Below are 57671 nucleotides of genomic sequence, written 5' to 3' on the forward strand. Positions count from 1 at the left end.
ACAACCCTTTCCTGTCCTGGGCGATCACGCTGACATCAGCTGTATAGACCTGATCCAGCTTTTCCTTGTCCCACCGCACATCGATGAAACGAGCCCGTTCCGATTCGGGCAGAGATGTAATATTGGGGCAGTCGGCGCGGTGAACGGAGATTCCTCTCCCCTTGGTGATGAAACCGACAATGTCGTCGCCCGGCACCGGATTGCAGCACCTGGCGATGCGGATCATCAGGTTGTCCACCCCTTCAACGGTGATACCTGCGTTTTCTCTGCGCTTGCGTTCTTCCCGCTGCTTGCGCTCATCGGGAATCTTGGTCGCGATTTCTTTCTTTTCACGCTCCAGCTGCTCCTGCTTTTCATCGTTATAATACTTGAAGAGCAGGGTTCCTACTTTGCTTTGGAAGGCTCCGCCGTGACTCAGCTGGGTATAGAGTTCGTCGCTATTGTTCAGATTCAATTCTTTCAATGCCCGGTTGATAAAGGAATTTTTCAAAACGTCCCGCGGGTCGTATCCCTTTTTCCGGACATATTTATCGATCAAATCCTTTCCCTTATCAACGGCATCGGACTTATTTTCTTTTTTCAGCCATTGCCGGATCTTATTTCTGGCCGTACTGCTCTTGGCGATTTTCAGCCAGTCGATGCTGGGTCCGGCGGCGTTGGGCGAGGTAACGATCTCGATGATATTGCCGTTTTCCAGGGTATGGTCGATGGTAACCATTTTGCCGTTTACTTTGGCGCCCACGCACTTGCAGCCAATATCCGAGTGGATTTTAAAGGCAAAGTCCAGCGGCGTCGAACCGGCCGGAAGTTCGATAACATCCCCTTGGGGAGTAAATACGAAAACCTGACTTGCGAAAAGGTCGACCTTCAGCGTTTCCATGAACTCCTTGGGGTCGTTCATATCCTTCTGCCATTCCAGGGTCTGGCGCAGCCACGCCAGTTTTACTTCTTCCTTGTCCTGAGTAATGCCCTCTTTATATTTCCAATGGGCCGCGATACCGTATTCCGCGATTTTATGCATCTCGTAGGTCCGTATCTGAATTTCGAACGGATTTCCCGTATCGCCGATGACCGTCGTGTGGAGGGATTGATACATATTGGGTTTGGGCATGGCGATATAATCTTTGAAACGGCCAGGAATGGGCGTCCACAGGGTATGGACGATCCCCAGCACCGCATAGCAGTCCCGCACATTTTCAACAATGATGCGCACTGCCGTCAGGTCAAAGATTTCATCCAGCTGTTTATGCTGGTATTTCATTTTCTTGTAAATGCTGTAAAAGTGTTTGGAACGGCCCATGATATCGTAGTGGATCCGCAGATCTTCCAGCGCTTCTTTGATCTCGTCGATGACCTGCTTTATGGCTTCCTCCCGTTTTTCTTTCCGTTCGCTGACCTTTTCCACCAGGTTGTAATAAGCCTCAGGGTCCAGATATTTGAGCGCGATATCTTCCAGCTCAAACTTCATGGCATAGATCCCCAGCCGGCTGGCCAGAGGTGCATAAATTTCCAAGGTTTCCTTGCACTTGTCGATGATTTTATTTTCCGTCATATAGTTGATCGTCCGCAGATTATGAAGCCGGTCGGAGAGCTTGATAATCAGCACGCGGATATCTTTGGACATGGCCAGAAACATTTTTCTCAGATTTTCAGCCTGTCTTTGTTCCTTGCTCTCAAATTTGAGGGAACCCAGTTTAGTGACGCCGTCTACCAAAAGCGCTACTTCTTCTCCGAATTCTTCTTTCAGTTCTTCCTCTGTATAAGAAGTATCTTCCACCACATCATGAAGCAGCCCCGCGACGATGGTATCCTCATCCATGCCCAAATCGGCCAGAATCTCTGCGACGGCCAGCGGGTGGATTAAGTATGGTTCGCCGGACTTTCTCAGTTGTCCTTCATGCATTTCTCTGGCCTTATCGTAGGCCCGTCCGATCAGATCCAAATCGTACTTTGGATTATAACCGGCTATGGTTTCTATAAATTCTTCTCTGCTTTTCATCGACTGTCCTTATCCTCGTTCTTACTTATTTGTCTTTCTTGGCTTTTTCTTTTTTCTTCTTCGAATCTTTTAAATATTTGCTGCCCCGCGCCCGCTGTGCAAATTCATAATAGAGAGGACTGCAGATGGTGATGGAAGAGCAGGCACCTGCCAGCACGCCAATCATTAGCGGCAGTGTAAACTCCCGAATTGCAGGACCGGTCATGATGAACAGCGGAACCATGACAATCAGCGTTGTAAAGGAAGTCATCAACGATCTGCCCAAAGTTTGGGAAATACTCTTATCGATCAACTCCTCCGTTCCTCCGCGCCTGGAGTACTTCAGGTTCTCACGGATCCGGTCGAAAACAACAATGGTATCATTTATAGAATACCCGACTACGGTCAGAATACCCGCAATGAATGGGTTGTTGACCTGTACGTGGAAGATGGCGTAAAAAGCGATCACAAGAAGGACATCATTTAGTACACCCAGCAGAGCCGCCCCGCCGAACTTCCATTCGGAGAAACGGATTCGGATATAGATCAGCATACAAAGCGCCGATATCAAAATCGCCTTGATAGCATTGTTCCGAAGCTCTTTTCCCACGGAAGGCCCAAAGAGTTCCTGTGCGATGATGTCCTGATCTTCAAAGCCAAAATCTTTTTGGAGAGTCCCAATGACTTTCGCTCTTTGATCGGAATCCAGTGCCTCCATGGTACGGATCACGATTTCTTCATTTCCTTCTCCGGAATAAATGACTTCCGGATCCAGCTTATATTCCTTGATGGATTTTTCTACCTCAGCAGCAGGCACCTGCTTGCCCATATCAATCTGAATCATGGTACCGCCGGTGAAATCAATGCCGTAGTTGAGTCCGCGGATTAATCCAAATGCCAATCCAATTAGCATGATTACAACCGTTGCGATATAAAAGATTTTTCTATGCTTAACAAAATGGAGTTCTCGTTTGATCTGGAAGGCTGCAGTGTTGTCCTTTTTTATTCCGTAGAAAGACTTTTTGGTGAATTTCTTGCTTTCAGAAAGAATGCCCAGATATAGCTGGGTAACCACAACTGCGGTAAACAGACTGGCAAGGATACCGATCATCAACGTCCATGCGAAGCCCTTTACTGAGCTGGTTCCCACTTGGTATAGGATAATGGCGGCAATAAAGGTCGTCACCTGGGAATCTACTACCGTACTCATGGCCCGTTTGAAACCGGTCTGAACGGCTACCCGCACGCTCTTGCCGCTGATGATCTCCTCTCGTATTCGGGAGAAAATAACTACGTTGGCATCCACGGCCATACCAATGGACAAGATGATACCTGCAATTCCGGGCAGGGTTAATACACTTCCCATTAGAGCCATGACATTGAGTATGATGACCACATAAAGCAGCAGTGCAAGATCGGCAGTCAGGCCCATAAGTCTGTATCCCACAATCATGATCAGGAAAATCAGTGCCAGACCGATAAATCCGGCAATAATGCTCTGTTCCAAAGCATTAAACCCAATTTTGGCCGTCTGCACGGAAGAATTGACTTCTTCAAGTTCTACCGGCAGTGAACCGCCTCGAATCAGGGCAGCCAAATTCTTGGCTTCATCCTGAGAGAAATTGCCGGTAATCTCACATTTTCCGCCGGAAATCGGTTCTTTCACTCCCGGAGCGGAAATAATTTGATTATCCAAAAGGATCATGATTGCGTTATTTGCTACGTTCTCAATCTTTGAAGTCACTGTTCCGCTGTAAGCCTTCTGTGTGGCTTCGGCAAATTTGCTGGCGCCTTCACTGTTGAATTCCAAGTTGACCGCATAGCCCCCATCTTCCGCCATACCGGTAGTAGCATTTTTTACATTGCTTCCGTCCAGTACAATGGTGCCGTCCGCCAGTGCGAATTGGAGCTGAGCAGTCTTACCGATCTGGTCGATGGCTTCTTCTGCGTCCTCGGCTCCCGGCAGCTCAACACGAATGCGGTTGGTTCCTTCCACCGTAACAGTAGGTTCCGCCAGTCCCATTTCGTTAACACGCTTTTCAATAACTGCCTGTGTCTGATTCATCAGCTCTGTCAGTTCCTCACCTGTGGCGTCGGTGTTGGCTTGCATAACCACGTATACACCGCCCTTAATGTCGAGTCCCAGTTTGATTTTGTCCTTGGTTGGTTCCATGACAGATCCAAGTCCAAAAAGAGTCACATACCATCCGAACGCAATCAGAAGTATGATCAAAACTGCGAAAACTCTTTTAAGCTTGTAATTCATTTTGTCCTCCACTCTTATCTTATGTATGATTTCTCTATGGCAACATCTGTGCCATTTTAAACTACAGTCATAATATTTTACTACTTTTTTACTGTTTTAACAAGGGGGACCATTGAATTTTCTGCTTTCTCGCTACTTTTTCATATTTGCCCCCAGGATTCCTCCCAGCGCCCCGGCCCCAATGGGAATCAGATATGCGGGCGTTAACATAGAAAGCTTTATGAAGGTTGTAAAGCAAGCGCTGACGATAAGCAAAATCAGCAGCATGAGCACTGTGGAAAAGGCCAGACCGGTCAGCAGTCCTGCTCTTTGAAAAAATGCTCCCATATAGAGACCGATAAACAGGCAGACGATTATCATAGCTGCCAGCAAATAAAAGAAACTCCAACTCTCTGGAAACGGAGTGAATTTCAAAACCAGCGCTCCCACCAATGTAAACAGACCGAAGCCAATCAAGCTGAAGAAATACCCTTTGCAGATTCTCATAATTTTATCCATCGATTTTGTACCTCCCTCTTTTGCCTGTAATCAGTATATTTCGTCAAGAGGAAAATAAGAACCGCAGCCCGCCGATTTAAAAGCGGCCGGCAAAAGCCATACACAAAAAAAGACGCATCCAAAACCTCTGGCTCTCGGATGCGTCTTGATTTCCTATTACAAAAGGCGGCCTATTTTTGTTCCTCAGCTGCAGCTTCTTCGGCAGGCTCTTCTTCCGGCGCGGCTTCTTCAGCAGATTCCGGCTCCTCAGCCTTTTCTTCCTGGGCAGCTTTTTTCTTCAGTCTTCTCGGCATTGCCTTCTTTGGTGCATCTTCCTCTTCGGTCTCTTCTTCGGAAGACGGCACGCTTACTTTCTTAGTCGGTTTTGCATTTTCAACAACCTTGGAAACCGACCATCTCATTATTTCGAATTTTACTTTATCAGCTCCAACCTGAATCACCAGGGACTCGTCTTTGGTCTTTACGACTTTACCGCAGATTCCGCCAATCGTGATAATTTCGTCACCAACACGAACGTTGCTCCTCATTTGATTTACCTGCTTTTCCCTCTTTTTCTGAGGTCTGATCAGCAGGAAATACATTACTACTAAGAGCAGGACTAAAGGCAGTAACGTTGCTAACATGTTCCCATTCATAAAAATAAAGCCTCCTTAAAATATTACTTTATACAATTCAAATTCAAATGGTGCCGGCGATGGGGGTCGAACCCATACGGTGTTGCCACCACGGGATTTTGAGTCCCGCACGTCTGCCAATTCCATCACGCCGGCGCAATGAAATTATTATAGCATAGCTTACAGATTAAGACAAGATTTTAACACAAAAAATTCGGCATATTTTTACGCATCGATAATTTCCAGGTCCTCGGCCTTGATATCCGTCATATATTTTCTGCTCAGCAAGCTGTACATAACCGGAATGACGATTAAGGTCATCAGCGTAGCATAAATCAATCCGCCGATGCAGACGATGGCTACAGGCTGCATCATCTCGGCGCCGTTTCCCATCCCCACGGCCAGCGGCAAGAGTCCCAGAATGGTGGTGATCGCTGTCATGAGAACCGGGCGTATTCTTACTGCTCCCGCCTCAATGATGGCATCGCGGCGGCTCATGCCCTCTTCCAGCCGGAAGCGGTTGATGCAATCCACCAGCACAATGGCGTTGTTTACAATAACACCCATCAGCATGACGAATCCCAAAAGTGCGACCACACTCACATCCTGTCCGGTCAAAAGCAGCGCCAGCATTCCCCCGGTAAAGGCCAGGGGAACGGTGAACATGACGATAAACGGAGAACGCAGAGACTGGAACTGAGCCACCATGACCAGATATACCATCAGCATACCCAGCACCATCATCAGCATCATCTGCTCCATGGCATCCATAATGGTCTCGTTTTCTCCCTCAAATTCCACTTTTACATCCGACGGCAAATCCATGCTTTCTACTGCGTCTTTAGCCGCGTTTGTCACATGGGTGATGTTGTATCCCTCAGCCAGTTCGCCGCTGATGGTCAGCACTCGCTTCTGTGATTCATGATTGATCACGCTGAGGGCTTGCTCTTCCGTAATATCGGCGATCGTCGAAAGGCTGACCTTCTTTTCGCTGCCGTCCGCCTTCTTGCCGGTAACTTTCAATTTCTCCAAATCCTTCTTTGTCATGGATTCCGTATCCTTGCTGGATACCAGCACATCCGTTCCCTCTCCGCTCTGCACCAGCGTTGTGGCTGCTTTATCCTTCGAAAGCTGGGCGGAAACATCGGCAAACACCTGCGCCACTGTGAGCCCGTAGGACATGGCTTTATTCTTATGAATATTGATCTGCAGTTTGGGCGTACTGTCGTCCTTTGTATCGGTCACTTCTTTCAGTCCCTTGACCTGACCCAGACGCTTTTCAATGGATATGGCCGAAGTTCTCAGCGTATCCAGGTCATCGCTGTACACCTTAAGCTGTACCCCGGAACCGCCCATCATACTCATCATATCCGTATCTCCCTGAGCGGTGATTTCACAGCCGTAATCGCTGCCCATAGCTTCGATTTTTTTGGAAAGATCTTTGGCCTGGTCCAGCTTATCCTCGTCCAAAATCACATACATCATGGACTGAGTCACATCCTTCTCTCCTGTAGACATGCCCATGGCGCTGTTGGCATCGCTTGAAAGCATAGCGCCGACCGTTTCCACATAATCCATTTTCATGATTTTCTTAGAAATCGCGTCAGTAGCCTTAGCCGTATCACTCAGGTCGCTGTCGTCAGGCATTTGTATCGTTACAGACATCTGCTGGCTGGCCATGGAAGGCATGTAGGAAAACCCTTTGCTCAATGCCAAACCAGTGGAACCGATCAGCAGCACCACCGCAATAATCAGCACCCACTTTTTATGATCCAGCGCAAACTCCACAGCCTTTTTATACTTGGCGATAATCGGGCTGTCCTGGCTGAGAGCCGTCTTTTTCGCGTCCCGTTTCAAAAGTCCTCTGGCCATGGCCGGAACCAATGTGAGTGCGATAATCAAGCTGGCCAAAAGCGCATAAGTCACGGTCAGAGCCATATCGGTGAAAATCTGCCGGGTCATACCTTCCACAAAGACAATAGGCGCAAAGACGCAGATGGTGGTCAGGGTTGAGGCGGTAATCGCTCCCGTCACCTGGGCTGCCCCCGAAATGGCGGCTCTGGTATGGTTGTAGCCCAGCGCGCGCAGCCGATAGATATTTTCAATCACTACAATGGAGTTATCCACCAGCATACCCACGCCCACGGCCAAACCTGCCAGAGAAATCACGTTGATAGTGACTCCTGAGAAGTACATCAATGCGATGGCAAAGGTCACGCTGATGGGGATACTGATGGCCGTTATGATCGTAGGTCGGATGTCTCTCAGGAACAGCAGCAGGATCAGAATCGCCAGGATCGCCCCCAGCAAAAGGTTCTGCAATACGGAATTGATGACCATATGAATATATTCCCCCTGATCGGACAAGGTTGTAAAGGTAAGGCCGTCATATTTATCCGCAAGTTTATCGAAGTTTTCCGTAACCCGATCGGCAACGTCGGCGGTTGAGTATCCAGATTGCTTGGTAAAGGTCAGCAGCACGCCGTTTTCGCCGTTGATTTTGGCGTAGGTTTCGGCAGAATTATTGGCATTGGTCACATCGGCGATATCGGACAGCTTTACCGGGTCCATGCCGTCCACGTCCATATCCAAAACCACCAGATCCTTTAATTCGGAAATGCTCTTGATTTTATTGCCCACACTGACCAGGATCTCGCTTTTTCCGTCACTCACATAGCCGGCCGGCATGGAAAAGTTCTGGGCACTCAAGATTGCCGAAACATTGCTCATGGTCAGTACGCCCGTCAGATTGGCACTGTTAAGCGCCGCTTCTTCGGAGGACTGTACCTGAGCCAAAGATGCCTGCAGCTGGGCCACTGTGGCCTGCAGAGTGCTGCTGCCTGCCGTCAGCTCGGACATGTTGTTGCCCAAGGTGTCCGAGAGATTGGCCTGCTGTACGTTGAGCTTGGAAAGTCCGTCGTCGATCGCTTTGATCTGGGCATCGATCTCCTTGGTCGAAGGAAGATCATTCATATCCATTCCATATGCCTTCAGCGCATCGGCCATTGTATCCAGCGCCTTGGAAGCCTGGGCATAAGCCTGATTTCTCATACAAAGTTCTTTAATCTGTTCATCAGAAAGAGACGGATACTGTTTTTTTACTTCCGCTTCAATCTGCTGCATGGTAGCTTTCAACGCTTCTGCCTGAATAACCGCTTCCTTGGCCTTCTGCAGCTGCTCTTTTCCTTCTTTCATTTGGACCCTTGCGGCTTCCATCTGCTGAGCAGCTTGTTTCTGAGCCTTGGTCACCTGTTTTTTACCCGAATCAATTTTGTTCTGACCGCCTTTTGCCGAGTTGATTCCGCTGTTCAGTTTGCCTTTAGCGTCGGAAAACTGCTTGAGTATGGCATTACTGGTCTTATCATTGATTTTATCGATTTTGTCCTGCGAAAGGATAACCTGTATATCTTCACTAATCAATCCGGTGGCGTTGACGCTGGCTACTCCTTCGATCCCTTCCAGCGGCGTCAGAAGATTTTCCTCTACAAAACTGGATGTCTCCGTGGTACTTTTATCTTTCAAGCTGACCGCCGCCACATTGACCGGCATCATATCCGGATTGATCTTCATAACAATGGGCGTTCCCACGGTTTCGTCCCATCCGCCGGAAATCATATCGATTTTCTCATGGATATCCACCGACACCGCGTCCATATTCACATCATCGGAAAACTCCAAAGCGATCATGGAGTAGCTTTCATTGGACTGGGAAGTCAGATTTTTAATATGGTTGAGCGTGGCCAGCTGCTGTTCCATGGGTTTGGTAAGCTCGTTTTCCACTTCCTCCGGGCTGGCTCCCGGGTACGTGGTCATCACAATGGCATAAGGCATGTTGATACTGGGAAACAGATCCGGAGTCATCTTGGAAAAGGATACAATCCCGAAAACAATGATTAATATGACCGCCACTAACACGGTAAATGGTTTTTTTACGCTGAATTTTGCTAACATTTATCTCCTCCTGTTTTATCCCGCTTGCATTCCTTTATTACACCGTATTTAAGCATTTCGAACATCTTTTCCAACCGCCCTTCAGCTGTTTCAAACGATTCGCCCCCTGCGAAGTACCGCTGAAGCGCATAAACGGAACTGCAGATCAAAAGCCAGGTCAGGCTGGTGATCTCTTGTCTGGAATAATGGTTTAAATCATTCAAGTCACACAGATATTCAAACTGTTTTTCTTCGGCGCACAGCTCGAACTTATCCAGGAATTCGTTTACATCGTCCGGTTTGGCATTGGAAACGATGCGCTTGATCAGTGCTTCCCGGCTGGTTCCTTTCACATTGGCCAGCAGACAGAAGATTTTTTTGCAGAACGCGAAGATATCGTATCGCCGTTTATCTTTGCCAAGCTCGGTCATAAATTCTTCCTTGATCTGGTCGATCAAGTATTTGTAAATATCTTCTTTATCTTTAAAGTAATAATAAAATCCGCTCCTGGAAACTCCTGCATTTTGCGCAATCTTAAAAATCGAAACCTTTTCATAAGGCAGCGCAGAAAATTCACTGACAGCAGATTCTAACAAAACCATTTTCTTTTGTTCTTCTAAATGAAAAAAAGCCTCAGTCGGCATAAGATTCTCCTTATACAAAAATTGACACAGTGTCGATACAACATAAATATTGTACTGGACACTGTGTCGAATGTCAATTGAATTCTTTTTCTTAAAGCTTCTTTTTTAATTTCCGCTTAGAGTCTTTGGAAAGTTCTTCCGATCGAAGGGGATTTCCATCTCGAAACACGCCGGGATAGCTTCGCATGTATTCTTTGCCCAGCTGAAAGGCTTTCTCCCACAAAACAGGCTCGAAAGAATCCATGATTTCCTCCATCCTCGATTCCTCATCAGAAAGGAACTGGATAATGATCGGTTGGAAACCTTCAAAAATACCGGAATCTTCCGGGCCCTTGTCCAGGTCGGCGCAGAGCATTCCTTCCATTTCCGTATAGGTATTCACACTGAGCAGCCGGCTTCCTTCCACAAGCTCATACGTATCTGCCAGTTTTTCGGGAAACCGGAGCATGGCGATGCAATCCAGCTCATCAGCAAACGCTGCTACCATCAGCGGCTTTGTCTTTAGTACCACCGCCGGCTGGCAGTCTCCAATTTTAACAAAGCGTTTGATGGATGATTTGGCAAACATCTTGGACGGGTTAAACTTACCCGTTCCATAAAGCTCAGGACAGAGCTTTTTCAACTTTTTTTCGGAAACTGTAAAATTCCCCGGCCTTTCCGGGCCAAATTCATATTCTTCTTTCATACTTTCCTCCTTTGTCACACACATTTTATCGTCTAAACCGGTTCAAACAGGCGAAAATTTCCTGTCTGCGTACAGCAGCGAATCCGCATACCGGGCTGCCGGAAAAGAATCCTTCCATCCCCTGCCCCCTCACCAGTTCATCCAACTGATCGGCAATCTGTGGCAGCGTCCGCCTGCCGTCGGTCAGCTGTTCCAGTCCGTAAAGCAGCAATCTGCCCAGCGACTGGGTCTGTTCCACGTCGGTCAGCTGTTCCACATACCGCAAATCCACCGTTTCTTTGCCTATGGAAAAAGTATCTTTGTCGTGAAGTCTTACCTTTAGAGGCTTGTGCTTCTTTTTCTCCTGTTCCAGTCTCCTGGGCCAGCTCATAATCCGGCGGCTCCGGGGCAGCGCAAAGAGCGGTATGGTGCCCCCACTGGAAAGCGGATGCTTCTCGCACAGTTTTTTGACTTTTTCCGTAATATCCGCCGGCCGGTAGCAATCCATCTGAATGATGGTGTCCGCGATGTGAAAAAAAGCGCCACTGCTGCCTGCCACCAGGATGGTGGAAATGCCAGCTTGTTCATAAAGCTGTCCGGCCCGTTCAAGAAAGGGGGTGATCGGCTCTTTGCTGCGGCTGATGACCTCCTGCATAAAGGCATCCCGCACCATAAAGTTGGTGGCGGAAGTATCTTCGTCTATGAGAAACAGGCGGCTGCCCGCTTCAATGCTCTCTGCGATGCCGGCGGCCTGGGAAGTGCTGCCGCTGGCATCCAGCGTGGAAAAGCAGCCGGTATCTTTCCCGTTGGGTAAATCGTTGATGAAGAGAGAAATATCTACATCTTTAACAAACCGGCCGTCCTCTGCACGCAGTTTAACGGCGCTGTCATCGGTCACCACATATTCCCTGCCGTCGCCTGCGATATGGTTGTACACGCCTTGTTCCAATGCGTTGAGCAAGGTGGACTTGCCGTGGTATCCGCCGCCGGCAATGAGGGTGATGCCGCAGGGAATCCCCATTCCGCTCACTTCCCCTCTGTGGGGAAGCCGGATGGTAACTCGCAGCCGATCGGGCGCGGAAAAAGCCACAGAATCCTTCATCGGCCGGTCCGATATGCCGCTTTCCCGGGGCAGAACAGACCCGTCTGCTACGAAAGCAGCCAGATTTCGCTTTTTCAATTCCCGGCGGATCGCATGTTGATCTTCTGCCAGGAAAATAACCGCTTCCAGTTCCCGGCCATCCATGTTGGAATAAAACAGAGCTTTCTCCATGCAGACAGGAAGAAAAGAAAAGAGCATTTTTTCCAATCCTGCGGCATGAATTCGCCGGCCATTTGCCGGGAACCCAGCATGAAATCTTACGATCAGGCTGTCCTCCGTAATCTGGCAGGCTGTCCGCTCGAGGACCGTTTGTCCGCACCGGGACGTAGTCAAAAGGCCGCTTTTTCCTGAACCGGAAGTTTGAAATGTAAAGTTCTCAAGCTGGGCTGCCAGCCTGCGGGTCAGAAAATCCTGGAGAGCAATTCTGGTATATTTTTTCTCTGTGTAAGATCGAGGGATTCCGGTATCTTTAAAAGGAATCCTCACGCTGAGGGCTGATGGCGGCGCGAAAGGATCCCCTTGAATCCGATCCAATGCCAAAACGTATTGGTCGAATTGGTATCTGCCTCTCAGCTCCTTATAGAGCGCATAGCTTTTACCGTCGATGGCGTATAGTTGTTTTTTTAAATCCATTGCTTGCTTCATTGCGCGACCTGCTTTCCGATTGATGTTACGAGTATTATAACCGAGAAACCCAGGCCGGGCAATCTGCATTTCTTTATAGCATAGGAAATATCAACAAAATCTACTTCTTTTATGAATCGGCAAAGCCGACTACGTTATTTTATGCGCACCGTTACCTTGCTGCTGTATCCGCTGTAGACCCGCTTTCCTTTTACCAGGCGATAAGCACGCATTCGGAAGGTGTATTTTTTCTTCTTCGCAAGTTTTTTGTTGGTATATTTGATCGTAGAGCCTGACTTTATTGTCCTGATTGTCTTGAATTTTCCCTTAGTGCCCGCGGCTCTGTACAGAACATATCCATTGGCGCCGGAGATTTTCTTCCATTTGATGGCCGCAGAACGTTTGCCGGCCTTGACGCTTATTTTAGGTGCTGACGGTTTTGGCGTTCCGCTTTTAACCGTGGAAAACGCCCCGTATTGGCTGCCTTTGTAGCCTCTTATTTTATAATAATAGCTTTTGCCCGATACCAGGGAGGAATCTTTATAGGTACTGGTTTGTGCTTTATCAATGGTTTTGATTTTTTTATAAGTGCCTCCCTTTGAAGCGGCTCTGTAAATCTGATATCCGCTCACACCCGGCAGCGTTTTCCAGGAAAGTTTTAAAGAGTTGTAGCTGCTTGCCGAAACCTGAAGCGCCTGCGCCGGAATTGGCTTGGGAACAGACGGCGCTGTCTCCAGACCAAGAAGCACGCGCAATTGGGAAAGCTCTTTTTGAGCAGCGCTCCTGTATAGATCTTGTCCGCTGAACAAGGTGTAGCCTGCTAGACCGCTGCTTCGCAAAATCTGGACTTGATCTTTTAAATTGGTCGATTTCTTCATCCAACCCGGATCGTCGGAAATGGCGGTGCCGGTTCGATATAAGGCCAGTCCGGCATATAGGGTTTTCCTGCCATTATTCAGCCTTTTCCATTCTGCGATTCGCTCCGAAAACATCGCCCGGTCGGCCTTGCTTCCCCATTGATTGGACCAATAGATTTGCGGCATCAAATAGTCTACATAACCGCTCTGCGAAATCCAGCGGTCAATATCGGCTCCTCCCAGCCGGCAATTTTCCAGACTGCCCTGGGGACTGATACCGAAAACGGCATCCGCCTTTTTCGTTTTTATGTAGGAATAAATTGAACTAACCATCGCATTGACGTTGGCCCGCTTAACAGGTGGGGAAGGTTCCTGCTCCTTTTGGATAGTAATGGTTCCATTGACATTTTTGTATCCCTTTTCTGCATGGTAAAAATAGTCGTCAAAATGAATGCCGTCGATATCATATGCCATCACTTCGGAAACGGCTTTTTTAATGCGCTCACTGGTGGACGCTTGCGCCGGATCTAAATAATAATTGTAATCCAGCCTGTAGGGATTCATCCAGGCATGAAGCTCCATACCTTTTTTATGGGCCTGCTGGATCATCAGCTGCAGCGGGTCGTAGGAAGAGGACACATACTGGTTCCTTCTAAAGGTCTTCGACGGATAAATGGCATCGTCAAAGGCGCGTACATGCAGAAAAACCGTATTAATTCCATTTGATTTGGCATCGGTTAAAAACTGGTCGGCATTCTTAATAAAGGCTGCCTCATTGGAAGCGTTCAGCCCCAGTTTGGGCAAATCAAAGACCGACACCCATATTCCTCTCAATTCGCCCTTGGCTGCCGCTGCAAAGCTAGTTTCCGGTCGTTGGGGTCCGTAGGTAAAAGCGCCTCCCAGCAGCAGCGCTGTTATCATAAAAATAATTCCAATTCTTTTCACAATAATGACTCTCCTTTTGTAATGTTAAGTATGTTACTACTATAACTTCCATTGACCTGAATTGGAACCGGAAATGTTTTCCGCTCTCCTTGATGAATGAAACACCGTATTTTCGAATATCGTCATAACTTTCCGCGCACAGCCCGGCTTCGTAGTCCCGCTCTTCAATCTGCGTCAGGACCAGGAAGCAATCTTAAGTCCTTCAAAGAGATACCCGTAATTGATCTATTTCCTGCATAATAAAAAAATCGTTGGAAACGCAATCATTCCAACGATTTATATTGGTGCGGCTGATGGGACTTGAACCCATACGGTCGCCCACACGGCCCTCAACCGTGCGCGTCTGCCTATTCCGCCACAGCCGCACATCCGTGAATTATTTTCCTTCAACTCACTTTTACAATTTTAATGGAAATTGACCCTTTTGTCAATCACAAGTTCGTAAAATTTTGATATTTTATACTTATGTATCGAGAAAATCATTCATTGTCCGGAACCTGTTAAATCATCTGACCTAAAAAAGGTGGGGCCCCAAAGAAGGAGGCCCAACCGATCATAAAACAATTATTGTGATACATCTTCTTCCGCCGCAGACTTTCCAGACAAATATGTGAGGAAGAAATAGCTTCCATAAACAGCACCGGTAACAATTGCTGCAAAAGCAGTATTATAGATAATCGCGGGGATTCCCATCGGCGGCAGCATCATATAAAAACCAACAGTGAGCACCACCACGTGAATCAAGGCCAGTATCAAGGGCAATCCAAAGTATACGCCTATCTGCTGAAAAATAGACTTTCGGATAGCAGTGGATCGAACGCCAAGTTGCTTCAAAGCCCTGTACCGCTTCCGGTTATCTTCCGCTTCTCCCATCTGCTGTAAGGCCAGTACTACGCAGGCACAGATCATAAACGAGATGCCCAAGTAAATTGCCAAATAGGACATCATCAAATTGCTGGATGTCAGTTCAACAATTACCATACTCTTTTCTGCCAGTGAATACGATTTATCCTGTAAATTCCTAAGACCGTCGGCAAGGACATTATTAGCATGTTCCGCATCTTTTGTATAGTTGATATTTAAATATTTGATTTGCGGCGTTTTTCCTTTTAATAGTCCATCAGCGACGATTGCCGTCCCGTCCCCAGTATTTACATTACTGACCGCGTAACCCATATTGAGCAAATTTTTGGTTTCCGGCTTTAATTTTTCCCCATTGACTTGCAGTTCACCGTCAGTTTGGGATAAAAACTCTTTGAATTCTGCTATCATATCCCGATCTGTTACCGACAGCAGATAACTGTTGCTGGAAAGTTGAACAGGTTTAAGGCCCTGCATGATCCGCGCTTTATTATAGTCCGACAGAGACACTGTATAGACCTGCTTGCCCTGAATTTTCGTATCAGGAAAAGCATATATTGAAATCTGCCCTGCCGCACCGATCTGACTGATCTTCAGTCCCTTTTCTTCCAAATCTTGTTCAAGCTGCAATTTGGCAAACTGGCGGCCGCTCATACCTTCTTCTTGAATCTTTCTTACTGTAGCATCATAAGCAGTAAGCGTATCTAAATCCTGGGAAAAGCTTTTTCCCATCCCCAGCCCAATGGTCATACTGCTGATAGCAAGGAACAACAGGATACAAATGATTGAAAGGGAAACATTTGTGGTCTTGAATTTGCTTGCAATCTGCGCAACGGAAAAAAGGTTGATACCTCTGTAATACTTTTTTTTACGCCGTTTGCAGACCAGCAGCAGCACCCCTGATACTGCCCAAATGAAAAAAAATGTTCCAATAAAAATGCATACAATACCAGCGCCCGCCCATTTCGGGCTTAAAGAATCTGTACCCAGAATCATCAAATAGCCTCCGATAATCAGAGCCCCGCCAAAGATTGCGATCAGGAGATTCTGGACTGACGATTTTTCACGATAGTTTTCATTTTTCTTATCTGCGTACAGCAGATCTATCAGTTTGTACTTTTTTAAAGTTCGGTTGTTCACCCGATACATAACAAAAAACAATAGGCCGAAAAAGCAAATTGCCCCCAATGCGGCTCCAGGCGAAAATACAAAATGATAACTTGCGTTCTGAACAGCTAAAAACTGCATGGAAATGAGAGCCAGCCCCTGGGAAAGAAAAATACCGACAGCCAGCCCGGCGGCCAGGGAGATCCCTCCAATCAAAAGAGTTTCCTTTTGAATCAATTTTGAAATTGTTTTTTGGTCAATGCCCAGACTAATATAAATACCCAGCTCTTTTTTCCGTTTGCGCATTAAAAAGCGATTAGCATAGCTGACTAAAAACCCCATAATAACACAGATAAACAGCGATACCCCTAGCAGCGTAGCAGAAGCAAATGTTAAATAACTGCCTTCATCTCTCATATTCATCATCGCAAACTGGGCATTTGTCGAATTGAAGGTGTAAAACAGTGCAACGCCCAACGTCATTGTCAGAAAATAAATCATATAGTTTTTTAAGTTGTTTTTTACGTTTTTTCTGGCAATCTGCTGAAAAAGAGCCATTGTCTGGATCTTTGCTTTTTTAGATGACATGGTTGTTGTCACCTCCCAGCACAGAAACGACTTCAATGATCTTTTTGAAAAATTCCTTTCTCGTATCCAATCCTCTTACCAGCTCATGAAACAATTTGCCGTCCTTCATAAAGAGAATTCGTTTGCAATGGCTGGCTGTAAAGGCGTCGTGGGTAACCATCAAAATCGTAGCGTTTCTTTTTTCATTCATATCTCCCAGATTCTGCAAAAGCATTTTCGACGATTTGGAATCCAATGCTCCTGTAGGTTCATCGGCCAATACCAGAGACGGATTTTTTACCATTGCTCTGGCGCAGGCCACCCGCTGTTTCTGACCTCCAGACAATTCGTAGGGAAATTTCGAAAGAATTTCTTCAATTCCCAGCTCCTCTGCCATCCGATGCACCGCTTGATCGATAAGTTTTGGCTCCTTTCCAATCACAGCCAGGGCCAGAGCAATATTATCATAAGCCGTCAGGGTGTCTAGCAGATTAAAATCCTGAAAAATAAATCCTAGACGGTTTCTTCTGAAATCTGACAATTGATTTTGTTTCAGCGTCGTAATATCCTTTTCTCCGATAAAAATATGGCCCGCCGTCACAATATCGATGGTCGAAATGCAGTTGAGCAAAGTCGTTTTACCGCTTCCTGATGGACCCATAATTCCAATATACTCGCCTCTGTGTACTTTGAGATCAACATCATCCACCGCCTTGGTAACGTTCTTTTTATTGTAATAATACTTTTGTACGTTTTTTGCGTTTAATACATATTCCATATAAACTTCCTCCTTTTCTTTTCTATAGCATACCAGGAGGGAGTTAAGCCTTCCACCGATTTATCTGACAGAAATATTACACTTTTGTAAGATCCCAGTTCACGCTTTTACAAATCCAATCCGCACTTCCGTACCCTTTCCTTGAACGGAATGAATATTCAGCTTCATTTCCATTTTATCACATAATTTTTTACATAAATATAAGCCCATGCCGGTGGATGAGCCATATTTTCTCCCATTTTCCCCCGTAAATCCCTTTTCAAAAATCCGCTCCATATCTTTTTCCGATATTCCGATTCCATTATCAAAAATGGAAAGCCAGATGCAGGACCCCTCTTCCTTCGCAGTAAGGCGGATCATACCGTCCATCTTGCTGCGATACTTGATGGAATTGGAAAGAATCTGCCTAAGAATGAACCCGCACCACTTACTGTCTGCCAAAATTTGATAGTCCAGATTTTCGGCTGCCGGTCGTATATTGGCTTCCAGCATATCCCTTGCACAGTCAGCCAGTTCTTTTAGCACCAAATCTTTTAAGGAAATCGGACTGATCAGATAGTCCTTTTCCACCCCTTCGCTGCGGGCATAGTAGAGCGCCTGCTGTACGTATGCTTCAATCTTTTGCAATTCTTCTCCAATACTGGCCGTCTCCCTGCTGGGATAGTTGGTTACCAGCATCTGGGCGGCTGCAATCGGCAGCTTTATTTCATGGACCCAGCTTTCAATGTACTGGCGGTATTCTCGATTTTGGCCCATTTGAGCAGCCATTTGATCATTGTAATCGGTTTTCAATTGCTCCAAAATGTTGTGTACGATCTTTCCATCCCAAAAATCCGGTTCCATCGGCAATTCCATCAAACCTGTATTTTCCGAAAACACATGGATGGTGCTGGCCACTTCCTGATAGAAACGGACTTTTTTTACATAATCAAAGAACAGCATCCCGCATCCAGTCATCAAAAAGATGATTTCAATCAGACAGATTGCAGGTAATCCTGTACCAGTGGCATATAGGAAACAGCCAGCCAGAGCATAAATACATAGAAAAAAGAAGATCCGCATTCCTTTTTCTTTCAAGTATGTGTTAAAATTCATTGGTCCACTCGATCATATATCCCTGCCCGCGCTTCGTTGTTAAAAACCCGTTCAAGCCAATCGATTCCAGCTTGCGGCGAAGCCGATTGATGTTGACCGTCAAAGTCCCGTCTTCAACAAATTCAGCTTGTTCCCAAAGTGTACGGATCAGCTCGTCTCTGGAAACAATCTGCTCTTTTTGATTCATCAGTTTTTTTAGAATCTCCAGTTCATTTTTGGTCAGCTCTATCTCTTGGTTCTGATAGGAGACTTTGCTCTTGAGCAATTCCAAACATACCCCTTTATATTTAAGTAATGCCTGGTCATTTCCTCCTCTGCTCCGTTTGAGTACGGCAGCGATCCGAGCTAATAACACATGAAGGTTGTAAGGTTTTGAAATAAAGTCATCGGCTCCGGTATTCAAGCTCATAACTTCATCCAAATCCGAATCTCTGCTGGTTACCATGATCACCGGTACACGGGATACTTTCCGCACTTCCCGGCAGATATAAAATCCGTCGTGGACGGGCAGATTAATATCCAGCAAAACCAAATCAGGAGCTTCTGCCAGAATATCTTCCGCAACATGCTCAAATTGATCCTCCAGTATACAAGAATATCCGTTTTTGATCAGTGAGGCGGCCAGCTCCTGGCGAATCTTGGGCTCATCTTCAACAAGGAATAGTTTTTCCATGATTATCTTTGCCTTTCAGTTTCATAGTCTTTTTATTTTATCGTCATTTTATCCTTGGGTCAATTAAGAAAACAAGGCTTTCACACCGAACCAGATGATTGGTACTAAAAGTGACGGCAGCATGTTCAGTGCTTTCAGGTCCTTGATTTTGAGAATGGACAGTCCTGAGCTGAAGATGAGAATACCTCCAATAATGGAAACTTCCGTAAGCAAATCGGCAGACAAAGAGGAAGCCACACACGTCGCCAATAAATAAATGCCTCCCTGCCACAAGAACAGCACACCGGCGGCAATAGCAATACCGATGCCGTATGTAGATGCCAATACCATGGAGGTCACAAAATCCAAAGTGGCATTGGTGAAAAGAAAGGTATGGTCTCCGTGGAGAGCGCTTTCGATAGGTCCCAAAATGGAAAGGGTGCCGATGCAAAAGAGCATAATTCCAGTGGAAAGACCCTGGGCCAAATTGGAACCGGAGGCGCTGAAACGGTCGGTGAGATTCTGAAACCGCCTGTCCAAGTCAACAATGTAACCGAAGAGGCTCCCTGCTGCCAGACTGAGAATGAAAAGGACGGGAAACTCACTGTTCGGCATGTTCTGGACAAGGGTATTGATGCCCAAAGCCACTGCCGCCAAACCCATGGCATTGAGCAGTGCATCCTGATAGGTTTGCTTAATGCCTTTTTTTATCACGCTTCCGATGATACTTCCCGCTAAAATTGTACAAGTGTTGACAATCGTGCCAATCATATTCCTTTTCCTGCCTCCTTCTACAGCTGTGCGATCACAGTCTTCAGCTTCTGTTCCAGCTCCTGTCTGCTGCCGGAATTGTCGATCACAAGATCAGCCCGTTTTCGTTTTTCCTCATCATCCATCTGACTTTTGATCCTGGCCTCCACCTCCTGCGGGTCTGCGCCATCTCTGGCACAGACCCGGCGAATGCGAGTTTCCCAATCTGCTACCAACAGCCAGGTTTGATCACACTTTTCTTCCAGGCCGGTTTCAAATAGCAGCGGCGCGTCAATGATGATTCCTTTACATGTTTCCTGCCTGCAGGATGCTTCAATTCTCTTATCGATAACTTGAATAATATTGCTATGCATGATCCGATTCAGTTTTCTGCGACCGGCTTCGTCTTCAAAAACAATGGCGGCCAGGGCCTTTCTGTCTAGACTTCCATCCGTTTTAATAATTTCGGCTCCAAAGGCCTGTCGGAGTTCTGCCAGCAGAGGCTTTCCCGGCTCCACCACCTCTCTTGCAATCTGATCGGCATCAATGACGGCGTACCCGTTTTTCGCCAAATATTTCGATGCTGTAGACTTACCGGCCCCAATGCCTCCTGTCAGTCCAATAATTTTCATCGTATGCTCCCGTTCTTCTATGACGTAGGAAATATCGTCAGCGATATTTCCGGAGTATCAACAAAGTCTACTTCTTTAAAGAATCGGCGAAGCCGACTTTGTTATTTCAAATCATACCAGCTTTTACCCTGATTCAGATCTACGACTAATCGGGCTTTCAAATCGATTGCGTTTTCCATATTTTCCACCAGCAATCGCTCGATGATATCCTGTTCGTCCTCAGCGGTTTCAATGATCAATTCGTCGTGGACCTGGAGAATCAGCCTGGATTTCAATCCCTGTTCTTTAATCTGTTGGAACACTTTGATCATCGCCAGCTTGATAATATCCGCCGCACTCCCCTGGATGGGACTGTTCATAGCCAGCCGTTCCCCCACCTGACGCACCATATAATTGGAAGCATTGATTTCACTGATATAACGTTTCCTCCCCATGATAGTGGTCACATAGCCCTGTTCTTTGCACAGGCGGACCTGCTCATCCATAAAGGTCTTCACTGCCGCATGCTTTTCAAAGTAAGCTTTGATATAAGCGTCTGCATCCTTTCTTGTAATATGCAGTTCCGAAGAAAGGCCGAAGGAGCTCATACCGTAAATAACACCGAAATTAACCGCCTTAGCCCGGCTCCGTTCTTCAATGGTAATCTGCTCTTTGGGTACGCCCAGCACATTGGCGGCTGTCGTCCGGTGGATATCCTCGCCCTGGTTGAATGCTTCGATCAGCGCAGGATCTTCTGCCATATGGGCCAGTACCCGCAGTTCAATCTGGGAATAATCCGCCCCCACCAGGGTATGATGGTCATCCTCGGGCACGAAAGCCTTTCGCAGCTGTCGCCCGAATGCCTGGCGGATGGGAATGTTCTGCAGATTGGGTTCCGTACAGCTGATGCGGCCGGTGGCCGTCACCGTCTGATTGAAATGAGCATGGATCTTATTGTTTTCGTCGATCAGCGGCAGCAGCCCTTCAATATAGGTGCTGTTCAGCTTGGTCAGGGTCCGGTACTCTAAAATCAAGGGCACGATTTCATGCTCGTCCATGATCTTTTCCAGCGTTTCAGCGCTGGTGGAATACCCCCGTTTTGTTTTCTTTCCGGCTGTCAGCCCAAGCTTTTCAAAGAGGATCGGTCCCAGCTGGGCCGGTGAATTGATGTTAAAAGACTCGCCGGCAAGATCATAAATCTTCTGGGTAATGGTCTCCACCTGAGCTGTGATTACCTCGCCCAAATCCGTCAGTTCTTTGCGATCAACCGTGACGCCGTCCCGCTCCATGGCTGCCATAACTTCGATCAGCGGCAATTCCACCTCGTATAAAACCTGCTTCAGGTTTTCATCCTCGGTCTTCTGAGCCAGCACCGGCATCAGACTGAGAACAGTGGCGCACCACCGAAGCCCGTAAGTGCTGTAAATCTCCGTAGGATCGCTGAATAAGTCCACTTGACTGTTGCTCTCAAAGAACTCTTTTTCATCCTCCAGGCTCTCGTGGAAATATTCATAAGCCAGGGTCTTGAGGTTATAGTTGCTGCGTCCCGATTCCAGAACATACTGGCCGATGGCCGTATCAAAGCAAGAGCTGCAGCTGACCAGGCCGTAAGCCATCAGCATATAATAATCGTTTTTCAGATCATGGCCGATAAAACACGGCTTTTCCTCGTTGAAGAGATCGATGGCCGCCAGCAGTGTTTCTTCCTTTTCGCAGTTGATATAGAAATACTTGCCATCGGTTGACAGAATACCGATCCCGTAAACTTTTGGCGCGGCTACGTGATTATAATCTCCCAGCACTTTGATGGAAATCTGCTCTGTCAGCTTCAGATCATGCACCTGCTCCGGCTCACGAATGACCGTCTTTTCGATAGCTTCCGTATCGATAATCGTCTGCTGGGCCGCACTTTTCACCGCCGACTTATCCAGTTTTTTCAGAAAACTATTGAATTCCAGCTTGGTGTAGATTTCGATCAGCTTATCGTAATCCGGCTCTTCCAATAAAAACTCGTCAAAATCAATGTCAATGGGTACATTGGTATTGATCGTCGCCAGCCGCTTGCTCATAACAGCCAGCTGGACATTGTCTTCGATTTTTTCTTTTAATTTGGGGCTGGTAATTTTGTCCGTATTGGCAATCAGCTCCTCCACGCTCCCGTATTCCAAAATCAGCTTTTGCGCCGTTTTTTCACCCACGCCGGGAAGTCCTGGGATATTATCCGATTGATCGCCCATAAGGCCCTTAAAATCAATGAACTGGGCAGGTGTAAATCCGTACTTATCAATCATCGCCTTCCGGTCATAGATCTCAAACTGGGAGATTCCCTTCTTGGTAATGATGACTTTCGTCTTATCGGTGGCCAGCTGCAATTCGTCTTTATCCCCGGTGATGATCAGCGGCAACAGCCCCTGCTCCTCCGCTTCCCGGGCGACGGTTCCGATGATATCGTCCGCTTCAAAGCCTTCCATTTCCAGCAGCTTGATGTTCATCGCCCGCAGCACATCTTTTAAAAGCGGCATTTGCATCACCAGCTCCGGCGGCATCTTTTTGCGGCCTGCCTTATACTCCTTGTATTCTTTATGGCGGAAGGTCGGCGCCTTCAAGTCGAAAGCCACCGTTATATAACCCGGTTCATAATCTTTTTCAATCTTCGACAGCATATTGAGAAAGCCGAAGATACCCTGTGTATAGATTCCGTCCTTTGTGATCATAGGCCGCTGCATTGCGTAGTACGCCCGATTGATCAAACTGTTTCCATCAATGATGACAATGGTCTTTTCCATGCTCTGCTCCTTCTATCTTGTCTTTATTTTCTTGATCTTGCTGTAAGACCCGTAGACCTTCTTGCTGCCCGCCTTTTTATATGCGCGGACCTTTACATAATAAGTCTTTCCGGATGGGAGTTTTTTAAAAGTCTTGCTGGTGGTTGATTTCTTTTTAATGGTGGCCGTTTTCTTTCCCTTTTTAAACGATTTGTTCTGAGCGATCATTACTTGATAGCCGCTGGCCTTGGAATCTTTTTTCCACTTTACGGAAAGGGTTCTGTATTTTTTTGATTTGACTGTGGTAATCGTCGTTTTTTTTGGCTTTACGGTTATGGTCACATTCCTGGACGCAGACTTGTAGACCGTGCTCGGCGCTGCGGAAATGGTTACGGTTGCTTTGCCAGGGCCTTTTATGGTTACTTTTCCTGAAGAACTGACTGCAGCCACACTGGTGTTGCTGGACCGGTAATAGAGTTTTCCGTTGCCTTTTTTTCGCTTGGCGTTCAGTTTGAAGGCCTTATTGCCGTAAGTTTTGGTGTATTTGCTCTTTGCTGATATGGATTGAGCCGCAGTTCCGGTATTTGTACCAAAGGCTTTTGCCAGTGCGTTTCCCACTTCGTATTTATCCCTGCCGTCAGCAATGGGCGCCACATTGGTCACATCGTACCAGCCGTCGCCATCGTTGATAAAGCTCTGTCCTTTGCTGAAATCGATGGATGCGGACACATAGTAGTTATAGTCGGCTGTTTCATTAGGCAGGAAATAATAGCGCCTGCCGCCATCGGTAAAGGAGGAAGAAACCACGATGGAAAAGGTGCATCCCTTGGGTATGCCGATGGCCGTCCCCAAATCCAAGGTATGATATCCCGCATATTGGAGGGAAAAGGATTTACTAAGTTTTTTCACACCACTGGCCGGATTGGAAGCAGAAGGATTGATATATATGGAAACGTTGACCGTGGAATTGGCCGCCCCTGTATAGGTTCCAACGGCCCGGATCAGCTCGTCTTTTCTAGCCGTATACCGGTTAGCCGAAGAAAGCTTGCTGCCCATGGCAAACTCTCCGTCTCCGGCGCCCACGCCGTCATACTGATAGACGGATGTATATTCATGAGAGGTGCTGCCGCCGTTATAGGAACGGGCCTCTGCTTCGAAGAAGGTCGGATTGCACAGGCTGGAATCATAGTAGGAAAGGTAAAAATAGCCGTTGTCTCCCCAATCGCTGCCCCAGCTGTTGCGCACCAGCCAGGCGCCCGGGCCTTTCCAGCCGCTGAAATAAATATCATCATCCCAGCCGACAATGGCAACCTCATGATTGGCAAGAGCATTTCCGCCATAGTAGTAGCCAAATTTACCGTCTGCATTCTTCTGCAGGTTTTTATTAGGCACATAGTACGACACATCTACAGCACCTTTATTAACTAAATAGTTTTTAATAATTCTTTTTGCGTTTTCGTTATTCTCGGCCGGCTCCGGCAGAAAATCCGCATTACGCAGCCGAATATCCGACACGGTCTGAATGCCGGAGGAAAGGCTGGTGGTATTTCCTACTCTGCTGTTATCGGCAGCACCGTACCATCTGGCAAGCGTAGCTGTGGAAAACCATCGGTTTCCGCCCTCGCTGAAGGGGCTTCTGCTCTGGGTAAGGATGTGGGTGTCTTTTCCAGCATAAGCGCTCTTTGCAGCGCTGCTTGCGCCTTTATAGGTAAACCAGGTCAAATGGTTCTCGGAGAGATCCAGTCCGGTTCCGGAAAGGCCCCGCATGATGAGACTGGATTCCATGGATGCCAGCGTGCCGTAGGTCCAGCAGTTATCACTTGCTGCCTGGTCGCGAACCGCAGGCATTTTATCCGCCAGTGAAAATTTGGATTGAGATACGGATGAAGCTCTGGCCGCTTTCTTAGCCGCCGCCTGTCCCGGATCCAGGAGGGCATCGTTTTTCATCCGGTAGCGAACCTGGTCTCCCACTTCTTCCAAGCCACCAATTTTTTCTGCCCCGGAAAGGGATGTTTTGGCGCCGCTGTCTGCAAAAACTGCCGCGGAACCTGTTGTTGCCAGTAATGTCACCAGCATAACAAAGGTGATACAGATCGATAATACTCTTCTTTTCATAACTTCTCCCATCCATTGTTCAATATCTTTTCTATTATACGACAAAGTTTCCCTGCTAGCAAGGTACGTTCGGCTTTTGCACTAATCAAAGAACCCGGCGCACGGCGGAGCGATCTGCTCCCTTTGCACCGGGTTTTCTTTAATATGGTTTTTATTTCTTTGTCATCAATTCACAGACTGCGTTGGAGAATGCCACCGGGTCCTCTACCGGCAGGCCTTCGATCATCAATGCTTGATCGTATAACAGCTTGGTATAGGTTTTCACCGCTTCCTGATCTTCTTTATAGACGGTGTTCAAGGTCTCCAGAATCGGATGCTTGGCGTTGATCTCCAGTACCCGCTCCGCCTGAACCTTCTGGTCCACCGGCATGGAGTTGAGGACTTTTTCCATCTCAATGGAAAGGCCGCCTTTGGCCGTCAGGCACACAGGATGGCTCTTTAATCTTTGGGTCAGCCGTACTTCCGCGACCTTATCCCCCAGAGCCTCTTTCATAAAGGCCAGCATGTCTTTACTTTCCTCCGCCTGTTTGTCGGCAGCTTCCTTTTCTTCCTTGCTTTCCTCGATCTCCAGGTCATCGCTGGATACGGATTTGAACTCCTTCTCATCGAATTCCCGCAGCATCTGCAGCGCAAATTCGTCGATGTCCTCTGTCAGATAAAGGATCTCATAGCCCTTATCTTTTAACAGCTCTGTCTGGGGCAGCTTGTCGATCTTTTCTGTGGTCTGGCCGCTGGCATAATAAATATATTTCTGTTCAGGCTTCATTCTGGACACATATTCAGATAGTGTAACCAATGCGTTTTCCTGGGATGAATGGAACATAACCAGATCTTTGAGAACTTCCTTGTGAGCGCCGAACTGGTCGTAAAGCCCGTATTTCAGCTGCAATCCAAAATTCTTAAAGAATTCCACATATTTGTCCCGATCCTTATTGAGCATTTCCAAGAGCTCACTCTTGATCTTCTTTTCCAAACGAGATGCGATGGCCCGCAGCTGGCGGTCATGCTGAAGCATTTCTCTGGAAATATTCAGCGACAAATCCTGGGAATCTACCAGACCTCTGACAAAGCTGAAATGGTCCGGCAGAAGATCGGCGCATTTGTCCATGATCAGCACGCCCGAAGAATAAAGCTGCAATCCTTTTTCAAAGTCCTTGGTATAGTAGTTATAAGGCGCCTGAGACGGAATGAACAACAGTGCGGTATAACTGGTAACGCCTTCCACGCTGGTATGGATCACCTTGGCTGGATCGGTGAAATCATAGAATTTTTCTTTATAAAACGTATTGTAATCTTCGTCCTTAATCTCGCTCTTATTCTTTTTCCAAAGAGGAACCATGCTGTTCAAGGTCTCCATTTCCGAATAGCTTTCGTATTCGTCCTCAGTTCCCTCTTTAAGGCGCTGTTTTTCCACCATCATCTTAATCGGATAGCGGATGTAATCAGAATATTTGCCCACCAGGTTCTTGATTTTATAAGTATCTAAGTATTCGCTATAGTTCTCATCATCGGTGTCCGCTTTCAGCTGCAAGGTAATTTCAGTGCCGTTTGAATCTTTTTCACATTCTTTTATGGAGTATCCGTCCGCTCCGCTGGATTCCCACTGATAAGCCATTTCTTCACCAAAGGCTTTGCTGATTACCGTTACCTTCTCACTGACCATGAAAGCGGAATAAAAGCCTACTCCGAACTGGCCGATAATGTCGATATCATCTTTGCCTTCTGTTTCTTTCTTAAAGTCCAGCGAACCGCTCCTGGCAATGGTTCCCAGGTTCTTTTCCAGTTCATCTTTGGTCATACCCATACCATTATCCATAATCTTCAAGGTACGTCCATCCTTATCGGGCTCGATGGTAATTGCGAAATCTTCTCTTGAAAGGCCTGTATTGCCCTCTGTCAGGCTGCGGTAATATAATTTGTCAATGGCATCGCTGGCATTGGAAATAAGCTCTCTCAGGAAAATTTCTTTATGGGTGTAGATGGAATTGATCATCAGGTCCAAAAGTCGTTTTGATTCTGCTTTAAACTGTTTCTTTGCCATAATACATTCTCCTTTTAAATCAAAATGTTAGCACTCAGCTTTATCGAGTGCTAACATTACTATACATCAACTGTTGACAGAAATCAAGGGGGAAATTACAAGTTTTCCCTATAACGTCGTTTCCCCTGAGGCCTCCTGACCTGATGCGGCAGAACGCTCCGGCTCTGCCAGCATCCCGTAATCGGTAATACCTTCTCCGGTATTTGGATGGAAGTGGGAATAGACGGTATCGGCGCCGAAGAGCAGAATCAGGATACCGCAGATGCCAAACCTGGTCCCCTTGGGAATTCTATTAAGCATGGTATCCAGCTTTGGCGCGATCAAATAGATGAAGGCGCAGCCGGCAATGGCAAAGGTCAGAAGTCCTTCCAGGCAGATTCGACCGTTGAGATTGAGCAGGTAACCACTGTAATCCCACCATTTGATCCCTTTGGTCATTTCCAAATACCAGGAAGTAAAATATTCGACAACCCCGCACAGAGCCATGGTCAGAACGAACAAAAGCGAAGGCCTGTCAACAAAGCGTTTGAGAATAATCAGCGACGCCACGCCCCCTACGCCGTAGATCGGCAGCCAGGGTCCCAGCATGGTGCCCCGGTTGACAAAGATGCCGTCCTTTACAAGATGGAGCGCAACTTCCCAGCACCAGCCGATAAAAGCAGCAATGAAAAAGAATAACACCAGATTGATCAAAGTGTAATGGCGGTGGTAGTCAAGGGCGATTTTCTTTTGCCGCACTTGCGCCTGTCCCGGATAAAAGCCCTCTTGAATATCTGCCGGCGCGGCGGCCAGGTAATCGTCGTTCAGGGCATCCGCCCCGGGTAAATTGCGGGCAATCGCCGTCGCGCGTAGAGCCAGATAGAGATTGGCCTCCACCCCGCGCACATAAGGATTGAGGAAGAAAATCCCCAGAATGCCAAAGGTTACGCTCATGAGAATGTTCCAGCCAATGAAGGAAAGGTCCAGAACGAATGCTTTCCACTTGTTTCCATTCATCATTTCCCGAGACAGCTTGAAGGCTTGGCGCCGGTCAATATCCGGGTTTTCGGCTAGAATATAGGGAATCATTTTATAAGAGTAGTGCTTGATGATGCCGCCGACAATGGTCAGGCTCCACAGGAACAGGTAAATCGCCTTAACCAGCATAACCCAAGCTGGCCGTCTGAATTTCTTTTCTTTGAACAGGAAAAAGATTCTTCCTATATGCGTTTTATGATATAAATGGTTTTCCAGAAAGAAACGTCGTTCACCCACTCGCAGCATGGCTTTAATGAAAATTTCATAAAAGGCTGCCAGCGCTACGGCCAGCAACGCGATCATTAGCGCAAATCCGCCATGGTCTGCCGCAATAGAATTAATTGTACGAAGGATATTGTTCGCCGTTGCCTTGGATTTACCCAGCATATTGAAAACGGAGGAAAACACTCCTTTGGTCGGGTGGAGTTCCTGCTGGAGCTGCTCTTCGCTTCCCGGCAGCAAGTGATCCATTTCTTCGCCAAGGCCGCCGGTACTGTTCATCTCATTTTGGACCGCGCCGCTGTAACGGTTATCCGAATCATAATAATTAATTGTCTCAGTTGACAGACTGTATTCGGCAATCAGAATCGCCATTAAGAAACATACCGCCACCATGGCCCAATAATTTTTCTTCAGATTCGCCTTTGCCTCTGCTTTCAATTCCTTTCGGCTCCACATAGGATATTCCTTTCTTCGATACGTTTTTACAAAAACTGCAATACAGTATAGCAAAATTTAGGGTTTATAGCAAATGCTTCTTCGAAAAAAGAATGGATATTACCGAAAAAGAATACACAGGCAACGCGAACTATAGATATTTGCCATTTCGTCCTCTATTGTTTATTCCCAAAAATAATTGTCAATGAGCCTGGTCTTTCCCACCCTGACGGCTGCCGCGATCAGCAGCGGCTTTTTCAAAACTTTCACCGGCTGGAGAAGCTCGCCGTCCACCAGCTCAATATAATCGATCTCTGCAAGAGGCTCTTTCTCAATCCGGCTTACCAGTTCCTTTTTCAGCTCGCCTGCATCCCGCTGCCCCTGTGAAATGGCTTCTTTCGCATATTCCAAAGTCCTGTGGATCACAGCCGCCGCCTTCCGTTCTTCTGGCGACAGGTATGTATTGCGTGAGCTTTTCGCCAGACCATCCGCTTCTCTCACAGTGGGGCAGCCTATCACTTGCAGGTCAAAATCCAGATCCTGCACCATTTTCTTTATTACCGCCAGCTGCTGGGCATCCTTTTGTCCAAAGTATGCTCTGTCCGGCGTCGTGATATGAAACAACTTGCTGACCACGGTGCAGACGCCTCGAAAATGTCCCGGGCGATCGCTGCCGCAGAGTCCCTCCGTAATCCGATCCACATTTACATAGGAAAAGAAGTCCGCCGGATACATCTCTTGGGGGCAGGGGTGAAAAATCAGATCTGCCCCTGCTTTTCGGCAGATGGAGCAATCCCGCTCAAAATCGCGTGGATAATCTTCCAAATCCTCATTCTTTCCAAACTGCATGGGATTGACAAACACACTGACCACAGTTTTGTCGTTTTCAGCGGCAGATTTTAATATTAGGCTTTCATGGCCTTCATGGAGGAAGCCCATGGTCGGAACAAGGCCTACCGAAAGCCCTTGTTTTTTCCATTTTTTTACAATCTTACGAGTTTCTTGTTTTGTCTCTGCAATCTTCATCTTGTGCTCCTAATACAAATGATCGATGACTTCATCGTCCATCTTAAAAGTATGTTCTTTTGCAGGGAAGCTGCCTTCCTGAACCTCTTTGATATAATCCTGGAATGCGCCTCCTACGATTTCACCTACATTGGCGAATTTCTTAACGAATTTGGGCGTGAAATCACTGAAGAGGCCCAGCATATCCTGATATACCAAAACTTGTCCATCGCATCCTGCTCCGGCGCCGATGCCGATGGTGGGTATGGACAGCTCTTGGGAAATTTTGGATGCTAGCTTTTCCGGAACACATTCCAGAACAACCGCAAAGGCGCCGGCTTTTTCTACGGCTCTTGCCTCATCCAGCAGCTTTTGTGCTGCTTCTTGGTTTTTCCCCTGTACTTTAAATCCGCCAAAGGCATTGACTGACTGCGGGGTCAGGCCGATATGCGCCACAACCGGAATTGATGCGCTGACAATGGCTTTGATCTGTTCGGTCACTTCAAAACCGCCTTCCAGTTTTACCGCCTGGGCATGGCCTTCTTTAATTAGACGGCCGGCATTAACAACCGCATCATAAACGGAAGTCTGATAGGACATGAAAGGCATGTCAGCTACCACCAGCGCATTGGCAGCGCCCCTGGAAACAGCCGCAGTATGGTGAATCATATCCTCCATGGTTACAGGCAGCGTATCTTCATATCCCAGACAAACCATGCCCACTGAGTCCCCCACCAGGATGGAATTCACGCCTACTTCATCCATCAGTTTGGCGAAGGAGTAATCATAGGCGGTTAACATGGTCAGTTTTGTTTTTTCTTCTTTTGCTTTCTTAAAGGTAACGGTTGTGTTTTTCATTGGTCTTTTTCCTCCAGTATCAATTTTAATTTGGAATAATCTCTTGTTGGATTTTTTTTCTGTGCGATCTGGATCAATCGCAGGGATAAAAGCCGATAAATCGTTTGTTCCTCCCCGTTAAGCTGGTCGATATGGGCTTTCACGGTATTGCAGTCACAGCGTTCCACCGGGCCGGTCAGAGCCTCCATCGGCCCTTTTTCACAGATGTTTTTCATATTTCCCAGCATAAGGGGTGTCAGCATGGATAATGCTCCCTCCTGGGAAAATCCGCAGTCTGTGAGAGCGTCCACAGCAATTTGAGCCAGCCCCGCCACCAGGTTGCTGGCACAGGACGCCGCCATATGGTATTTCTTCTTACTGGCCGGAGCGATTACTGCCGTTGGGTTTCCCTTTTTCTCCAGCATGCCTTTTACGAGCCCCACCGCCTGATCGTCGCCGTCCAGGGTAAAAAAAGCGCCGGTGAGATCGGTGTCTTTGCTGCTGATGGCCTGCATGGGATGGGCTGCGCAGACGAAAACGCCCCGCTCTTTGGCTCCGCAGAAAATCTGTGATGAAAGGGAACCGCTCACATGGCAGAAAATTTTCCCTTTCAGCCCAACCGAGCCTTTGTCCTCCAAATGTTTAATCCCTTCCCATACCTGTTCAATCACGCTATCAGGAGTTGTTACAAAGATCATATCACTTTCTTGTACAACCTCTTCTAAGTTAAAAAAAACGGCTGATCTGGTATAATCTGCCGCCTGTCTTGAATGTTCCGGAGTTTTGCTGTAAAAACCGCAGATCGTCGTCTGCGAACCCGCAAGGTACCGGGAAAGACTGCATCCGGCCTTCCCGGCTCCGATAAATCCTGTTTTCATGCTACCACCTCCTGTAATTGGATGTGATATCATCTTTCAAGTCCCATTCGCGCAATGGATATAGGCTTCGATTAAAATATGAAGTTGTGCCGTGATGCGGTTTTCTGCATCACGCTTTTCTATATGCCAGCCAATAGGCCAGCGCAACAAATACTCCACCCCCTGCCAAATTTCCCAGGGTGACGGGTATTAAGTTGTCTATGAGAAATCCGCTCCAGGTAAGGCCGGAAAGGGCCTCCTGCGAGACTCCCGACAAAGCGGCGAAATGGTCGCTTCCTTTGGCCAGGATCCCTGCGGGAATAAAATACATATTGGCGATGCTGTGTTCAAAGCCGGAAGTAACAAAGAGCCAGATGGGGAAAAACATTCCTGCGATCTTCCCGCCTGTGCCGGATGCTCCGAAAGAAATCCAAACAGCCAGGCACACCAGCCAGTTGCACAGAATTCCCAGCACAAAAGCCGGTCCAAAATCCAGTCCCGTTTTCGTCGCTGCGGTCTTTACCGTCAACGCTCCCAAAAGACCGGCTCCGCTTTCCAGCTGTCCGCTGTAATAGATCATTCCTGCGATCATCAGCGAACCCAGCAGATTGGCTATGTAAACAATGCACCAGTTTCGCAGCATCTGCCCGATCCTCACTCTGCCATCCGCTGCCGCGGCAAGGATGAGGACGTTGCCGGTAAAAAGCTCTCCGCCTGCCAAAACCACCATGATTAGTCCTGCGGTAAACACGGCACCGGAAAGAGCTTTACCTAGCCCCAACGTATCGGGATCCATCAATAGGTTGAAGGCTGCCATATTGGAACCTGAAGCTGCCAGAGCAATAAAGGCTCCGGCCAGAATACCCAATATCGTCAGCTTGCCAAAACTTGCCTTCGATTTTGCAGCGCCTGTCTCAATGGCTACATCTAAAATTTCGTTCGGTTTCAAATGCTGCATGTAGTCATGACTCCTTCTATTTTTTGTCTACATGCATTTTATCAGGTAATGGCCTGAACCGCAATAATAAGTGCGATAATTACGCCCATAATCGCTTCGCCGCCCAAAAGCCCGGACGCGACAACAAGGCCCGTCCCTTCTTTCTCGATCTTTGGCAGTCCTTTGGTCACAATCAATCTGATTACGCCGCCGATCAAGGCTGTGGCGGACATGTAAAACGGAAGATACACCCCCAGTCCAAGGGTCATGACCGGAAAATTGAGAGAAGAAAGGATCACCGCGATCACAAGGCCGATCGCAAAAGCCGGTACATGGGAAATACCTCCCACCATGGCCGCCACCGCACCCGCTTGAGCTGCAGGAAACTCCTGACTTCCGAACACTTCTGGGCCGTAAGCTTTAACGATTACCATCAGTACGCCCACGGAAACCACGGTACCGATCATGCCTCCGATACATTCGCCGATCCACTGTGCCTTGGGATTGGTCCCAAGAATAGATCCGGCTTTAAAATCGTTCATCACATCGCCCACAAGCCCGCAGGCTACGGCTACGATCGCGGCTACAAAAAAAGCTTCTGTACCTTCTATGGACGAAACGGCTTTCGCTGCCAGTAAGACAATGATACCGAAGATTTCCATAGGATTGATCCCCGACTGGCCCACGCACTGGGCCGACATGGCCGTAGCAACCCAGACGCCAAGGATCGTTACTACAGACGCAAGCACGCCCATATCCAAAACGACTGTAAACAAAAATGCGAGAAGAATCATCAAAACAGGCGCCCATCTCATGGGAACGATCGCATCACCGGCACTGTCTTTTTTGAACATTCCGCCGAAGATCTCTTTCGCCTTTGGTAGAATGCCTTTGACAATGATGCCGATTCCGGTTCCCACCATCATGCCGATCCCCAGAGAAGACTTGATGGTCAATGCCTGCGCCTGATCCCAAAATCCCAGCTCAGTCCCGCCGAAAAGCACGCCGAAGTCGCCGATGAGAGCGCCCAAAAACCACACACCAATAAAGACCGGTCCCAGCAGATATCCCACCGATATAAGCATAGGCGAAATCCAAATGCCGCAGGCGGATCCGTACAGAGCCATTCTGCCATTGAGCAAAACAGCTGGTATTTTCTGCATCCAATCTCTTACGAAGGTGAATGCCGCCGCCACTCCCATGGAAACGAATAAGGTAATGGCTTTCTTTCCGCCCCGGTCACCGATTTTCAGTGTTTCTGCCGCGGCTTCTCCCATAGGATATGGAAGCTTTTTTGTTTCAATAAAATACTTGCGGATAAGTGCTGTGAAAATCAATCCCAGGCAGACGCCGCCAAAGGTGAGGAGCAGTAGCTTCCACATGCTGACCTGCGCCTGCGGGTTTAAGATGAAAATTCCTGGAAGAGTGAACGCCAGGCCTCCTGCTACCATCGCACCCGCTGACATGATGGTATGGGTTACATTGATTTCCCTCAGATTGGTATTGCCTATGGCTTTTAATCCGAACATGGAAACCAGAGCCACAAAGATAATGGGCCATGGAAGGGAGCTGAGTTTGAGGGCGACGAACATGGAGCTTGTGGTGATGATGATTGCGCCCGCGGCTCCGATAGCAATGCCCCGCGCTGTCAGCTGGTTTTTCATGGTTATTCTCCTTCTTATATGTAAATGTAGATTGTGTTTCAAAAACAAAAGAATCCCGACATGCCGTCGAGACTATAATTCACACCCTATCTGCGATAGGGGGGTGCCCTGTTTCCGCCTCTGCCTTCCGTTCGAAGACGGCTTGACATCCGCTGACAAAAACACCGGGCTCCCAATGTCAATACGTAGGTTGAATTATAATATCTCAACGAACACTTCAGGATTTAATACTATTGTATGCTTTTTCTGTTCAAATAAACATCAATGGTCTTGCCAAATCCAGGTATGCGTCCTAAGATGCAATTACTCTGTTTTGATCCCTGCTGTAGCTGCCTCTATTATAACAAATGGCACTTAGTTCTTCAAGGTCAACTCGGCATTTAACGGGAATCGGTTCAACGTAATTAATTATACGAGTATGTTCGATGGATTGCAAGGGGTTTTCGAATTTTATCATCCAAACAATTTTGCATATTCCGATTTTGCAGAGGCCACTGAAAAAGTCGAAACCAAGCCCCCACCAATCATTTCGCGCATAGCGGATTAAAAAATCAGTCCACCATGCTATGCAAAAGTCCTCTCGCAACCCCATGAAACCATTTAAATTTCAACGGTTTTGTGATAGAATGAATGGATAGAAAGCGAGGAAGAAGAACATGTTGCGAACAGAGAAACAACTCACCTTTTCGAACTACCCGGGACTTTATGACGTGGTGGTACCCGCCGATCATAGTTTGCGAAAAATCAAGGAGGAAATCGACTTCAGCTTTGTGAACGCCTTGCTGGAGGATTCCTATTGCAAGAATTTTGGTCGGCCGGCAAAAGAGCCCGAGATGCTGTTCAAGTTCCTCTTTTTGAAGCACATGTATGCGCTTTCCGATGAGAAGGTAACCGACCAGGCCTCCTACAATATGGCATTTAAATATTTTCTCGATTTGCATCCGGAAGACCCCATCATTCACTCCAGTTTACTGACCAAATTTCGTAAAAATCGAATGACCGAAGCGCTTTTGGAGAAGATGTTGGCGGAAACGGTCCGACAGGCCATGGAGAAAGGATTGATCGAATCCAAGGCGATCATCCTTGATTCCACGCACAGCCACAGCAAAGGCAAGGCGGAAACGCCAACCGAAAAGCTAAAGAAAATGAGCAAGGCGCTTCGGCGAACGATCTACCAACATCAAAAGGAACTGGCGGAAGTCTTTCCGGAGAAGCCCAAAGCGGATTGTTCTCTGGAAGAAGAAATTGCTTATTGCAAATCACTGCTGTTTTCTTTGGACGAAAAGGTGGAACATGAGCGCGTTAAGAAGCGATTCGAGAAAGTAAAGCGACAATTGGAAAAGGTTGGGGTGCTGGAAACGAACGGCGAACAAGTGGAAGGAACCGAAGATACCACGGAAGCGACCGTTGGACACAAGTCACAAGACGAAGCCTTCTTTGGTTTTAAAAACCATATTGCCATCAACGATGAGCGACTGATTACCGGACTAACGGTAACAACGGGCAGACATGGGGATACCGACCAACTGGAAGCGCTGGCGAAGCAGTCGATGAGCAATGGACAGCCGGTGGAAGAGATTTTAGGGGACACGGCATATCCCAGTCTGGATAATCTGATCTATTGTGAAACAAACGGGATAAAATTGATCGCGAACTTGCACCCCATCATTAGCGATGGAATGCCCAAAGACCCGGAATTCAGTTTCAACAAAGACAGTGGCATGCTGCAGTGTCCGGAAGGGCATTTGGCTTTGTCCTGCCAACCCTCGATCGTCAAGCGAAAAACAAAGAAGGGTGAACATGAGAGCCTATGCTACAAATATTATTTCAGTATCAAAAAGTGTAAGAAATGCCCACGAAACGGAACCTGCTATAACGGGGGGAACTACAAATACTGCTCAATCACGGTACGGAGCGAAACGCATAAAAAACAATCTGAGTTTGAAAAAAGCGAGTATTTTCAAACTCGTCGGTGCGATCGATACAAGATTGAAGCAAAGAACGCGGAATTGAAACAATCCCATGGATTAGCCCGGTGCAGCTACACAGGGCTCGTTGGCATGAAGCTTCAAAGTTACTTTATCGCCTTTGTGGCAAACGCGAAGCGAATCGTGAAGCTGCAAGAGATAAAAAAGGGCGGCGATGGTAAGGATTCCTGTTTGTTAACGATCAGAGACGCGGTAAAAGCGGGATTAGAGACTGTTTTCATCCTCCAAACCGCTTAAAAAGAATGTTATGGACGGTACTGGAAACCAATCCCACTTTCACGCCGTTTATCCCCTCTTTTTCAGTGGCCTCATTTTGCATTGGCAATGTGATAAATAAGGATCTTATCCTTCATCGGCCCTTCTCCGCAGCTTTTTTCTTGCATCTGCAATGCTGATACCAGCTGAGCCGTTCATTCTTTCCTGCTCTGCCTGTAACACTTTTTCCCGCAGCTTTAACAACTGCTCTCTTTTTTCAAAAGCATCTATGCTCATCAGAACCATATCGCCTTCCCCATTTTTGTAATATAAATCGGCTCTTTGCTTTCATGTGCTAAAAGAGAAATTTTACTGTACTCATTCCGCAAAGCAGTTGATGGTTTTATAATCATATCCAAGCCTCCTGTGCATTTTCTTTTCTACAAAAAACCTCCTTGCCCGATACAATTCCTATCAAGCAAAGAGGCGAACTAAGCGGTATTCTTCAAAACGCCCGCATATGCGGCGTAATTAATCTTCCAGCTCAACCGTGCAGTTGTGATAAACCTTCTGCACATCGTCGTTATCTTCCAGCATCTCGATCATCTTTTTCAGGTTCTTGATGTCGTGCTCTTCTGTCGGCGTGGCCTCTACAGACGGCAGATACTCAATATCCGCGTCTACGAACTCGTATCCGGCGGCTTTCAACGCGTCGCTGACATCGTTAAAATCATTAGGAGCTGTCAGAATTTCATAGCAGTCGTCGTATGTAACCATATCGTCCATACCAGCTTCAAGAGCAGCCTCCATCAGAACATCTTCATCAATTTCATCGGTTTTTTCGATTACGATTACGCCTTTTTGGTCAAACATATAGGACACACATCCCGGAGCGCCCAAGTTGCCGCCGAATTTATCAAAGGCATGCTTCATGGCTGCGGTTGTCCGATTCTTGTTGTCAGTCAAAACATCCACGATCACCGCTACGCCAGCGGCCCCGTATCCTTCAAATCTGCCGTTTTCATAAGTCTCTCCAGCCAGTTCGCCGGTTCCTTTCTTAATGGCTCTTTTAATATTATCGTTAGGCATATTAATACTTTTTGCCTTATCAATCGCATGCTTTAAAGCGACGTTATAGTCCGGATCGCCTCCGTTCTTTGCCGCCACTGTGATCGCTCTTGCATATTTTGTAAAAACTGCAGCTCGTTTCGAATCCTGTTTTTCTTTTCTTCCTGCAATTGTACCGTGTCTTCCCATCAAGACACCTCCTTCGTATATTATTAACTTATATAGTATAACGTAGAATGGCCTATTTTTCAATAGTCTTTTCAATTCCGGCTCAGTCGCCGCGCATGATCATTTTAAAAAGAGGCTGCATAAGAGCATGCAGGCGCCCATATACAGCCTCTTGATCCGCTTTATTATTTTGCAGTTTCTTCCAGCTCCTCAAAGCCACCATTTCCCGTTTTTTCCATATTTTTATATGCGGTAGCCATCATCAACTTAATACGATTCAACTGGTTAACATCGCTGGCACCCGGATCATAGTCAATGGCAGCAATGTTTGCCAATGGATTGCGCTTGCGCATGGCCTTCATCATACCTTTTCCTGTTACATGGTTGGGCAGGCAGGCAAAGGGCTGCATACAAACGATGTTTTCCACGCCGCTGTCGATCAAATCGACCATTTCGCCGGTCAGCAGCCAGCCTTCTCCGCATTGATTGCCCAGAGAAATGATTTCGCTGGCTTTTGCTGCTATATCTTCAATATGCATCGGCTCCTCAAAACGCACGCTGGCGCGCAGGGCCTCCCGAGCCGGCTTACGGAAGTACTCGATTGCTTTTATGGCACCAGCATTAAAGAGCATGGACTTATAGGTTCCCGACAAATGTTCAAAATTAAATTTCTTACTATACATTCCATAGAGGAAAAAGTCAACCAAATCGAGAACAACTGCTTCGCCGCCTTCCCGCTCAATCGTACCCACAATGTCGTTATTTGCGTTGGGGTGGTATTTCACCAAAATCTCCCCCACTACTCCAACCTTGGGTTTTTTAACATCACGGAGCGGCAGTGCGTCAAAGTCCTTAACAATTTCTTTTACAAATTTTTTGAATTTATGCACGCTTCCGGTATAGATGGTTCGTCTGGCCAATCTGGACCACTTTTCAAAGAGAGCGTTAGCCGAACCGAGCTCTTCTTCATAAGGCCTGGTGGCATACAGCACCCGCATGAACACATCCCCGTAAACCATGGCCATCAACATACGTTTAATCAGTCCGGCGCTCAGCTTAAAGCCGGGATTGGATTCCAGCCCGGCCATATTAACTGAAACCACCGGAATTTGTTCCATATCCATATCCTTCAAAGCCTTTCGCAGCAAGGACACATAATTGCTGGCTCTGCAGCCTCCTCCGGTCTGGCTCATGAAGACCGCGGTCCGATCCAGATCCACCGCTCCCGATTTGAGATAAGAGATAATCTGCCCCAAGGTCACGATCGTTGGATAGCAGGCATCGTTATTTATGTATTTCAGACCTTCATCCACTGCGTTTTTATCAACGGTGGGAAGCAGAACCGCATTATATCCTGCCTTCTTAAGCGCAGTTTCCATAAATTGAAAATGCATCGGTGACATCTCCGGTATGAGCAGCGTGTAATCCTTTCGCATTTCCTTTGTAAAATATTTACGTTTATACGGCTCTCTGTTTTCAATATGCTGAATGTTATTCTTTTCCCGCTCATCCATAGCCGCTTTCAACGAACGGATTCGAATTCTGGCAGCCCCCAGGTTAGAACCCTCATCAATCTTCAGTACCGTGTAAAGTTTGTTGTTTTTCTTTGTAATTTCTTCCACTTGATCGGTGGTTACGGCATCCAGACCGCATCCGAAAGAGTTCAGCTGCACCAGCTCCACATCATCGGTGGTTCCGACAAAAGTTGCCGCTTTATACAGACGGGAATGATACATCCACTGGTCCAGTACTCGCAGCGGCCGGGCCAGTTTGCCCAGATGGGCAATGGAGTCCTCTGTTACGACAACCATATCAAAGGAGCTGATAATCTGATCAATTCCATGATTGATTTCAGGGTCCAAGTGATATGGACGTCCGGCCAGAACAATGGCTTTCTTCTTATGGTCTCTGGCGTATTTCAAAGAATATTCGCCTTTTTTCTTCAGGTCGTCGCGGAATCGCTTATCCTCCTGGCGGCCCCGCTTCACAGCGTATTCCACATGGGTTCTAGTAACGCCGCTCCGTTTTAGGACTTTATACATTTCTCTTGCCAGAAATTCATCGTTATCATAGGGAATGAACGGATGGGAGAAAGTAACGCCGTTTTCCTCGAACACATCGTCCATGTTCCCGGCTATTACTTCCGGGTAAGTCGCTACAATTGGGCAATTATAGTGGTTGGGCGCTGTTGGGTCTTCTATGTGCTCATAGTTGATACTGGGGTAAAAAATCCATTTCACCCCTTGATCCACCAGCCATTTGATATGCCCGTGAACCAGTTTTGCCGGATAGCAAGCCGTATCGGAAGAAATGGTTTCCATACCGCTTTCATACAATTCTTTGCTGGACGGAGGAGACAGCTGCACCCGAAATCCCAGTTCCGTAAAAAATACAAACCAGAAGGGATAGTTCTCATACATATTCAAAACCCTCGGAATGCCGATGGTGCCTCTGGTAGAATCTTCTTCTGTCAGCGGCGTATAGCTGAACAGCCGTTTAAACTTATATTCATACAAATTGGGCAGTTTGTTTTCCTCGTTGGTCTTGCCCTCGCCTTTTTCACAGCGGTTTCCGGTGATAAAACGGCTTCCGTCGTTGAATTTATTGATTGTCAGCAGACAATTGTTCTCGCAGCCTTTGCATCGGGTGTGGGTATTTTCTACGGTAAACGAATCCATTTCATCCATTTTGAGAATAGACGATTCCGTATCCTTAACATAATTTTCCCTAGCGATGACCGCTGCACCGTATGCGCCCATGATCCCCGAAATATCTGGACGCACCACATCTTTACCGATAATCTTTTCGATACTGCGAAGTACTGCATCGTTTAAGAAGGTGCCTCCTTGAACGACAATTTTCTGCCCTGCATCTTCCGGATTTCGCAGTTTTATCACTTTATATAAAGCATTTTTAATCACACTGTAGGAAAGGCCGGCGGATATATCTCCAATGGTAGCACCTTCCTTTTGTGCCTGTTTTACTTTCGAATTCATAAAGACCGTGCAGCGAGTCCCCAGATCAACCGGAGCCTTGGCAAACAGAGCTTCTCTGGCAAAGGTCTGTACATCCATATTTACTGATTTGGCATACGTTTCGATGAAGGAGCCGCACCCTGATGAACAGGCTTCATTGAGCATGATATTGTAAATGGCATTATCTTTGATCTTCATGCATTTCATATCCTGGCCGCCGATATCGAGAATAAACTCAACGCCCGGAAGAAATTCCTCCGCACCCTTATAATGGGCCATGGTCTCAATTTCACCCAAGTCAACCTTAAAGGCCGCCTTGATCAGGCCTTCCCCGTATCCGGTAACCGTGGAGTTGGCAATGAACGCATCCTTGGGTATCATGGCGTACAACTCCTTGAGCATCATCATAACGGCTTCAATGGGCTTTCCCTCATTATTTTTGTAGAAGGAATAGAGCAGGTGCTTTTCGTTGTCAATGAGCGCCGCCTTGGTAGTCGTAGAGCCGGCGTCAATTCCAAGGAACAGTTTGCCCCTGGCCTTTTTGATGTCTTTTCGTTTGATGGTATCCTTGCGATGACGGTTTACAAACTCTTCATACTCGCCGTGATTCTGAAACAAGGGTTCAATATGACGGGTATCGGACAGTTCTGACTGATCAGCTTTCTCAATCCGTTCTACGATCCCAGTCAGGGGGGCTTCCTCATATTTGTCTGCCGTCATAGCAGCACCAATGGCTACAAAATATTTGGAGTTTTCAGGAAAAATCACATCTTCTTCCGAAAGATCCAGCGTTTCGATGAAACGGCGTCTCAACTCAGACAAGAAAGAAAGCGGTCCGCCTAGGAATGCTACCTTGCCTTTGATCGTCCGCCCACAGGCCAATCCACTGATCGTTTGATTGACCACTGCCTGAAAAATCGAAGCAGACAAGTCCTCAATACCAGCCCCTTCATTAATTAGCGGCTGAATATCTGTTTTCGCAAATACGCCGCAGCGGGCGGCGATAGGATAGATCATCTTCTGGCTCTTTGCAGCTTCGTTAAGTCCAGAAGCATCTGTATTGAGAAGCACGGCCATCTGATCGATAAAGGCTCCCGTGCCGCCGGCGCAAGTTCCATTCATACGCTGCTCAATCGTCTGACCATAAAATGTAATTTTCGCATCTTCCCCGCCCAGCTCAATTGCTACGTCTGTCTGGGGAATCAGGGTCTCCACTGCCCTGCTGCAAGTTACAACTTCCTGCTCAAACGGAATCTGCAGCAGCTGGGATAGAGAAAGGCCGCCCGAGCCAGTTATAACAGAACTTACCACTGCCTGAGGATACTGGTCGTGGAGGTCCTGCAGCAGCTGGACAACCGTTTCGAATACATTGGACATATGCCGCTCATAGCGGCTGTATATAATTGTTCCGCTTTCATCCAGCAGAACTAACTTTACTGTTGTTGATCCTACATCTATACCTAATCTCATAATTACCTCATTACACATGAAACTATTTTAGGGTATCATAGCCTGTATGCATTGCCGCAGCAGGTTTCTCACAAATTTTTTATATTTGCTGCAGCATAAAACAATGCGTCTATTATAGCATAAAAACCTACGGAAGTCCCTACAATTTCGTCAAAAACTACTTATATATATACCCGTTCTTTCAGCAATAAAACAAATTAATCAAGATTGAGGTCTATTATAGCACAGGCTTTTTCATTTATGTTATACTAATTTTTGAGAATAACGAAGGAGTTTTGTATGAAAAGCACAATACGAAAAAGTACCTATCAGGCTATTTACCGGCTGCTGGACCGGGTTTCTCCCATTGAATCGGACTGCGGAAAGCTATGCGGCGCTGCCTGCTGCACCTGCGGCGGAGACAGCGATGATGATGATTTTAAGCTGGGAATTTATTTGCTTCCCGGGGAAGAAAAGTTATTCACACAGCAGGAAAACTGGCTTAAATGGTCGGAAGAACTGGCTGAAGACTTTGATTTCCCCGACTCCTGGTTTGGCAAAATCTATTTTATACGTTGTAAAACGCCGCCACTATGCCCCAGGAAACATAGACCGCTCCAATGCCGTTTTTTCCCCCTGGCACCCCACTTAAAAAAAGGAAGGCTGCACTTGATTTTATCTACAGTGCCCCTTCCCTATTCCTGCCCTTTGATTGAGAAGGAGATCGTCCTCAGCCATTCTTTTATCCAGGCTACTTATACAGTCTGGACGCATTTGATTGAGGATCCTCTCATATATGATCTGGTACGTATGGATTCCGAGGACCGGGAAGCTGACGGCGTCCCCATTAAAATTCTACGTTGAGGATGCGGGCGATTCGTTCGCATCCAGTCTGGCAATATCTTTTTTGAAAATATGGCGCATGGCGATAATACTGAAGACAATTCCCATTACTTCTGCGATGGGAAAAGCGTACCATACCATTCCCAATCCTCCTAATCTGGCCAGCAGCCACGCCAGGGGCAGAATTCCAATCATCTGGCGGATCAGCGATGCCCAAAGGCTCATGACGCCGTGCCCCGTGGCCTGGAAAAAGGACGATGCCAGGATACCAAAGGAGGCGGGAATAAAACAGAGACTGATGGTCCGCAGCGCCGGAATCCCGATTTGATACATACCTTCGGAGGCATTGAAAAGACTTAAAAACTGACGCGGGAACAGCTGAAATAGAATCAAGCCCACAGTCATAATCACAAATGCTATCAAAAAGGCCACTTTAAATGCCTTTGTCAGACGTTCTTTGTCCCTGGCTCCGTAGTTGTACCCCATTACCGGCAAAGCACCTTGGTTGAGGCCGAACACCGGCATGAAGATAAAGGATTGCAATCTTCCATAGACACCATTTACAGCAACTGCCGTTTCAGAAAGACCTGCCAAAATAGCGTTGAGCCCAAATTGGAGAATGGAAAGCATCGCCTGCATTAAAATAGCCGGAAGACCTACCGAATAAATATCCCGTATTACGTTTTTTTCCATCTTAAAGCCGCGAACTTTTACAACCACTTGATGGTCCTTTCTAAACAGAAGAATTTGTCCCAAGATCATGGAAAACAGTTGTCCGATGATCGTAGCTACCGCTGCGCCGGTAACACCCATTTGGGGGAATGGGCCGATTCCAAAGATCAAAATCGGATCCAGAACAATGTTCGTTGCGGCTCCTACTATGCTGCAAAGCATTGGAAAGAGCATATTTCCAGTTGCCTGAAGAATCTTCTCGGTTGTAACTTGTACCAATACAAAAATCGAACCAATTGTAATGATACGCATGTAGTCAATCCCGTTCTCCACAATATAGGGCGTATCGGAAAGAAAATTCATGTAAATGTTGGAAAAAATGATTCCGATTAAGGCAAATCCAATCCAATTGAAAAAGGACAGCCGGTAACCGCAGCTTGCCGCCATATTGGCTTCTTCAAAGCGTTTGGCTCCCAATCTTCTGGAGATGAGAGAATTGATGCCGACGCCGGTACCGACGCCAACTGCGATAAGCAGCATCTGCACAGGAAAGATGTAGGTAACCGCAGACAAAGCCTGCTCACTGATCATCGACACAAAGATACTGTCGACAATGTTATAAAGCGCCTGAATCAACATGGATAAAATAGCTGGCCAGGACATAGTCGCAATCAATTTTCCGATCGGCATAGTGCCCATCTTGTTTCCCTGAATCTGTTCACTCATAAAAAATACCTCCTTATCACAAGGAGATATTATATTACGATTTGAAACAAAATTCAACAAAGTTTCCTGTTTATTTGTATAAAAAACCTTTACAGATTTCTAAAAATTCCAAAGGCCAGCAGAAATGCGACCATTATCCAGCATCCCCGCTGCTGCCACTTGCTCAGCTGCAAACCGCCCAGACGTATGTACCGCAGACTGAGCGAGATCAACAGATACGCAAGAAAGGGGAGGCAAAGAAAAACTGCTGGATTCCAGGAAAATGCGGCGGCAAAATCAAAGCGCAAAAGGGCAAGACACATCCGTGATACTCCGCAGCCTGGGCATTTAAGGCCCGTGGCCTGATTAAAAATACAAGGCAGCCACCACCCCCAGTGAACAGCTCCGTATGCAAAGATTAGGCCTGCCGAAAGGAGGCTTCCCCAGATCAAAGCAACTTTTCTGCAGCGTTTTCTGCCAGACTCCATCATGCTAATAAATCGGGTGAATTTTATTCATCTCGTTTTGGGATAAGGCCAGCACAATGATGTTAAATCCGAACAATTCCAGGATCAAGTACAGCACATTGCTGTCATGGCCGGTAACGATGCCCCTTTCCGATTTGATCGTATCCAGTTTTTCCCCCATTTTAAACGCCCAATAGATACCATAGATGTTGCAGGTGATCAGGCTGAGCAAAAAACAGGCGATACCGGACATATCCGCAGCGTATTCCGGCTTTTCCCGATTCACCTCGTCAGTCAGCACAACAAACCAATAGATCGAATAAATGCCGCAGGTTACAATCGATAATACAATCGATAAAGCTATGTTTCTGTTCATTTCTGTTTCTATCCCTTCTTTTACTTACTAATCCTATGATACGTTCCAATTATAGATTGATGCCAGTTCTTATGCAAGAAAAATCAGGAATTATTAATAATAATGTCATAATTACGTCTTTCACCAGTCGAAAGCGGCAGGCTTTTTACCATTTTATCGCTAGCAGCTGCTAACACCTTTTCCAGCGATTATTTCCCGAAGACCAGCCCAAGAGGCCTTGGGCCGCCCTTCTTATGATATGCGCACTTTTTATCTTATATGATTCAAGGTCTTACATTGCTCCGTGGAAAGTCCGCTTGATCACTTCTTCCTGCTGCTCTCTGCTGAGGCGCACAAAGTTGACGGCGTAGCCGGATACACGGATCGTTAGAGACGGATACTGTTCCGGATGCTCCATTGCTTTTTTCAAAAGCTCTTTTCGCATCACATTCACGTTGAGATGATGAGCTCCCTGGCAGAAGTAACCGTCCAGCAGCGACACTAAATTGTATTCCTGCTGTGGCGCATCCTTGCCCAGTGCTTCCGGGACAATGGAGAAGGTATTGGAAACGCCGTCCTGGCATACGGTGCGATATGGAATCTTTGCAACGGTATTGAGCGAAGCCACTGCACCGTTCACATCTCTTCCGTGCATCGGGTTTGCTCCCGGCGCCAGCGGTTCTCCATATTTTCTGCCGTCCGGTGTGTTCCCGGTCTTTTTCCCATACATGACATTGGAAGTGATGGTCAATGCTGACAGCGTATGTCTGGCATCTCTGTACATCGGATGCTTTTTCAGCTCTGCGGAAAAATGCTTAACAATTTCAATGGCAATATCGTCGACTGCATCGTCGTCATTTCCGTATTTGGGGAAATCCCCTTCTACTTCAAAATCAACGGCAACGCCCTGTTCATTGCGAACCGGGCGGACTTTTGCAAATTTAATCGCAGAAAGCGAATCCGCTGCACAGGAAAGTCCTGCGATGCCGAAAGCCGTCAGCCTTTCAACGTGGGTATCATGCAGGGCCATCTGGCTTGCTTCATAGGCGTATTTATCATGCATATAATGGATCACATTCATAGTATCCACATAGAGCTCGGCAACATAAGCAAGTACTTTCTTATAGCTGAGCATAACTTCGTTGAAATCCAAAACATCGTCGTATTCAAGAGGCTTGATTTTGGGGATGACCAGATCGCCCGTCAGCTCGTCCACGCCGCCGTTGATGGCATAGAGCAGGGATTTGATCACATTGGCCCGGGCGCCGAAAAACTGCATCTGCTTGCCCACGCTCATGGCGGAAACGCAGCAGGAAATGGCATAATCGTCGCCGTAAACAGGGCGCATCACGTCATCGTTTTCATACTGGATGGAATCGGTCTCAATACTCATCTTGGTACAGTAGCGCTTGAAATTTTCCGGAAGATTCTGGCTCCAGAGCACGGTCAGATTGGGCTCCGGCGCTGTACCGAGGTTTTTCAGGGTATGGAGATAACGGAAGGAGTTTTTCGTAACCAGCGTTGTTCCCTTTACGCTCATACCTCCGATGGCTTCCGTTACCCAGGTAGGATCGCCTCCAAAGAGTTCGTTGTATTCGGGGGTTCTCAGATGGCGCACCAAGCGCAGCTTAATGACAAACTGATCGATCAATTCCTGGGCTTCTTTTTCCGTCAGCGTCCCCCGCTCCAGATCGCGCTGGATATAGATATCCAGGAAGGTGGACGTTCTTCCCAAAGAAGTGGCCGCTCCGTTGTTCTCCTTAACACCGGCCAGGTATCCCAGGTACACAAACTGTACGGCCTCACGAGCGTCGGCCGCAGGCTGGCTCAGGTCGATTCCATACTTTGCAGCCATGGCCTTAACTTCTTTCAGTGCGCGCACCTGCTCGCGGAGCTCTTCCCGGATACGGATCAGCTCATCGGTCATCGGACCGTCGGCCATCTCAATATCCTGCTGTTTCTGCTCGATCAGATAATCGATGCCGTAGAGCGCAATTCTCCTGTAATCGCCGATGATCCGGCCTCTTCCATAGGCATCGGGAAGGCCGGTCAAAAGGCCGTTATGTCTTGCAACCTTGGTTCGATTGGGATAAGCATCGAACACACCTTCATTGTGGGTTTTACGGAATTCATGAAAACGCCGTTTGATTTCCGGATTCATTTCATATCCGTACTGCTCCAGGGCGGATTCAGCCATACGGATACCGCCGTAGAGGTTGATCATGCGTTTGAGAGGAGCATCTGTCTGAAGTCCTACGATCACTTCGTTTTCCTGATCAATGTATCCCGGCTTAAAGTTATCGATACCGGAAACTACGTCAGTTTCTACATCATAAATACCATGTTCGATCTCTTCCAGCAACAGCTCTTTGCATCTGTTCCAGACTTTTTCCGTTCGTGCGGTGGGTCCTTCCAAAAAAGAGTCGTCGCCGCTGTAGGGCGTTACGTTTTTTTGAATAAAATTCCTTACATCGATCACGTGTCTCCAGTTTCCGCTATTAAATCCTTCCCATTCTTTGCGCATGTTATCTTTCCCTCCATATAATCGATCAAAATAGAAAAAGCCGCACCATCCGGGCTTTTTCTTAGCCCAGACGGTCGGCTTTAGTTCACGATCATACTCCATGTGGTTTTTTCCACTTCCGTCAGTCATATGACTTTTTGAATATACTATATCTTGGGGGTTATTGTCAAGAAATTTTATGTGAATATTGTTCAAAATTTCCTACGGCTGCGGCTGCTCAAAGTTTTCTGAGCCAAGCAAACGCTTCATCTTCGGCCATTGGTTTGGCAAACAGGAATCCTTGGATCAAATCAATTCCGCATTGGCTGACAAAGCGTTCTTGTTCCTCTGTCTCTACGCCTTCCGCTAATACCTGCATCCCCATTTCGTGGAAAATTCTTGTAATACTTCTGACCATCATCGCGGACTTTTTACTATTCATGGCAGCCCAAATCAGGCTTTTATCCAATTTTACCGTATCCAGAGGCATGGTCATAACAGATACAATATTGGAATAGCCTGTCCCGAAATCATCCAGCTCCATGCGTACACCTTTTTTCTGCATACGCTCTGCGAACTCACTGACGCATTTAGTGTTTTCCAGCAAAATGCTTTCGGTTATCTCTATTTTGATCTTGTTAAAAGGAGTACCGCTGCTGGTTATAATTCCCTCCACCCGGTCCGCCAAATCTATCTGTGAGAACATATGCCCGGAAAAATTCACATGGACCCCTTCAAAATTAGGGTTTACTTCTGATATTCGATTGATGAACCGGCATGTCTTTTGTAAAACCTGATAGGTGATATCGACAATGATCCCCGTATCCTCTGCAATGGGAATAAATTCGTTGGGATACAAAGGACCAAGAGGCGAATTGGGAATTCGCAAGAGGGATTCGGCAACCACATATTGTCCGGTATGATTAGATATGATCGGCTGATAAAAAACAGAAAAGGTGTTTGCTTCCAGGTTTTTCTCTAAAATAGTGATAATCTGTGATCGCCTGCGCACTGCTTTCAGCATCTCCTGACCGCAGTAATACGCGCCTGCCCGCTTGCTGTCTTTTGCCTTGGCTACTGCATATTCAATGCCATTGATTAAATCTTCGACAACCTTTGCGCTTTGAGGATAGCGTACGATACCGATGGCTGCCGGAATGACACAGCTGTTTTCGTCTACTGACCAGGGTTCCTGCATACGGGCGGTCAGGCTCTCTACAATCTTTTTTATGTCTTGATCGCTTGTCCCTTGACAGAGCAGAGCAAATTCATCTCCTCCGTAACGATATAAACAATGCGGTTGCGCTCTTTTAATTAAAAAGTTTCCAATTTCACGTAGAAATCGATCCCCTGTATGCTGGCCGTATGTATCGTTGACGCGGCGAAAGTCCCTCAGCGAGAGTACAATGAGGGTAAAATTTCGCGATTTTCTCGTCTGCAATTCCAGCATTTTGAGGAATTCCTGCCTGTTGGGCAATCCGGTTAAATAATCGGTGGAATTCTGTTTGTTCTGCAAATACAAATAGATGATCAGCAGCGCGCAGGTGGCGGCGGATCCGGACAAAATGACGGTGGGATAAAGCTGCTGAACAATGATGACCAGCACTGCGATAATGGGAAAGGTGGCCAGAATTTTTCTAATAATGGGGTCCACCTGTTTTGTTCTGACAAAAGCGACGGTGATCGCTGCCAGGCAGTAAATGTAGAAGATCAGGTAAGTGGTTATGATCAGGGGTCCCTGGAAATATGCGCCGGATGCGTCGATGTGGAACAGCTCTTTGCAGAAGGGGTTGATCAACACCAGCACCAAGTAGAAAATTCCTGGAATAGATGTCCATTTCATGATTTTAAGGGCGTTTCCCTGGCCTTCGAAGACTGTTGCGATGGTATAGAAAAAGTAAGCCATTCCCATCAGAGGAGTGGCGATGAAATAGATGGTCGTCACAAGCCAGGTCAAAAGATTGATGGAGTGCTCCGGGTATGAAAGCATTGCGGTCGATAAAATGTTAAAGCCGATCGCGCAAAAAGTCGCTGCGAAACAAAAGTAGAACAAGCGGTTTTTCAGCGATGGGACCAAGCTGCTTTTTCGGGAATAGAACCAAATGATAAGCAAGTATACGAGTGAAATACATTCTGCTGCAATATTCCAATGCATTGGGCACCTCTTTTACCTCTTTTGATATGGATTTACGGAGCAACTGCACCAACAAAAAAAACTTCTAGAATAATGATTCTTCTCTAGAAGTTTACCATACTAGGCCTTTATTTTCAATCTTTTATAAGTTTCGGGCAGCCATTCTAAGGCATCTAAAAATCTAAGTCGTTATGCTTTTCAAAAATCCTTCTAACTCTTTTACAAACTTAAGTTCCTCAGCTAATAAATATTCTGTATTTTTTTCATCTGACCCTTTATCTACCCCATTTAATAGGGTACTTTCAATTAATACTGTATAACCATTGATACTAATTAAATCCGATAATACACTTGGTACATTTTGAACCACGTTCTGATAGTCTCCTGTCCTCTCCAGTCTAGTGTCCGGCGCAATAATGCTTTGCAGCAATATGCCATTTTCGTTCATTGAGTAGTACAGAAATGTTGTTCTAATGTATAGATCACCTTTTTGGTTCGTGAATTCAAATATATATTTTGACGGGGATCCATCAGCCAATGAGTCCTTTTCTCTATCATCCAGATTGGTCTCAGGCATTGTCATAAATACGTTATTGACACCAGGCTGAGATATTAAAACAAAGTTTTCGAATTTCTCTTTGTTTATTCTGTGTACGTCTTTTACAAACTTGCTGTATTGTTCACTGGGATTGGGATTGCTATTTGTGGTATTTTCTTGTGAGTCCTTATCCTCATTAGTACTGCACGCCAAGAATAATATCATTACAACCGTTATCAATATCATCAACAATAGCTTTTTTTGATTATTTTTCTTTATCATTTTCTGCTCCGTTTCACTATACTCGAAATAAGTAGATATGGGCATTACTGCCCATATCCCTCATTCAAGCAACATATACGCTACTGACGCATACAACTTAACCCTATCAGAACTCTGCGGTTACCGATTCTGTATTTATTGTCATCAGCTTACCAAAGTTGGCTGAATTTTTTTCCGCTTCGCTCCCTAGTATCCATTACATTACCACACGTTTTTATCAAAATGAACATTTAGTGTCTTAAAGTGATTCGTTTGCTTAGTATCTTTCTTTTCAGTCCCAATAATTCTATTATTTTGTATTAAATTATATGTTATATATCCTGTTGACTTTAACCCTTTATAATGTGCAGTAATTTTACCTTGCTTTCCTTTAGGAACCCACACCGAATCTGATAATCCTACCGCCGCATTGGCCGCTTTAGTTTTTGTATATGCAGCACCAACTTTCGCTAGGATTTTATTTTCATAACTGGCACTTAAGTTCACACTCCATGTTGAACTAGTAGCGGCAGACTTTGAAATATTACATTTTAAGTTGCTTCCTTTTGCTGCCCTTCGATTGTCACATGTTGCTTCACATATCTTTTTGAATTTAGCAACTTGCGTCCTTGATTTTACTGTATACGATTTCCATCCCCTAAGGACTGGTCCGGGTGCCATTGCCGCATCTAATTTCACATCTTTTGAGTTCGAATCTACTGTAACCAATTCATCTTTAAGACCATCTTTATTTGATTCATATTCAAATGGTTTCACCGTTTTTAATTGATTATAACTATCATTTATGACATTTCCATTATCATCATAGTACTTCATAGATACATTTGTTGCAACATCATCAGTGTCGTTAGATAGTGCAAAAGCTGATGTTGTTAACATGCTGAATGTTAATGCCATTATTGTTGTTATTATAGTAATTTTCTTTTTCATTTTATATTTTCCTTTCCATAAATACACAGAATAATTTACATTTATCCACATATTGCATATGAAATTATCCTCTAATTTTATAAGATAATCATTCCAATTTCACTTCCTTGAAATCATTGCCATCTCATATCACAATCATATGCATCATCTCCTTCTGTACCTAATAACCCAATATCTTCCTATCTAAAGACTTTAACAACACACACTTAATAAGTAACCAGCCTGGAGCTTTTTTTTATCGTATCCTGTAATTCCTTGCCCTTATAGCATTTCATCGTTGCCTTCATATAATAATTCCCCCTCGATGGGAGTACATACGTTTTGCCAAAGGTATATTTCGTCCCCGACTTCTCCATCGTACCAGAATAAGTCTTTATCTTTCCAGTCCCTTTATTGATAATTTGAATCGTTGCCTTGACCGATGTGATAGAACTTGAGGACTTTGCGTTAATCTGGGCAACGGCGATAGCTTTTCCTTTCGAAATTGAAAGTTTCGCCAATGCACTTAATGCAGAAGTATATGCAAGTTCAACTTCCGGTTCAGCTTCGTTACTCACTTCTACAATTTTTGTCTTTGCATTTGTTTCATCGCCTACTGCTTCACCTGTAACTGTCGCAAAGCTTGTCCCCGCCGTCGAGATAAACATACAAATCATAAATGCCGCTACTACGTTCACTTTTCTCATAATAAAAATCCCTCCTTTAAAATAGTTTCTACTTATAAAACCATTCTCAGAAGGGATTTGTGACACTTTTCATAATTTTTTTAATATTTTTTCTTATTCCAGATGATTTGCGATTTTAATCAGAGTGTTTTGATCTAGCATGGAGGTAATTTCAAAATACACACCGTCTTCCTCCCACATCAACATATGGTTTTCATTTCCCCCAAGGTAATAGGCCTCGTATGTTTTAACCATACATTGTTCCCGCTGGCTGGTTTCAGTATCAACGGACATGGAAAAACTCTTGTCATTGATCTGAGTAATAGAAAGGACGTCTCCTGTTTTTTTGTTTTCATAAGTCAGGGTATGCATGGTGTCAAAATCATCTTCCGCTGTTTTCGCATAACCTTCCGGCAGGAAGCTTGGGTAGCGAATATGCACATCTTGTTTCTTAGAATCCTCAGGGATCACATCGCTATGCCCCGCCTCTTCTGAAAAAAAGAAGCCAAATAGCGTCGTTCGGAATGCTTCCGATGTGACCGTAGCTGTTCCCAGTGTGACCACACAAATACACAAGATAGCCACCCAAGTGAGGCGAAAACGTCTATTGTTCTTTTTCTTTGCGTCTATTTGCTTTCGTTCCGGCTCTTTATCAAGCTGGTTAAACGCTTCAACACGATCTTTATGTAATTCTTTGCCCAATGCTTTTAGCAGTTCCTCTGCTTTTTGTTCATAATCCACGTGCGCACCTCTCTGCTTCCAGAATTTCACCCAGCCGTTTCCTTGCCCTTGACAACCTTTTTCTTACTGTGTCTTCCTTGATTTCTAATATCTCACTAATCTCTGTATCGGAATAGTCATCGCCGTATTTCAAACACAAAATGTCTTTATCTCCTTCTTTTAGTTCCGCCAGCAGGGTCGTAATTTCTTCACTGAATCCATATGCCCCTTCAAATTCATGCAAATCAATGTTTCCTCCTACTATATTAACCATTTCGGTAGGAGCAAATGTGACCGTTTTTCGATTTTTCTTTTTCGAAAGTTCGCTCAGGGCGGTATTCTTGGTTATCACCATGATGAAATGCTTGCACCGGTCCGTGTCAATATTGTCGATCTTGCCAATATTTTTCATAATTTTGATCATCGCAAGGGAAACGATATCATCAGCTTCATGAACATCTTTAACGATTGCGTTTGCGATACGTTGCATGGTTTTACGATACCTTAGAAATAAGGCTTCTATTAAATCTGCATCTATTTCGAAATCTTTTGGTGACATTGTTTACTCCAAGGAACTGTGTTTACTGAGCCAAGTACTTACTATTATAAAGATAGTATATCTTCAAACCGTACCCGGTGGCAAGTTAAAACATTCCATAGTTTTGCAAATAATTTAATATAGGTTCCAATTCATAATATTGCCCAAAAATGTGTATTATTTCATCATAGCGGGCAATGGTATGGGGGCTATAACCTCTCACTCTGCACCTTGTTCGAAACTCCTCATACACTTTTTGAATCGTCTTTTTTCCGTTATCTGCCATAATTTTTTTCATAAAAAAACCTCCAAAATAATGAACCAGACTATCGCCTTATTGCTCAAAAGACGGATTCAGTATTTGAAGGTCAGTTCTTTAAAAACGTTTAAATTTCAACATTCTTTATAATATAAGTTTCGGGCAGCCCGTAAGCCGGGTTCTGTATTTGGCAATCATCTATCTCGACGTACTGTCACCAGCACGCTCCAGCGACCTACCTCTCGGGCGGCGACGGGCAGCCGCCTTCTTTGCCCTATTTGGTCTTGCTCCGGATGGGGTTTACACGGGAAATATGTTACCATACCTCCCGGTGAGCTCTTACCTCACCATTTCAACCTTACCACGGCATTACCCGTTTCGGCGGTGTGTTTCTGTTGCACTTTCCCTATAGTTACCTACGCCAGACGTTATCTGGCATCCTCGCCCTATGGAGCCCGGACTTTCCTCATACACCCAGGTGGTGCACGCAACTGCCTGGACTACCCAAAACTTTGTTTATTATATCATTTTCAAGGAGCTTATGTCTACCAGATTTTCATTTTACAGCATCTCAAAGGGATCGATATCCACATCGGATGCCAGGACCTGTATCTGCCCGCCGGTCTTTTCGATTAATTTATCCGCAAAATTACCGGCAAAGGATTTTTCCGTTCCATAATGGCCGGCATCGATCACTGCCAGGCCAAGGGCTTTCGCCTTCTGGGCATCGTGGTATTTCAAATCGCCTGTGACAAAAAGCTGACATCCATTGGCCGCGGCCAGCTCCATCAAATCCGCACCGGCTCCGGTACAGATGCCCACTGTTTTAATTACCGAATCCGGTTTGCCCACTGCACGGAATTGCTCCGGATCCATCTCCAGCTTAACAGATAAAAGATCCAGCGCCTCAACCAGCGTCATTTCCTGTTCCAGCTGCCCCACCCGGCCGATCATATCCAAATCAGCTCCGCTGCTGAACCCGCTGGTATCTTTCAGGCCGATCAGCTCCGCCAGAAAATCATTGTTTCCTCCATCCAGCTTATCAAAAGGTGTATGGCAGGAGTAGACGGAAACCCCCATATTCAGCAGCCGGACAATATAAGCGCCTACCATATCCCGATAGTCGATGGATTTCAGGCTGCCAAAGATCAAAGGATGGTGGGTGACGATTAAATCCACGCCTTCTTCATCCGCTTCCTCGATCACCGCATCCGTGATCTCCAATGTGGTCAATACACTGTGAATTTCCACAGGACCGGCAGCAAGCTGAATGCCGCTGTTATCCCAGCTTTCCTGAGTATCGGGCGATGCGATTTCTTCAATTTTTGCAACCACGTCTTCCAATTTCATTGCCATCTAAACACCTCCTAAAAGGGATTCTAAATACAAAACCCTGTTTTCTGTAAACAACACCTTCTCTTCGTCAATCGATATGCTTTTCTTCAGGCCTTTTAAAATATTCCGTTCAATGGACCGCTTGTTTTTAATGAAAGCCTCAGCCAGCTCTCCTGCAGAACTGATCCAAGGGGGAACCTCGTATTCTATAGCCTCGGGACCGCAGCCTTCCATTGCCCGGGAAATGGGGGAATGATTTCCCAAACTGCCCGCTTCCGGAACTGCGGTGATGATTTCACATATATATTTTCCTTCCCGAACCAGGTTTTCCCGAATGATAAAAAAACCGTTGTTCACCAGCCACCATCGCAGCCTGCCCTGTCCGCTGCGCGGCTGAAAAACAAGTTTACCAAAGCTTTTGGACTTGTCCAGATCCTTGGACAAGATTTCAGTCATCAGAATTCCGCCCATACCAGCCAGGACCACCGCATCCACCTCGCCTTTTTCCAGCACCTGAATACCGTCTCCCAGACGCAGGTCGAAAGTCATGTCCGGGTAAAGAGCTGCGGCATTGCATCTGGCCTTGTCCAGCGATCCTGCGCTCACGTCCGCCATAATCACGTTGGGGCTGATCCCGTTTTCCCATAAATAAATCGGCAAAAAACCATGGTCGGTACCAATATCGGCCATGGTTTCGTTTTTCTCAATTTGGTCTGCAAGGATTTGCAGTCTATCTGTCAGTCTGATCATATTTATTCCAGATAATCCTTTAACTTTTTACTCCTGCTTGGATGACGCAGCTTGCGCAGCGCCTTTGCTTCAATCTGCCTGATTCGTTCCCTGGTAACATCGAACCGCTTGCCGACCTCTTCCAACGTGCGCGCACGACCGTCTTCCAGACCGAAACGAAGCTTGAGCACCTTCTGCTCCCGTTCGGTCAACGTATCCAATACTTCCACCAGCTGTTCCTTCAGCATGGAAAAGGCTGCGGCTTCGGCCGGAGCGGGCACGTCCTCATCGGGGATAAAATCACCTAAATGGCTGTCCTCTTCCTCGCCGATCGGCGTTTCCAGAGAAACCGGTTCCTGTGCGATTTTGAGGATTTCCCGAACCTTTTCTTCTGAAATACCCATTTCTTCAGCGATTTCCTCAGGTGTCGCCTCTCTGCCCTTTTCCTGGATCAGTTGGCGTGAAACGCGGATCAGTTTATTGATCGTCTCAACCATATGCACTGGTATACGGATCGTCCTCGCCTGATCCGCAATTGATCTGGTGATTGCCTGCCGTATCCACCAAGTAGCATAGGTACTGAATTTGTAGCCTTTTTTCCAGTCAAATTTATCCACGGCTTTAATAAGTCCAAGGTTTCCTTCCTGAATCAAATCCAGAAACAGCATACCTCGTCCTACATATTTTTTCGCAATGCTGACAACAAGACGCAAATTGGCCTCACACAGTTTCTGCTTCGCTTCTTCATCACCATCCTCCATCCGCTTAGCCAGCTCAATCTCTTCCTGGGCAGTAAGGAGGGGTACCTTGCCGATTTCTTTTAAATACATCCTTACCGGATCATCCACTGCGATTCCTTTTGGTATCGTCGCTTCCAGATCGATCTCTTTTGTATTGCCGCTCTCAGCAATGACCGCTTCTACATCCGGATCTTCGACTTCCTCACCTTCCAGTTCGCTTAACTCGATATCATCCGGTTCCACCTCGGAAACGACTGCGATTCCCTTCAGAATGAGCTGTTCGTACATGTCATCCATATCCTCTTTGTCCAGCTCAATATTACCCAAATGGTCGGAAATCTCCGTGTATGTTAATGAACCCTTTCCCTTTGCCTTGGCAACTAGCTCATCGATCAGCTGCTGTTTGCTTTTCACTTGTTCCTGCTGCACTTCCTGCTGCGCTTCTTTTTTTGCCATATGCCTATCTTACCCCCTACCGTTTTTCATCATCTTCTGGATATTCATAAGTTCTTGTGTCAACTCTCTGATCATTTCTTTATTTTCTTCTTCGTCTGCCATGGAAAGCCGCATGATGAGCTCCTGCTCCTTCTGAGTCAGTTCTTTCATCCGAATCGTCTCTAAACAATCGGCAAAAATCTTCTCTTCCTTATGTGCCAGACGCACATTTTCCAAAATGTTTTTTAAGATCTCCGCATTGTTTGTTTCCAACCCGTCTGCCAGCTTTCGTACATCAATTTCTTCATGTTCTGCATAAAGCTCTTTGATCCCCTTATATATGCTCTGTCCGCAGACAGTCGTGAATGCGATGTTTTCATAAGGCAGCAGTTTTGGATAATAACTGCTGTTTCTCAAAATCAGCTTAATCATATTTTTTTCCAGCATGGTGATATCTTCCGGCGCTGCATCGGCACCTTTTCTGTTGGCGGCTGTTCGCTCTGGTGCCTGCTTTTCACTAGTATTGCCAGTTATTTCAAG

Annotated in this window: 44 protein-coding genes, 2 tRNA genes, 2 other RNA genes and 1 riboswitch (2 of these 49 only partly in view); of the genes, 2 read left to right on the plus strand and 46 right to left on the minus strand. The window is 46.4% G+C overall.

Annotated features, from left to right (window positions below; all coding sequences use genetic code 11):
* The 27 genes from LG211_RS09260 to ssrS form a co-directional block, all read right to left on the minus strand.
* On the minus strand, window positions 1-1999 hold the 5' portion of the coding sequence (locus LG211_RS09260; RefSeq protein WP_148395145.1) for a RelA/SpoT family protein. It extends 191 nt beyond the left edge of the window; the window shows 1999 of its 2190 coding nt (coding positions 1-1999); its start codon is at window positions 1997-1999; its stop codon lies off the left edge, out of view.
* Between the two features lie 25 nt (window positions 2000-2024).
* Entirely contained in the window at window positions 2025-4244 is a 2220-nt protein-coding gene (gene secD, locus LG211_RS09265; protein ID WP_148395144.1) for a protein translocase subunit SecD, read from the minus strand.
* 132 nt (window positions 4245-4376) lie between these two features.
* Complete coding sequence (locus tag LG211_RS09270) at window positions 4377-4742, minus strand: TIGR04086 family membrane protein (protein WP_148395142.1); 366 nt, start codon at window positions 4740-4742, stop codon at window positions 4377-4379.
* A gap of 170 nt (window positions 4743-4912) precedes the next feature.
* On the minus strand, window positions 4913-5377 hold the full coding sequence (gene yajC / locus LG211_RS09275) for a preprotein translocase subunit YajC (protein WP_148395140.1): 465 nt from the start codon (window positions 5375-5377) through the stop codon (window positions 4913-4915).
* A gap of 48 nt (window positions 5378-5425) precedes the next feature.
* Window positions 5426-5512: transfer RNA gene (locus LG211_RS09280), tRNA-Leu, on the minus strand.
* A gap of 69 nt (window positions 5513-5581) precedes the next feature.
* Window positions 5582-9307 (minus strand): efflux RND transporter permease subunit, encoded by a 3726-nt coding sequence (locus LG211_RS09285; protein WP_269477371.1) that lies wholly within the window; start codon window positions 9305-9307, stop codon window positions 5582-5584.
* Window positions 9301-9930 carry a TetR/AcrR family transcriptional regulator gene (locus tag LG211_RS09290; protein ID WP_148395136.1) on the minus strand — a complete coding sequence of 210 codons (630 nt, stop codon included), beginning with the start codon at window positions 9928-9930 and terminating at the stop codon, window positions 9301-9303. The genes LG211_RS09285 and LG211_RS09290 overlap by 7 nt, the downstream gene beginning before the upstream one ends.
* 91 nt (window positions 9931-10021) lie before the next feature.
* Window positions 10022-10615, minus strand: a complete 594-nt coding sequence (locus LG211_RS09295; RefSeq protein WP_148395134.1) for a hypothetical protein — start codon at window positions 10613-10615, stop codon at window positions 10022-10024.
* Between the two features lie 25 nt (window positions 10616-10640).
* On the minus strand, window positions 10641-12341 hold the full coding sequence (locus LG211_RS09300) for an ABC-ATPase domain-containing protein (RefSeq protein WP_269477372.1): 1701 nt from the start codon (window positions 12339-12341) through the stop codon (window positions 10641-10643).
* Between the two features lie 134 nt (window positions 12342-12475).
* Window positions 12476-14122, minus strand: a complete 1647-nt coding sequence (locus tag LG211_RS09305; RefSeq protein ID WP_148395130.1) for a family 10 glycosylhydrolase — start codon at window positions 14120-14122, stop codon at window positions 12476-12478.
* A gap of 282 nt (window positions 14123-14404) precedes the next feature.
* Window positions 14405-14487: transfer RNA gene (locus tag LG211_RS09310), tRNA-Leu, on the minus strand.
* A 199-nt stretch (window positions 14488-14686) separates the two neighbouring features.
* Window positions 14687-16678, minus strand: coding sequence for an FtsX-like permease family protein (locus LG211_RS09315; RefSeq protein ID WP_253019667.1), 1992 nt, complete (start codon window positions 16676-16678; stop codon window positions 14687-14689).
* Window positions 16668-17435 carry an ABC transporter ATP-binding protein gene (locus LG211_RS09320; protein WP_227755185.1) on the minus strand — a complete coding sequence of 256 codons (768 nt, stop codon included), beginning with the start codon at window positions 17433-17435 and terminating at the stop codon, window positions 16668-16670. Before LG211_RS09320 ends, LG211_RS09315 begins: the two co-directional genes overlap by 11 nt.
* Window positions 17436-17534: 99 nt before the next feature.
* Entirely contained in the window at window positions 17535-18530 is a 996-nt protein-coding gene (locus LG211_RS09325) for a sensor histidine kinase (protein ID WP_148395124.1), read from the minus strand.
* Window positions 18520-19203: a response regulator transcription factor gene (locus LG211_RS09330; RefSeq protein ID WP_148395122.1), complete on the minus strand. Its 684-nt coding sequence runs from the start codon at window positions 19201-19203 to the stop codon at window positions 18520-18522. The genes LG211_RS09325 and LG211_RS09330 overlap by 11 nt, the downstream gene beginning before the upstream one ends.
* A 63-nt stretch (window positions 19204-19266) precedes the next feature.
* Window positions 19267-19953: a DUF554 domain-containing protein gene (locus LG211_RS09335; RefSeq protein ID WP_148395120.1), complete on the minus strand. Its 687-nt coding sequence runs from the start codon at window positions 19951-19953 to the stop codon at window positions 19267-19269.
* A gap of 20 nt (window positions 19954-19973) precedes the next feature.
* Window positions 19974-20564: a dephospho-CoA kinase gene (coaE, locus tag LG211_RS09340; RefSeq protein ID WP_148395118.1), complete on the minus strand. Its 591-nt coding sequence runs from the start codon at window positions 20562-20564 to the stop codon at window positions 19974-19976.
* 101 nt (window positions 20565-20665) lie between these two features.
* Window positions 20666-23329, minus strand: coding sequence for a DNA polymerase I (gene polA, locus LG211_RS09345; RefSeq protein WP_269477373.1), 2664 nt, complete (start codon window positions 23327-23329; stop codon window positions 20666-20668).
* A gap of 12 nt (window positions 23330-23341) precedes the next feature.
* Entirely contained in the window at window positions 23342-25423 is a 2082-nt protein-coding gene (locus LG211_RS09350) for a lectin like domain-containing protein (RefSeq protein ID WP_253019665.1), read from the minus strand.
* 151 nt (window positions 25424-25574) lie between these two features.
* A complete protein-coding gene (htpG, locus tag LG211_RS09355; protein WP_227755190.1) occupies window positions 25575-27464 on the minus strand; it encodes a molecular chaperone HtpG in 1890 nt (629 codons plus the stop codon).
* A gap of 108 nt (window positions 27465-27572) precedes the next feature.
* Entirely contained in the window at window positions 27573-29159 is a 1587-nt protein-coding gene (locus LG211_RS09360; protein WP_227755191.1) for a DUF975 family protein, read from the minus strand.
* 162 nt (window positions 29160-29321) lie between these two features.
* Entirely contained in the window at window positions 29322-30164 is an 843-nt protein-coding gene (gene panC / locus LG211_RS09365) for a pantoate--beta-alanine ligase (RefSeq protein ID WP_269477374.1), read from the minus strand.
* A 9-nt stretch (window positions 30165-30173) separates the two neighbouring features.
* Window positions 30174-31001, minus strand: coding sequence for a 3-methyl-2-oxobutanoate hydroxymethyltransferase (panB, locus tag LG211_RS09370; RefSeq protein WP_269477375.1), 828 nt, complete (start codon window positions 30999-31001; stop codon window positions 30174-30176).
* On the minus strand, window positions 30998-31858 hold the full coding sequence (locus LG211_RS09375) for a Rossmann-like and DUF2520 domain-containing protein (RefSeq protein ID WP_253019662.1): 861 nt from the start codon (window positions 31856-31858) through the stop codon (window positions 30998-31000). Before LG211_RS09375 ends, panB begins: the two co-directional genes overlap by 4 nt.
* Window positions 31859-31967: 109 nt before the next feature.
* Complete coding sequence (locus LG211_RS09380; RefSeq protein WP_148395102.1) at window positions 31968-32795, minus strand: formate/nitrite transporter family protein; 828 nt, start codon at window positions 32793-32795, stop codon at window positions 31968-31970.
* A gap of 41 nt (window positions 32796-32836) precedes the next feature.
* Complete coding sequence (locus LG211_RS09385; RefSeq protein ID WP_269477376.1) at window positions 32837-34438, minus strand: OPT/YSL family transporter; 1602 nt, start codon at window positions 34436-34438, stop codon at window positions 32837-32839.
* Between the two features lie 48 nt (window positions 34439-34486).
* Window positions 34487-34665: non-coding RNA, 6S RNA (gene ssrS / locus LG211_RS09390), on the minus strand.
* 429 nt (window positions 34666-35094) lie between these two features.
* Here ssrS and LG211_RS09395 point away from each other — a divergent pair.
* Window positions 35095-36663, plus strand: a complete 1569-nt coding sequence (locus LG211_RS09395) for an IS1182 family transposase (RefSeq protein WP_269477377.1) — start codon at window positions 35095-35097, stop codon at window positions 36661-36663.
* A 105-nt stretch (window positions 36664-36768) separates the two neighbouring features.
* On the opposite strand, the gene LG211_RS20230 is transcribed toward LG211_RS09395, so the two are convergent.
* The 3 genes from LG211_RS20230 to LG211_RS09410 form a co-directional block, all read right to left on the minus strand.
* On the minus strand, window positions 36769-36927 hold the full coding sequence (locus LG211_RS20230; RefSeq protein WP_465250793.1) for a hypothetical protein: 159 nt from the start codon (window positions 36925-36927) through the stop codon (window positions 36769-36771).
* A 225-nt stretch (window positions 36928-37152) separates the two neighbouring features.
* On the minus strand, window positions 37153-37878 hold the full coding sequence (locus LG211_RS09405) for a YebC/PmpR family DNA-binding transcriptional regulator (protein ID WP_148395098.1): 726 nt from the start codon (window positions 37876-37878) through the stop codon (window positions 37153-37155).
* Between the two features lie 164 nt (window positions 37879-38042).
* Window positions 38043-42302 carry a 2-hydroxyacyl-CoA dehydratase gene (locus tag LG211_RS09410; RefSeq protein ID WP_269477378.1) on the minus strand — a complete coding sequence of 1420 codons (4260 nt, stop codon included), beginning with the start codon at window positions 42300-42302 and terminating at the stop codon, window positions 38043-38045.
* Window positions 42303-42581: 279 nt separating this feature from the next.
* Here LG211_RS09410 and LG211_RS09415 point away from each other — a divergent pair, with 279 nt between their 5' ends.
* The gene (locus LG211_RS09415; RefSeq protein ID WP_227755197.1) at window positions 42582-43145 is read left to right on the plus strand and encodes a hypothetical protein; all 564 of its coding nucleotides are present in this window, start codon (window positions 42582-42584) and stop codon (window positions 43143-43145) included.
* Here the strand turns inward: LG211_RS09415 and LG211_RS09420 are convergent.
* The 16 genes from LG211_RS09420 to dnaG all read right to left on the minus strand — a co-directional run.
* Complete coding sequence (locus LG211_RS09420; protein WP_227755198.1) at window positions 43137-44522, minus strand: MATE family efflux transporter; 1386 nt, start codon at window positions 44520-44522, stop codon at window positions 43137-43139. The two genes, LG211_RS09415 and LG211_RS09420, sit on opposite strands and share 9 nt — an antisense overlap.
* 89 nt (window positions 44523-44611) lie before the next feature.
* The gene (locus LG211_RS20125; RefSeq protein WP_417448595.1) at window positions 44612-44992 is read right to left on the minus strand and encodes a DUF2752 domain-containing protein; all 381 of its coding nucleotides are present in this window, start codon (window positions 44990-44992) and stop codon (window positions 44612-44614) included.
* A 1-nt stretch (window position 44993) separates the two neighbouring features.
* On the minus strand, window positions 44994-45344 hold the full coding sequence (locus LG211_RS09425; protein WP_148395089.1) for a DUF4234 domain-containing protein: 351 nt from the start codon (window positions 45342-45344) through the stop codon (window positions 44994-44996).
* Window positions 45345-45615: 271 nt separating this feature from the next.
* On the minus strand, window positions 45616-47847 hold the full coding sequence (gene pflB / locus LG211_RS09430; protein ID WP_227755283.1) for a formate C-acetyltransferase: 2232 nt from the start codon (window positions 47845-47847) through the stop codon (window positions 45616-45618).
* Between the two features lie 57 nt (window positions 47848-47904).
* Window positions 47905-47986: riboswitch (ZMP/ZTP riboswitch) on the minus strand.
* Between the two features lie 78 nt (window positions 47987-48064).
* Window positions 48065-49981 (minus strand): EAL domain-containing protein, encoded by a 1917-nt coding sequence (locus LG211_RS09435; protein ID WP_269477379.1) that lies wholly within the window; start codon window positions 49979-49981, stop codon window positions 48065-48067.
* Window positions 49982-50141: 160 nt separating this feature from the next.
* A complete protein-coding gene (locus tag LG211_RS09440; RefSeq protein WP_148395086.1) occupies window positions 50142-50780 on the minus strand; it encodes a hypothetical protein in 639 nt (212 codons plus the stop codon).
* Window positions 50781-50981: 201 nt separating this feature from the next.
* Entirely contained in the window at window positions 50982-51710 is a 729-nt protein-coding gene (locus tag LG211_RS09445; protein WP_148395084.1) for a hypothetical protein, read from the minus strand.
* Window positions 51711-51916: 206 nt separating this feature from the next.
* Complete coding sequence (locus tag LG211_RS09450) at window positions 51917-52396, minus strand: hypothetical protein (protein WP_148395082.1); 480 nt, start codon at window positions 52394-52396, stop codon at window positions 51917-51919.
* Between the two features lie 93 nt (window positions 52397-52489).
* The gene (locus LG211_RS09455; RefSeq protein WP_227755200.1) at window positions 52490-53116 is read right to left on the minus strand and encodes a DUF4367 domain-containing protein; all 627 of its coding nucleotides are present in this window, start codon (window positions 53114-53116) and stop codon (window positions 52490-52492) included.
* Window positions 53106-53654, minus strand: a complete 549-nt coding sequence (locus LG211_RS09460; protein ID WP_227755201.1) for an RNA polymerase sigma factor — start codon at window positions 53652-53654, stop codon at window positions 53106-53108. The genes LG211_RS09455 and LG211_RS09460 overlap by 11 nt, the downstream gene beginning before the upstream one ends.
* Before the next feature lie 85 nt (window positions 53655-53739).
* On the minus strand, window positions 53740-53931 hold the full coding sequence (locus tag LG211_RS09465; RefSeq protein ID WP_148395075.1) for a hypothetical protein: 192 nt from the start codon (window positions 53929-53931) through the stop codon (window positions 53740-53742).
* Window positions 53932-54047: 116 nt separating this feature from the next.
* An RNA gene (rnpB, locus tag LG211_RS09470) (RNase P RNA component class A) lies at window positions 54048-54399 on the minus strand.
* A gap of 54 nt (window positions 54400-54453) precedes the next feature.
* The gene (locus tag LG211_RS09475) at window positions 54454-55248 is read right to left on the minus strand and encodes a Nif3-like dinuclear metal center hexameric protein (protein ID WP_253019658.1); all 795 of its coding nucleotides are present in this window, start codon (window positions 55246-55248) and stop codon (window positions 54454-54456) included.
* Window positions 55249-55977 carry a tRNA (adenine(22)-N(1))-methyltransferase gene (locus LG211_RS09480; protein ID WP_269477380.1) on the minus strand — a complete coding sequence of 243 codons (729 nt, stop codon included), beginning with the start codon at window positions 55975-55977 and terminating at the stop codon, window positions 55249-55251.
* A gap of 2 nt (window positions 55978-55979) precedes the next feature.
* The gene (gene rpoD, locus LG211_RS09485; protein WP_148395069.1) at window positions 55980-57152 is read right to left on the minus strand and encodes an RNA polymerase sigma factor RpoD; all 1173 of its coding nucleotides are present in this window, start codon (window positions 57150-57152) and stop codon (window positions 55980-55982) included.
* 9 nt (window positions 57153-57161) lie between these two features.
* Window positions 57162-57671, minus strand: the final stretch of a protein-coding gene (gene dnaG, locus LG211_RS09490) for a DNA primase (RefSeq protein ID WP_269477381.1). Its footprint extends 1239 nt past the window's final position; the window shows 510 of its 1749 coding nt (coding positions 1240-1749); its start codon lies beyond the right edge, outside the window; the stop codon is at window positions 57162-57164.

Origin of the sequence: Hominibacterium faecale, assembly GCF_020734085.1 — a bacterium.
In the GTDB taxonomy this organism is placed as follows: Bacteria; Bacillota; Clostridia; order Peptostreptococcales; family Anaerovoracaceae; genus Hominibacterium; species Hominibacterium faecale.

Bases quoted from the DNA above. Each gene is read 5' to 3' on its own strand.
- secD (WP_148395144.1), bottom strand. From the start codon at position 4,244: ATGAATTACAAGCTTAAAAGAGTTTTCGCAGTTTTGATCATACTTCTG.
- LG211_RS09270 (WP_148395142.1), bottom strand. From the start codon at position 4,742: ATGGATAAAATTATGAGAATCTGCAAAGGGTATTTCTTCAGCTTGATT.
- yajC (WP_148395140.1), bottom strand. From the start codon at position 5,377: ATGAATGGGAACATGTTAGCAACGTTACTGCCTTTAGTCCTGCTCTTA.
- LG211_RS09285 (WP_269477371.1), bottom strand. From the start codon at position 9,307: ATGTTAGCAAAATTCAGCGTAAAAAAACCATTTACCGTGTTAGTGGCG.
- LG211_RS09290 (WP_148395136.1), bottom strand. From the start codon at position 9,930: ATGCCGACTGAGGCTTTTTTTCATTTAGAAGAACAAAAGAAAATGGTT.
- LG211_RS09295 (WP_148395134.1), bottom strand. From the start codon at position 10,615: ATGAAAGAAGAATATGAATTTGGCCCGGAAAGGCCGGGGAATTTTACA.
- LG211_RS09300 (WP_269477372.1), bottom strand. From the start codon at position 12,341: ATGAAGCAAGCAATGGATTTAAAAAAACAACTATACGCCATCGACGGT.
- LG211_RS09315 (WP_253019667.1), bottom strand. From the start codon at position 16,678: ATGTCATCTAAAAAAGCAAAGATCCAGACAATGGCTCTTTTTCAGCAG.
- LG211_RS09320 (WP_227755185.1), bottom strand. From the start codon at position 17,435: ATGGAATATGTATTAAACGCAAAAAACGTACAAAAGTATTATTACAAT.
- LG211_RS09325 (WP_148395124.1), bottom strand. From the start codon at position 18,530: ATGAATTTTAACACATACTTGAAAGAAAAAGGAATGCGGATCTTCTTT.
- LG211_RS09330 (WP_148395122.1), bottom strand. From the start codon at position 19,203: ATGGAAAAACTATTCCTTGTTGAAGATGAGCCCAAGATTCGCCAGGAG.
- LG211_RS09335 (WP_148395120.1), bottom strand. From the start codon at position 19,953: ATGATTGGCACGATTGTCAACACTTGTACAATTTTAGCGGGAAGTATC.
- coaE (WP_148395118.1), bottom strand. From the start codon at position 20,564: ATGAAAATTATTGGACTGACAGGAGGCATTGGGGCCGGTAAGTCTACA.
- polA (WP_269477373.1), bottom strand. From the start codon at position 23,329: ATGGAAAAGACCATTGTCATCATTGATGGAAACAGTTTGATCAATCGG.
- LG211_RS09350 (WP_253019665.1), bottom strand. From the start codon at position 25,423: ATGAAAAGAAGAGTATTATCGATCTGTATCACCTTTGTTATGCTGGTG.
- htpG (WP_227755190.1), bottom strand. From the start codon at position 27,464: ATGGCAAAGAAACAGTTTAAAGCAGAATCAAAACGACTTTTGGACCTG.
- LG211_RS09360 (WP_227755191.1), bottom strand. From the start codon at position 29,159: ATGTGGAGCCGAAAGGAATTGAAAGCAGAGGCAAAGGCGAATCTGAAG.
- panC (WP_269477374.1), bottom strand. From the start codon at position 30,164: ATGAAGATTGCAGAGACAAAACAAGAAACTCGTAAGATTGTAAAAAAA.
- panB (WP_269477375.1), bottom strand. From the start codon at position 31,001: ATGAAAAACACAACCGTTACCTTTAAGAAAGCAAAAGAAGAAAAAACA.
- LG211_RS09375 (WP_253019662.1), bottom strand. From the start codon at position 31,858: ATGAAAACAGGATTTATCGGAGCCGGGAAGGCCGGATGCAGTCTTTCC.
- LG211_RS09380 (WP_148395102.1), bottom strand. From the start codon at position 32,795: ATGCAGCATTTGAAACCGAACGAAATTTTAGATGTAGCCATTGAGACA.
- LG211_RS09385 (WP_269477376.1), bottom strand. From the start codon at position 34,438: ATGAAAAACCAGCTGACAGCGCGGGGCATTGCTATCGGAGCCGCGGGC.
- LG211_RS09395 (WP_269477377.1), top strand. From the start codon at position 35,095: ATGTTGCGAACAGAGAAACAACTCACCTTTTCGAACTACCCGGGACTT.
- LG211_RS20230 (WP_465250793.1), bottom strand. From the start codon at position 36,927: ATGGTTCTGATGAGCATAGATGCTTTTGAAAAAAGAGAGCAGTTGTTA.
- LG211_RS09405 (WP_148395098.1), bottom strand. From the start codon at position 37,878: ATGGGAAGACACGGTACAATTGCAGGAAGAAAAGAAAAACAGGATTCG.
- LG211_RS09410 (WP_269477378.1), bottom strand. From the start codon at position 42,302: ATGAGATTAGGTATAGATGTAGGATCAACAACAGTAAAGTTAGTTCTG.
- LG211_RS09415 (WP_227755197.1), top strand. From the start codon at position 42,582: ATGAAAAGCACAATACGAAAAAGTACCTATCAGGCTATTTACCGGCTG.
- LG211_RS09420 (WP_227755198.1), bottom strand. From the start codon at position 44,522: ATGAGTGAACAGATTCAGGGAAACAAGATGGGCACTATGCCGATCGGA.
- LG211_RS20125 (WP_417448595.1), bottom strand. From the start codon at position 44,992: ATGATGGAGTCTGGCAGAAAACGCTGCAGAAAAGTTGCTTTGATCTGG.
- LG211_RS09425 (WP_148395089.1), bottom strand. From the start codon at position 45,344: ATGAACAGAAACATAGCTTTATCGATTGTATTATCGATTGTAACCTGC.
- pflB (WP_227755283.1), bottom strand. From the start codon at position 47,847: ATGCGCAAAGAATGGGAAGGATTTAATAGCGGAAACTGGAGACACGTG.
- LG211_RS09435 (WP_269477379.1), bottom strand. From the start codon at position 49,981: ATGCATTGGAATATTGCAGCAGAATGTATTTCACTCGTATACTTGCTT.
- LG211_RS09440 (WP_148395086.1), bottom strand. From the start codon at position 50,780: ATGATAAAGAAAAATAATCAAAAAAAGCTATTGTTGATGATATTGATA.
- LG211_RS09445 (WP_148395084.1), bottom strand. From the start codon at position 51,710: ATGAAAAAGAAAATTACTATAATAACAACAATAATGGCATTAACATTC.
- LG211_RS09450 (WP_148395082.1), bottom strand. From the start codon at position 52,396: ATGAGAAAAGTGAACGTAGTAGCGGCATTTATGATTTGTATGTTTATC.
- LG211_RS09460 (WP_227755201.1), bottom strand. From the start codon at position 53,654: ATGTCACCAAAAGATTTCGAAATAGATGCAGATTTAATAGAAGCCTTA.
- LG211_RS09465 (WP_148395075.1), bottom strand. From the start codon at position 53,931: ATGAAAAAAATTATGGCAGATAACGGAAAAAAGACGATTCAAAAAGTG.
- LG211_RS09475 (WP_253019658.1), bottom strand. From the start codon at position 55,248: ATGGCAATGAAATTGGAAGACGTGGTTGCAAAAATTGAAGAAATCGCA.
- LG211_RS09480 (WP_269477380.1), bottom strand. From the start codon at position 55,977: ATGATCAGACTGACAGATAGACTGCAAATCCTTGCAGACCAAATTGAG.
- rpoD (WP_148395069.1), bottom strand. From the start codon at position 57,152: ATGGCAAAAAAAGAAGCGCAGCAGGAAGTGCAGCAGGAACAAGTGAAA.